General features: G+C 70.9%; 37 protein-coding genes and 4 pseudogenes. 14 read left to right on the top strand and 27 right to left on the bottom strand.

Going from position 1 to position 53,367, the window contains the following annotated elements; translation table 11 throughout:
- Window positions 1-49: 49 nt before the first annotated feature.
- The 3 genes from ACFXPK_RS05855 to ACFXPK_RS05845 are packed head-to-tail and all read left to right on the top strand — an operon-like array spanning window position 50 to window position 1,972.
- Window positions 50-427, top strand: coding sequence for a hypothetical protein (locus ACFXPK_RS05855; protein ID WP_385072073.1), 378 nt, complete (start codon window positions 50-52; stop codon window positions 425-427).
- The gene (locus ACFXPK_RS05850) at window positions 424-1,542 is read left to right on the top strand and encodes an RHS repeat-associated core domain-containing protein (protein ID WP_385072071.1); all 1,119 of its coding nucleotides are present in this window, start codon (window positions 424-426) and stop codon (window positions 1,540-1,542) included. The genes ACFXPK_RS05855 and ACFXPK_RS05850 overlap by 4 nt, the downstream gene beginning before the upstream one ends.
- Before the next feature lie 10 nt (window positions 1,543-1,552).
- Window positions 1,553-1,972 carry a hypothetical protein gene (locus ACFXPK_RS05845; protein ID WP_385072057.1) on the top strand — a complete coding sequence of 140 codons (420 nt, stop codon included), beginning with the start codon at window positions 1,553-1,555 and terminating at the stop codon, window positions 1,970-1,972.
- A gap of 613 nt (window positions 1,973-2,585) precedes the next feature.
- Here ACFXPK_RS05845 and ACFXPK_RS05840 read toward each other — a convergent pair.
- A complete protein-coding gene (locus ACFXPK_RS05840; RefSeq protein WP_385072054.1) occupies window positions 2,586-3,035 on the bottom strand; it encodes a pyridoxamine 5'-phosphate oxidase family protein in 450 nt (149 codons plus the stop codon).
- A 173-nt stretch (window positions 3,036-3,208) separates the two neighbouring features.
- Here ACFXPK_RS05840 and ACFXPK_RS05835 point away from each other — a divergent pair.
- A pseudogene (locus ACFXPK_RS05835) lies at window positions 3,209-3,965 on the top strand (transposase family protein).
- Here the strand turns inward: ACFXPK_RS05835 and ACFXPK_RS05830 are convergent.
- The 3 genes and pseudogenes from ACFXPK_RS05830 to ACFXPK_RS05820 form a co-directional block, all read right to left on the bottom strand.
- Window positions 3,956-4,174, bottom strand: a pseudogene (locus ACFXPK_RS05830) (IS701 family transposase); the annotation flags it as partial. The pseudogenes ACFXPK_RS05835 and ACFXPK_RS05830 sit on opposite strands and share 10 nt — an antisense overlap.
- Window positions 4,175-4,360: 186 nt before the next feature.
- Window positions 4,361-7,426 (bottom strand): hypothetical protein, encoded by a 3,066-nt coding sequence (locus ACFXPK_RS05825; protein ID WP_385072052.1) that lies wholly within the window; start codon window positions 7,424-7,426, stop codon window positions 4,361-4,363.
- Between the two features lie 324 nt (window positions 7,427-7,750).
- Window positions 7,751-8,959, bottom strand: a complete 1,209-nt coding sequence (locus ACFXPK_RS05820; protein ID WP_385072049.1) for an IS701 family transposase — start codon at window positions 8,957-8,959, stop codon at window positions 7,751-7,753.
- Between the two features lie 562 nt (window positions 8,960-9,521).
- Here ACFXPK_RS05820 and ACFXPK_RS05815 point away from each other — a divergent pair.
- From ACFXPK_RS05815 to ACFXPK_RS05805, 3 genes and pseudogenes are all read left to right on the top strand, one after another.
- Complete coding sequence (locus ACFXPK_RS05815; RefSeq protein ID WP_384993513.1) at window positions 9,522-10,307, top strand: MerR family transcriptional regulator; 786 nt, start codon at window positions 9,522-9,524, stop codon at window positions 10,305-10,307.
- Window positions 10,307-11,521 carry a glycosyltransferase gene (locus ACFXPK_RS05810; RefSeq protein ID WP_385072046.1) on the top strand — a complete coding sequence of 405 codons (1,215 nt, stop codon included), beginning with the start codon at window positions 10,307-10,309 and terminating at the stop codon, window positions 11,519-11,521. The genes ACFXPK_RS05815 and ACFXPK_RS05810 overlap by 1 nt, the downstream gene beginning before the upstream one ends.
- 9 nt (window positions 11,522-11,530) lie before the next feature.
- A pseudogene (locus ACFXPK_RS05805) lies at window positions 11,531-11,927 on the top strand (protein phosphatase); the annotation flags it as partial.
- Window positions 11,928-12,591: 664 nt separating this feature from the next.
- Here ACFXPK_RS05805 and ACFXPK_RS05800 read toward each other — a convergent pair.
- Together ACFXPK_RS05800 and ACFXPK_RS05795 are read right to left on the bottom strand one after the other, a co-directional pair.
- The gene (locus ACFXPK_RS05800) at window positions 12,592-12,960 is read right to left on the bottom strand and encodes a VOC family protein (protein WP_385072043.1); all 369 of its coding nucleotides are present in this window, start codon (window positions 12,958-12,960) and stop codon (window positions 12,592-12,594) included.
- Window positions 12,961-12,992: 32 nt separating this feature from the next.
- Window positions 12,993-13,766: an oxidoreductase gene (locus ACFXPK_RS05795; protein ID WP_384993521.1), complete on the bottom strand. Its 774-nt coding sequence runs from the start codon at window positions 13,764-13,766 to the stop codon at window positions 12,993-12,995.
- An 81-nt stretch (window positions 13,767-13,847) separates the two neighbouring features.
- On the opposite strand from ACFXPK_RS05795, the gene ACFXPK_RS05790 reads away from it, so the two are divergent.
- Complete coding sequence (locus tag ACFXPK_RS05790) at window positions 13,848-14,426, top strand: TetR/AcrR family transcriptional regulator (protein WP_385072039.1); 579 nt, start codon at window positions 13,848-13,850, stop codon at window positions 14,424-14,426.
- A gap of 305 nt (window positions 14,427-14,731) precedes the next feature.
- Here ACFXPK_RS05790 and ACFXPK_RS05785 read toward each other — a convergent pair whose 3' ends face one another.
- Window positions 14,732-15,070: a hypothetical protein gene (locus ACFXPK_RS05785; protein WP_385072036.1), complete on the bottom strand. Its 339-nt coding sequence runs from the start codon at window positions 15,068-15,070 to the stop codon at window positions 14,732-14,734.
- Window positions 15,071-15,236: 166 nt separating this feature from the next.
- Between ACFXPK_RS05785 and ACFXPK_RS05780 the strand changes: the two are divergent.
- The 4 genes and pseudogenes from ACFXPK_RS05780 to ACFXPK_RS05765 form a co-directional block, all read left to right on the top strand.
- Window positions 15,237-15,602 (top strand): annotated as a pseudogene (locus ACFXPK_RS05780) (tyrosine-type recombinase/integrase); the annotation flags it as partial.
- A 50-nt stretch (window positions 15,603-15,652) separates the two neighbouring features.
- On the top strand, window positions 15,653-17,467 hold the full coding sequence (locus ACFXPK_RS05775; RefSeq protein ID WP_385072034.1) for a gamma-glutamyltransferase family protein: 1,815 nt from the start codon (window positions 15,653-15,655) through the stop codon (window positions 17,465-17,467).
- Window positions 17,468-17,581: 114 nt separating this feature from the next.
- Window positions 17,582-18,442 (top strand): inositol monophosphatase family protein, encoded by an 861-nt coding sequence (locus tag ACFXPK_RS05770; protein WP_384991101.1) that lies wholly within the window; start codon window positions 17,582-17,584, stop codon window positions 18,440-18,442.
- A 132-nt stretch (window positions 18,443-18,574) separates the two neighbouring features.
- Window positions 18,575-19,999, top strand: coding sequence for a phytoene desaturase family protein (locus ACFXPK_RS05765; protein ID WP_384991098.1), 1,425 nt, complete (start codon window positions 18,575-18,577; stop codon window positions 19,997-19,999).
- Window positions 20,000-20,117: 118 nt separating this feature from the next.
- Here the strand turns inward: ACFXPK_RS05765 and ACFXPK_RS05760 are convergent, their stop codons facing one another.
- The 20 genes from ACFXPK_RS05760 to ACFXPK_RS05665 all read right to left on the bottom strand — a co-directional run bounded on the left by ACFXPK_RS05760 (window position 20,118) and on the right by ACFXPK_RS05665 (window position 50,497).
- A complete protein-coding gene (locus ACFXPK_RS05760; RefSeq protein WP_384991096.1) occupies window positions 20,118-20,999 on the bottom strand; it encodes a peptidoglycan-binding protein in 882 nt (293 codons plus the stop codon).
- Between the two features lie 87 nt (window positions 21,000-21,086).
- Window positions 21,087-22,763: a DUF6519 domain-containing protein gene (locus ACFXPK_RS05755; RefSeq protein WP_385072029.1), complete on the bottom strand. Its 1,677-nt coding sequence runs from the start codon at window positions 22,761-22,763 to the stop codon at window positions 21,087-21,089.
- A 94-nt stretch (window positions 22,764-22,857) separates the two neighbouring features.
- Window positions 22,858-25,158: a hypothetical protein gene (locus tag ACFXPK_RS05750; RefSeq protein WP_385072026.1), complete on the bottom strand. Its 2,301-nt coding sequence runs from the start codon at window positions 25,156-25,158 to the stop codon at window positions 22,858-22,860.
- On the bottom strand, window positions 25,155-29,084 hold the full coding sequence (locus ACFXPK_RS05745) for a putative baseplate assembly protein (RefSeq protein WP_385072023.1): 3,930 nt from the start codon (window positions 29,082-29,084) through the stop codon (window positions 25,155-25,157). The genes ACFXPK_RS05750 and ACFXPK_RS05745 overlap by 4 nt, the downstream gene beginning before the upstream one ends.
- Complete coding sequence (locus ACFXPK_RS05740) at window positions 29,081-32,302, bottom strand: putative baseplate assembly protein (protein WP_385072020.1); 3,222 nt, start codon at window positions 32,300-32,302, stop codon at window positions 29,081-29,083. The genes ACFXPK_RS05745 and ACFXPK_RS05740 overlap by 4 nt, the downstream gene beginning before the upstream one ends.
- Window positions 32,299-32,682, bottom strand: a complete 384-nt coding sequence (locus tag ACFXPK_RS05735) for a GPW/gp25 family protein (protein WP_384991085.1) — start codon at window positions 32,680-32,682, stop codon at window positions 32,299-32,301. Before ACFXPK_RS05735 ends, ACFXPK_RS05740 begins: the two co-directional genes overlap by 4 nt.
- On the bottom strand, window positions 32,679-33,026 hold the full coding sequence (locus tag ACFXPK_RS05730; RefSeq protein WP_385072017.1) for a hypothetical protein: 348 nt from the start codon (window positions 33,024-33,026) through the stop codon (window positions 32,679-32,681). The genes ACFXPK_RS05735 and ACFXPK_RS05730 overlap by 4 nt, the downstream gene beginning before the upstream one ends.
- Before the next feature lie 20 nt (window positions 33,027-33,046).
- Window positions 33,047-33,571 (bottom strand): phage baseplate assembly protein V, encoded by a 525-nt coding sequence (locus ACFXPK_RS05725; RefSeq protein WP_384991080.1) that lies wholly within the window; start codon window positions 33,569-33,571, stop codon window positions 33,047-33,049.
- A gap of 34 nt (window positions 33,572-33,605) precedes the next feature.
- The gene (locus ACFXPK_RS05720; RefSeq protein WP_384991077.1) at window positions 33,606-34,745 is read right to left on the bottom strand and encodes a hypothetical protein; all 1,140 of its coding nucleotides are present in this window, start codon (window positions 34,743-34,745) and stop codon (window positions 33,606-33,608) included.
- Window positions 34,738-35,106 carry a hypothetical protein gene (locus ACFXPK_RS05715; RefSeq protein WP_385072014.1) on the bottom strand — a complete coding sequence of 123 codons (369 nt, stop codon included), beginning with the start codon at window positions 35,104-35,106 and terminating at the stop codon, window positions 34,738-34,740. The genes ACFXPK_RS05720 and ACFXPK_RS05715 overlap by 8 nt, the downstream gene beginning before the upstream one ends.
- A 6-nt stretch (window positions 35,107-35,112) precedes the next feature.
- Window positions 35,113-35,805: a hypothetical protein gene (locus tag ACFXPK_RS05710; RefSeq protein WP_385072012.1), complete on the bottom strand. Its 693-nt coding sequence runs from the start codon at window positions 35,803-35,805 to the stop codon at window positions 35,113-35,115.
- 33 nt (window positions 35,806-35,838) lie between these two features.
- A complete protein-coding gene (locus ACFXPK_RS05705; protein WP_385072009.1) occupies window positions 35,839-36,525 on the bottom strand; it encodes a hypothetical protein in 687 nt (228 codons plus the stop codon).
- A 35-nt stretch (window positions 36,526-36,560) separates the two neighbouring features.
- Window positions 36,561-43,295 (bottom strand): DUF4157 domain-containing protein, encoded by a 6,735-nt coding sequence (locus tag ACFXPK_RS05700; RefSeq protein ID WP_385072006.1) that lies wholly within the window; start codon window positions 43,293-43,295, stop codon window positions 36,561-36,563.
- Entirely contained in the window at window positions 43,292-43,642 is a 351-nt protein-coding gene (locus tag ACFXPK_RS05695) for a hypothetical protein (protein ID WP_385072003.1), read from the bottom strand. The genes ACFXPK_RS05700 and ACFXPK_RS05695 overlap by 4 nt, the downstream gene beginning before the upstream one ends.
- Window positions 43,633-45,633 carry an ATP-binding protein gene (locus ACFXPK_RS05690; RefSeq protein ID WP_385072067.1) on the bottom strand — a complete coding sequence of 667 codons (2,001 nt, stop codon included), beginning with the start codon at window positions 45,631-45,633 and terminating at the stop codon, window positions 43,633-43,635. The genes ACFXPK_RS05695 and ACFXPK_RS05690 overlap by 10 nt, the downstream gene beginning before the upstream one ends.
- Window positions 45,634-45,665: 32 nt before the next feature.
- Window positions 45,666-46,520 carry a Pvc16 family protein gene (locus ACFXPK_RS05685; RefSeq protein WP_385072001.1) on the bottom strand — a complete coding sequence of 285 codons (855 nt, stop codon included), beginning with the start codon at window positions 46,518-46,520 and terminating at the stop codon, window positions 45,666-45,668.
- Window positions 46,521-46,524: 4 nt separating this feature from the next.
- The gene (locus ACFXPK_RS05680; protein WP_385071999.1) at window positions 46,525-47,304 is read right to left on the bottom strand and encodes a hypothetical protein; all 780 of its coding nucleotides are present in this window, start codon (window positions 47,302-47,304) and stop codon (window positions 46,525-46,527) included.
- On the bottom strand, window positions 47,297-48,043 hold the full coding sequence (locus tag ACFXPK_RS05675; protein WP_385071996.1) for a hypothetical protein: 747 nt from the start codon (window positions 48,041-48,043) through the stop codon (window positions 47,297-47,299). Before ACFXPK_RS05675 ends, ACFXPK_RS05680 begins: the two co-directional genes overlap by 8 nt.
- Window positions 48,044-48,086: 43 nt before the next feature.
- A complete protein-coding gene (locus ACFXPK_RS05670) occupies window positions 48,087-48,611 on the bottom strand; it encodes a phage tail protein (RefSeq protein WP_382885789.1) in 525 nt (174 codons plus the stop codon).
- Between the two features lie 35 nt (window positions 48,612-48,646).
- Window positions 48,647-50,497, bottom strand: coding sequence for a phage tail sheath family protein (locus tag ACFXPK_RS05665; protein WP_385071993.1), 1,851 nt, complete (start codon window positions 50,495-50,497; stop codon window positions 48,647-48,649).
- Window positions 50,498-51,059: 562 nt separating this feature from the next.
- Between ACFXPK_RS05665 and ACFXPK_RS05660 the strand changes: the two genes are divergently transcribed.
- Both ACFXPK_RS05660 and ACFXPK_RS05655 read left to right on the top strand, forming a co-directional pair.
- The gene (locus ACFXPK_RS05660) at window positions 51,060-52,616 is read left to right on the top strand and encodes an AlkA N-terminal domain-containing protein (protein ID WP_385072064.1); all 1,557 of its coding nucleotides are present in this window, start codon (window positions 51,060-51,062) and stop codon (window positions 52,614-52,616) included.
- 16 nt (window positions 52,617-52,632) lie between these two features.
- Window positions 52,633-53,229: a methylated-DNA--[protein]-cysteine S-methyltransferase gene (locus ACFXPK_RS05655; RefSeq protein ID WP_385071990.1), complete on the top strand. Its 597-nt coding sequence runs from the start codon at window positions 52,633-52,635 to the stop codon at window positions 53,227-53,229.
- Window positions 53,230-53,367: the final 138 nt, after the last annotated feature.

Here is a 53,367-nt window from a genome sequence, read left to right as displayed (position 1 = left end):
ACCCCAAGGACTTCTCCCAGTACGCGAAGCAGACCGCGGCAACCGGCATCTGGAACGCCTGAACGCATCCAGCCGGGCCGCCGGTCAGGCTGCCCGGCTGGACCCGGCGGGCAACCTCACCAAGTCGGCGCTGCCCAACACCGAGACCGAGGACCGCGCCTACGACCGCGCGGGCCGCCTCACCGCCGTCACCTCCACCAAAGCTGCGGCCACGGTCACCAAGACCGCACTCACCCTCTCCGCGGCGGGCCTGCCCCGCCGCGTCGACGTCACCCGGGCCAACGTCGGCACAGGCGGCTACGACCTCACCTACGACGCGGCGCGGCCGGCCGCCTCACCTCCGGCTGCTACCCGCAGCCCTGGGCCACCGGCTGCGCCGCGAGCCGCACCACGTCCTACACCTACGACAAGGTCGGCAACCGACTGACCTCCACCCTGGGCACCGCCTCGACCAGCTACGCCTACGACGCGGCCGACCAGCTCACCACAGCCACCACCGGCACCACGGTCACCGCCTACGGCTACGACACCGAAGGCAACCAGACCAAGGCCGGCGCCGACAGCTACACCTACGACCTGGCCGGACAGACCTCCGCGGCCACCGTCGCGGGCGTCGGCTACACCTACGACCACGACGCGAGCGGCAACCAGGTCGCCACGTCCCAGGGCAGCGCGGTCACCAGCCGCACCCAGTGGGACCCCAACGCCCCCCTGCCGATCCTGGCCACCGAATACGACAGCGCCTGGGCCATCAAACAGTCCTACCGCTACGACCCGCTCGGACAGCCCACCGCCACCAAGACCGGCGCCGGGGCGCTTTTCTACTATCACCACGACACTCAGGGCTCCCCGGTCGACGTCACAGGCAGCACCGGCACCCTCCACCAGCGCTGGGCCTACGACCCGTACGGCACCCGCGTCCTCAACACCACCACCAGCGGCGCCCCCGCCAGCACCCCCTCTTACACCGGCGCCCGCTACGAGACCACCACCGGCAACCTCGACCTGCACGCCCGCCAGTACAACACCGCCACCGGCCGCTTCACCCGGCCCGACCCGGCGAACCGCGACCAGTCGGCTCCGTACGTCTCGCCCTACACCTACGCCGACAACGTCCCCACCCTCTTCACCGACCCCAGCGGACTGACCCCCGCCGACCCGAACGACCGGGTCGACAGCTCCGGTGAAGCACTCGGCATATTCGGTGACGCATTCGTCGACGTTCTCAAGTCGCCCTTCGTGTTCCTCGGGGACGCACAGATGCCCAGCGGCACCTGGGCTTACTTCTACGTGGACGACGGGATAGGGCTCCGCCAGTCTGTTGGGCTCGCCGTGGAGCAAGGAAAGAAGATCAAGCCCTCGGAGATCGTTGCTCCGGGCAGGACACTCCCGAACTACACGGTGGCTCCGGGCCATGACCTCCGGATGATGAACGGATCGATCACAGTGAGCAAGGACACTCTGCGCAGTCAGATCCTCAAACCCAATATGGGCCCAGTGCATCTGGCGATCTGCCGGAAACACTGCGATCCACGGCGCTGAGGGACAACGAATGAGCTACTACCCTGACCTGACTCCGTACACCTACGACGACATGCAGGAGGAGATGCTCAACGTCGGCTGGCTGGCCCCGCAGCACGGCTTTCGCAGGGGGATCGTGGACGAGCGTGTGGTCGACGCGTTGAGGGTTCTCAGCGCCACCTATGACAACCAGATGCGTGGCGTCCACCACTGTGAGTTCTGTGACAGCGACCGGCCTGTTGTACTCGGCGGGCCCGCCATGGACACCGAGGTGTGGCTCGGATCGGCGGAGATCCGGGTGCGAGGGGCCGATGGGACGCTCTACACGGCGCCGAACCTGGTGATCCACTACATAACGGAACACCGTTACTGCCCACCCGAGGAGTTCTGCCGCGCAGCGGTCAGGACGGTCGGGATCGAAACAGTCGGAGAGCTGTCGCTGGCCGATTGAGTGGCGCGGGCCCATGGCCTCCGGTAGTTGTGGGAGGTCATGGGCCTCTACCGCCTCCATTGGTCAAGCTCTCGGTTGACAGCGTGACGCGGAGCCCAATGTGGTTGCTGCGAAGACATCTGCGCAGTCCAGGGACTTCGTACACCTTGTCGGCCTGGAGTTTGGGGGAGCTCGTGGTGCCAGCCGTTTTCGAGGGCGTGCGTGTCTCGTGTGGAGGCCAGCCACCATGGGCTTCAGCCCCTGGCTGTCATGGGTGTTGGCCGCAGAAACACCGATGACCAAGGGCCCTCTGTTCGCGTCCGACGTGCATCTTGGAAGCCCGGCTTGCCCCGGTCCACGGGCGACGGAGCTGTAAGTTTTACCCCCCCTTTCTTTCGCCCGTACGTGCGCGGAGTCGAGGACCGTGCGGGAGAGGTAGATCAGGCCGCACTCGTCGATCCGCCTCGTGCACCCGGCCCCCAGACATTGGCCTACGGCTGTAACGCCCGCCAGGCGCATCCACTGACCAGCACGTAGCCGATCGCGGCCAACAGCGTTTCATCAGGCGCGAAGGGTGATGTCCGCTTTCGTCTTGAGACGGGGGCGGATGGTGTGGCCGAAGCCCATTGGCGTCCTACGTGGTTGATACCTGCCCTATTGCTCGGTCCAGTTCTATCTCGATGACGACGCGCTCGGGGCCCGGGGCCGGAGTGCCTCCGTATCGCTCCCCGTAGCGGGCCACGGCGTCAGCGATCAGTTCCGGGTCGGTGCGGACGAGGGCGATGCCCTCCATCGTTGCCCAGCGTCCCCAGTGCACCTGACACACCGCGACTCGGGCGGACTGCGCGGTCGAGATGCTGGAGACCTTCGCGCTCGACTTGCGGGTGATGACTCGGGCCAGGCCGGCCTCCAGGTCATACGTCACACCGACCGGAACCACGTGGGGTGTGCCGTCGGGGCGCAGTGTCGTCAGGGTGCACAGGTGGGGCTCTTGCCAGAAGGCGTAGTACTCGGGGCTGGGGTTAGTACTGCAACCGCATCTGGGGATTGTGGCCGTGGCTTCGTTGATCTCGAGGAACAGCATTTGTTGATGGTTTCCGGAGGCAGTTAGGACTTGTCCGGTCGATCAATAGGTGCGTCAATGAGCGCTTTCCAAGCTGGTGACAATGACCGCGAGTTGGACGGGTCTGCGCAACGACGAAACTCCTGGTAGACGGGTTCTCGACCAAGACCACCCGTGTCTGCCAGGAGCTTCGCGTGCTTGTCTACCCGTCGGCGATTGATCTGTCCAGCCGCACCCTGCGGTTCCTGACCGGGCGGCTGAAGGACAGGCGGCGGGAGATCGGGACGCATTGGCGACGCCTTCCTGCCTCGCGACAGGCCCTGCTCACCCTGGCCCATCTTCGAGGCGGCGACACCTACGCCCAGCTGGCCGCCGGGTTCGGCGTCGGGATCGCGACCGTCTACCGCTACATACGTGAAGCCGTCGAGGTCCTGGCCAGCCTTGCCCCGTCCCTGGACGAGACGATGCGGACGATCCGGGAGAGGGCATTCGTCATCCTCGACGGCACCCTGCTGCCGATCGACCGCATCGCCGCCGACACCCCGTACTGCTCCGGGAAGCACAAGCGGCACGGTATAAACGTCCAAGTCCTCACCGATCCGTTGGGACGGCTGCTCTGGGTCTCTCCGGCGCTGCCCGGCTCGACCCACGACCTGACCGCCGCACGACATCAGGGGATCATCGGAGCGCTAACCGAAGCAGGACTCAAATGTTGGGCGGACAAGGCTTACCAAGGCGCTGGCGGGCCCGTTCGGGTCCCGTTTCGAGGCCCGCGCCTCAAGCGGTGGCAGCGTCGCCACAACAGCACCCACGCCAAGATCCGCTGCCTCGGCGAACAGGCCATGGCCACCCTGAAGGGCTGGCGCCTCCTGCGGAAGCTCCGCTGCAGCACCAACCGCATCACCCGCGATCGTCCAAGCCGTCCTCGTCCTTCACCGCGCGTCGGCGTGAGATTGGAAAAGGCTCAGTAGATGCTGCAGACCATAGGGGGTCGCATCCCCGGCATGCTCAGCGAGCGTCCAGCAGTTCTTGCGCGGCAGGTCTGACAGCAGCTCGAGCACGAACGCCCGTGCCCGGCGCCGGGGTTCCACCCGGACGAACCGTCCCGCGATACGGCCCATCAGGACCTCGAACATCTCCTGCCAGCGACCAGGATCTATGCTGTGACCTGCGGCCACCGTCTGATCTTCTGTCTTCACACACCGATGATCGCCGGTGGCCGCACCTGTTCCCGGACTAGCCTCGACCAGCAAGACCGCGATCTACAACTGGAGTACTAGAACCGGCGCCCTCGCCGTCACCCGATCGGTGGCCGTTCTGAAGAAGCTCAGTGAGAACGGCGCATTCTAAGGAATGGTGTACAGGAGAGTTCCGCGATCAGTGGTGACTAGCGCTATTTCAGTTCCGTCCAATTTTAGCGCAATTATCTTAATTTCGGAGTTCATCGTGATCGCGTATATTTCCTTGCACCGGCTGTCCGTGACAGTAACAGTCGCCGGATTATCGGGCATCCTGGACTCCACCCTCGCCTGTCGCGCGCTGCTCGAACTGAAATGAGGCCTGTTGCCTGCAAAACCACATGCAGTATAAAATCGCTCAATTGCACGCTCGTTGACCTCTCCCTCATGGACAGTAAAGGCTGCCTCCTTGCCTTCGTTCTGCCCTAGATCACGCAGAGCTGTTTGAGCTTCTCGATCTGCAATCAAGGTAGGAGGTACCAATTCGCGATAGCGATGTTGAAGTAAAAGATTATAGTAATGTTCGGTTGCTGGCTCGGGGTTTTCGTACATCACTTTCAAGGAATTGTTAGTGATGTTCGCCACGCCTACGACGTCCAACCGTGCAGTTGCAGTTATATTGGCTACAATGAGCGTTACGCCATCAGTGCGCTCTCCCAGAAAGTAAGAACAACAATCGGCGGGGAATCGAATATTAAATGACTCCTTCGCTGTCTCGATGTCCAGCTGTTTCCCCGTCTTGGTGTTCCACTGTCGCACGATGCCGTCACTGCTGACCGTGACAAGGGTGTCTTTCGGTCCGAATGCCATCTCTGTGACTTCGCCTGTGTCTATGGCGATGTGAAAGTTGCTCTCTGTTTTGTCGACCAGGAGGGTGGCTGCGACGAGGGCGGTTGCGATGGCGGCGATCTGGAGGCTGCGTCGCCGGAGCGTGCGGGGATGCGGCGTGGGCGTGCGGGTCTGCGCCAGGGACTGGCTCGCGAGGCGTTCCTGAAGTCGGATATGGCGGAACTGGTACAGGCCGCCGGATTGGCGCAGGAGTTGCCGGTTCCGTGCGTCATCCAGAAAATGGACGAAGCTCCAGGGGAGCTGGCCCTTTATCGCGAGGGTGATTCGGAGCAGGGTGAACCGCGTCCAGGCTCGCGGGAAGAGCATCAGGATTGCAAAGATGCTACCGACCAGAATGGGTATGCCGATTAACGGCCGGAGTTCGCTATATCTCTCGGAAAGTTTCTGCAGCGTCAGAGTGTCGACCGTCGAGGATAGGCCCGATGTCACATGAAATGCCCAAAATGCTACATATTCGGCTGCCATGTCGAGGATCGGCAGCGCAAGCATGATAGTCGCCAGTACGGCGCCGGGCAGGGCGGCTGCCGTCAGGGTTGAATTCCGGTCCTGCCGGATCAGCTCGCTGGGGTTGGTGCGGGTGGAGCGTTCAGGTGAGGTGTTGAGCCAGTTGTGGCTGGCGAAGGCCAGGCCGAGGGCGATGGAGGCGCCTGCGGCGTACACAATGGCTTTATAGAAATCCAGCTGTGTCTTCGGGGGCCAGCCGCCGTCATCGAGATGATCGAGGTAGATGACTACAGATGCGATACCGAGTCCCGTTGCCGCCAGGAGGGATATCAGTGCGAATCCGGTGCGGAAGCCGCCGCGGAGCCGGTGCAGTGATCCGCGTAGGGCAACCGATATGCGGCCCGGCCGCTGGTCCGGTGCCGCGTACCAGGTGAGTATGGTGAGCGCCCCGGCAATCACACCCACCACAACATATTCCAACACCGACCAGTGCGCGTTGACACCCTTGCCGCCCAACGGAGTGAGGAGCATGACGGCCAGGCCGGTCGCGATGCCGATGAGGAGTCCGCTCCAGCGGGAGAAGAGGCGGGGGCTCATGAGCCACCAGGCGAGGTCGCGTTCGCGGTGCTGGTGGAGGTAGGTGGCGAGGAATGTCAGGTATTTCTCGGCCTTCTGAGCGTTCTCCTCCCATGTGCTGTCCGCCTGCTGGGGCAGGGTGCCGGGTGGGGGTGCGTAGGCGGCGCGGATGGTGTGGTCGACGAGGTGGTCCTCGATGGCGTGCCGGCTTTCGAAGCCGAGGAGTTCGCGAGGATCGCGGTCGCAGTTGCGGTAGACGCCACGTGCCAGGGAGAGGGCCAACGGGGTGGAGAGCGCGGTGGCCGCCGGGCTGTCGGGCCGCTGGCGCAGGTCGGTGTAGACGGGTTCCCAGTCCACGCCCTGGGGCCAGTTGACGTCGGTCAGGTAGGCGATGATGTCGGGCACGGACACCGGGGCGACCTCAACGACCGGCGCCATGCGCAACAGAGGGGAGCCGCCCTCGATCACGTCCTGGTACTCCACCGACCGGCAGGTCACCACGACGCCGCGCCCATCGCCACATGCTTCGTTGAGGCCGCGTACGGCGTTGCGGCGGGCTGGTTCGGGCATTTCGTCGAGTCCGTCCAGGACCGGCAGCAGCTTCCGCCGCTCCAGCAGATGACGCGGGATCTGAGGGTGTCCGCCGTAGTAGGAGGTCGCCAGGCTGCCGACGATGAAGTCGTCCAGTGACTCGAGGACCGGGTCCCAGCCGGAGACAGACAGCAAAACCGGCACAGGCGCGCCCGGGGTACGGTCGGCCAGCAGGCCGAGGGTGAGCATGATGGCCAGGACCGTCTTGCCGGCCCCCGGCTCTCCCAGGACCACCAGCCGACCGCTGGGAACCTGCCGGAAGCCCACCGCCAGCTGCGACGCGGCATGGTCGAAGCTCCCCTCCAAACGGCCGTCCAGGGAGAGCCGCCTGACGCGCCCGACACGAGGTCCCACGACCGACTCGGGCGGCACGCTCACCGGCCGCCCCGTACCGGCCCAGGACAACGGGATCACCGCCGGATCCCGCAACTGCCGCGCTTCGACCTCCTCCGACCACTGCTCCCACACCGTGACCGCCAGCTGATCGGCGGCCTCGGCCGCGTCCGGCGGAGGCGGTGGCGCGGGAAGGAACTGAGCGAGGGCCGCCACGAGCGATCCCAGGCCGGCGAACATGCTCACAACGCCTACCAGATCAATCTGGTCTGGTTTGCTGGATGTGAACAGCCAGCAGGCCAACAGGAGCGAGAAAAGGGAAGACGAGACAAACAGGATGAGGCGAAGTCGCCGCCGCCGCACATGCTCAGGAAGACGCATCACCCGTAACACAATGTCGCTACTCCGTCACAGATCTTTGGCTCTTCTGACTTTCTTGACTTATCCTTTACAGTTCTGGGGTGCCAGGCTGAGCACGAGTTGCGCGGAGGACGTGGCCGATGCTCACAACAAGTCCCCCCGTATTCGATGGGGACTTGACATGGTCGGAGGTCCTGGAAACGGCGCGCGCCATGGTCCGCTGTCTAGTAGGGCTTTGTCAGGTGGTGTCGTAGGGCTGCCATGGGGTGGGTTGTCGGCAGGTGGGGCAGGTCCCGGTCCAGGTGGCTGACAGGTGTTGGAGGAGGGCCAGGGCCTGGTGGAGGGTCAGGCCCTGGCAGGGGCTGTTGGGCAGGACCTCTGTTCGGTCAGGAAGAGGTGGGCGGCGGTGACGAGGGTGACGTGGCGGTGCCGGCCGGTGAATGAGCGGCCCTTGAAGTGGTCGAGTCCCAGGGTGGTCTTCAGCTCGCGGTAGTCGTGCTCGATGCGCCAGCGCAGTTTCGCGAGCCGGACCAGGTCACGGGCGGGGATGTCGGCCGGGAGGTTGGAGATCCAGTACGTGACCGGCTCGTTCTCCCCTTCGGGCCATTGGGCGATCAGCCACCGCGGTGCGATGACACCGTCCGGGGCGGGTTTCGGGCGGCGGCCGGTGAGACGGGCACGCAGGAAGACGAAGCGGGCGGACATGGCGGCTTTCGAGCCTTTGCGCCAGGTGACCGTGACTGTCGTGTCGCGTCCTGCGGCCAGGGCGTGTTCACGCAGGCTGACCGGGCGGGTGCGGTAGCGGGGCAGCGGATGCGGTCCGCGCCCGCTGTGGGGCGGCTGGTGCGGCACGGCCGGCTCGGTGTGGGCGGTCATTTCGCCCTTGGCCTGCAGCGCGTAGGCCGGGCCGCGGTTTTCCAGGCCGCGGCGGAAGCCGGCGTTCGCCCCGTAGCTGGCGTCCGCGACCAGCACCGCGGGCCGTAGCCCGGCGGTGGCCAGTTCGTCGAGCATGTCCAGGGCAAGCTGCCACTTCGGCCGGTGATGTTCACCGTCGGGGATCCGGCAACGGGCCCGCCGGCCGGCCGCCTCGGCCCCGTCCCGGCTGCCGGGCAGGAACAGCCGCCAGGACAAGGGGCAGGACGCCGTGTCGGACGCGGCATGGACACTGACCCCGATCTGGCAGTTCCCGACCTTGCCCAGGGTGCCGGAGTACTGCCTGGCCACCCCGGGTGAGGACGTTCCGTCCTTCGGGAACCCGGTGTCGTCCACCACCCACACCTGCGGCCGCACCACCGCCGTCGCACGCCGGGCCAACCTCGTGCGAACAGTGTCCACCGGCCAGGTCGACGAGGTCATGAACTGCTGCAACTGCTGATGATCCACACCCAGGCGCCCGGCCATCGGCTGCATCGACTTCCGACGCCCCTCCAGCAGCAGACCCCGCAGATACAGGCTGCCCTTCACCCGCTGGTCAGCACGCGCCAACGGCGCAAACACCTCCCCGACGAACTCCTCCAACCGGCCCCGACACGAAGCGAGTTCATCCACCCTCATACCAGCCGGAAAACACCAGAAGGCTCACTTGCCCAGAGACATAACAAAGCCCTACTAGGTCTGCCGCAGCGCCAGCAGTGCGGCGACTCGCGGTGCGACGACCGCGTGGTGCTCGACTCAGGCCAGGGCTGTCCCTGCTGCTCGGAGTGGCAGGAAGATCGCCGGGACCAGCATCGTGTGGTTGAGGCCGCCGTCGACGCCTCGATGCCCGGGCTCTCGGAGGCGGAGCGTCGCGCGGCCGCCCGCCCGGCACTTGCCCACGTGCAGGACGGCCCGCGCCAGGTACCGTCCTGCACCTCGTACGTACCTTCCGCGCGGGCCAGCCATAATACCCCCACGGGCACCTGACGGAGGGCCCCCGACGGCTGCTCGGGCCACGTCGCCCCTTACCGGGAGCCCCCGCACCGCCATCGCGGCCGTCGGAATCCTGCTGCCGGCGACACAGCTGCCGTGCCGTGCCGTGCCGTGCCGCGGCGCACAGCGCGGCGGGCCGTCCGTACCCGCGGGTTGACCCTCCCCTTGCGTCAGGTCCCAGGCTGGGCAATGACGAAAGGGCAGATGGATGAGTTACTCCGTGGGACAGGTCTCGGCATTCGCCGGGGTGACGGTGCGCACGCTGCACCACTACGACAAGGCCGGACTGCTCTCACCCAGCGGCCGCAGTCACGCCGGCTACCGCCTCTACAGCGACGCCGATCTCGCACGTCTCCAGCAGATCCTCTTCTACCGCGAGCTGGGCTTCTCCCTCGACGGGATCGCTGTGATCCTCAAAGACCCGCAGGCGAACGCCCTGGAGCAACTCCTCGTCCGACAGGCTCAGTTGGACGAAGAGATTGCCCGTCTCCGGCGGCTGTCCGAGGTCGCGGAACGAGCCATCGAGGTTCAGCGGACCGGGGTGTCCCTCACCCCGCGGGAACGCTTCGAGGTCTTCGGCGAGATCGCCTTCGACCTGAGCTACGCCACGCAGGCAGAGCAGAAGTGGGCACACTCGGACGGTCGGCGTGAGTCGATGGCGCGCGCCGCCGCCCACAGCAAGGAGGACTGGCGGCAGCTCATGGGCGAGGCCACCGCCTGGCGCGCGGAGCTGCTCGCGGCCTTCGACGAGGGAGAGCCGAGCGACGGCGAGCGGGCCGTGGACCTCGCCGAGGAGCACCGCCTGCACGTCTCACGGTGGTTCACCTCCTGCCCGACCGACATGCACCGGCGTATCGCGGACGACTTCGCCGCCGACCCGCGCGCCTTCGCCCTGGTCGTACCGCCGTCGCAGCAACGCCCGGGCCTGGCAACCTATTTGTGCAAGGCGGTCCATGCCAACGCGGCCCGCCGTGCCGGTCCGGGGGAGGACTGATGGAGATCCTGATCGCCGCGGCCGGATCGCGCGGCGACATCGCGCCCTACACGGGCCTCGGCGCCGCGCTGCGCGGAGCCGGGCACGACATCGCCGTCGCCACCACGGACACCTTCGCCCCCCTCGTACGCGACGCCGGACTGGAGTTCCGGCGCCTGCCCGCCGACCCGGGTGCACGCGGCGGCGGCACGGGGGGACGCCAACTGATGCGCGCGGCGAGCGCGTTCATCGCCGAGCTGGGCCAGGGATTCGCCGATGCCATGGACGGCGGCATGGACCTGCTCCTGCTCTCGACCACAACAGCCCCGCTCGGCTGGCATCTCGCCGAAGCCACCGGCACACCGTGCCTCGGCGTGTATCTCCAACCCACCGTACCGACGGGCGACTTCCCACCCGCCGTCACCGGCGCCCGCTCATTGGGCCGGACCGTCAACCGGACCGCCGGACACCTCGCCCTCCGCATGACCGACCGCCTCTACGCCCGGGGCGTTACGGATCTGCGCCACCGCCTCCAGTTGCCCCCGGCCACCGCCACGGCGACGCGCAGCCGGCGGGAGCGGGCGAACTGGCCCGTCCTGCACGGCTTCAGCACGGCGCTGGTGCCGCGCCCCGCGGACTGGCGCACCGGCCTGTCGGTCGTGGGGAACTGGTGGCCCCACCTCGGCCCGGACGAACGGCTGCCTGCGGACCTGGAGGACTTCCTCCACGCTGGCCCCCGGCCCGTCCTCATCGGCTTCGGCAGTATGGCGGCCGGGGAGGGGGAACGGCTCAGCGAGATCGCCGTACGGGCCCTGCGTCGCGCCGGACTGCGCGGCATCCTCCACTCCGGCAGCGCGGGACTCACCGCCGACGGCAACGACCTCTTTACCGTCAAAGACGTGCCGCACGCCCTTCTCTTCCCTCGTCTCGCCGCGGTCGTCCACCACGCGGGCGCCGGGACCTCGGCCGCCGCGCTGCGCGCCGCGGTGCCCGCCGTCCCTGTACCCGTCACGGCCGATCAGCCGTTCTGGGCGGGACGGCTGGCAGGCATCGGCGCAGGCACCGACCCGATCCCCTTCCGGTCCCTCACCGTCGATCGACTCGCCGCATCCCTGTCGCGGGTGACACGTGAGCAGAAGTACGCGCGAGCCGCCGCGCGAGCGGCGCGGCACATGGCGGCCGAGGACGGCGCGGGGCAGGTACTCAAAGCCGTGGAAGGGTTGGCCGGTGAGTGAAGGCCGTGCATTTGGCGTGCACATGGGGCGGGGGCCGGGACCGAGAGTTGGACAGCAACCGACAGTGTCGTCCTGGCACCTCCCTCCGGGCGCCTCGTCAGGGGCCGGGGACTACGCGACGGCCGCTGACGGACGGCCCGGTGCCCACGTACGGGGTGTACCTGCTCGGCAAGCCGCCGCCCGAGGGTCCCGTGGGAGGCGCGGTGGCTGCGTGGCCGGACTTCCGGCTTCCCAGTAGCCGCGCGGACGCTCGGGAGGTGCTAGGCGAGGCGTGGCGGCCGGCCGCCGGCGAGCGGGTCGAGGTCGCCTGCGGGGGCGGGCGCGGGCGCACGGGGACAGCGCTGGCCGGCATGCCGTCCTCGACGGCGTACCAGTGGACGAGGCGGTCGCGTTCGGACGGCGCCACTGTGCCGTTCCCGGTGGCAGCCGGTCGGTGGCCCACCGGCGTATGGGTAAAGTGATCATGTGTCGCACCTGCGGCTGCGTCCCACGCAGGCGGGGGAAACCCACTCCAGCAAGGGCTTTGCGCATTGGCCTCGTTGACGGGTGGTCAACTCGGAGGCTCTCGTGAATGCGGCAGGGGAGAGGGCGGCAGTCATACGGCGCCGGCGAAGCCGCGCTCCGTCCGTACGATGCGGCCATCCGGGGCGCCGCCGCCATGGACATCATGGCCCGCGTCAGCCAGGCGATCCATGCCATCTCGGCCTGTGCTGACAACCAGCGGGGTTCTCGTCGCGCCCCTGGCGCTGGCGGCTGCCGAATCCTCCGGACCGACTTCAGCGTCAGCACGAAGCCGAGGACTTTGTACCGCGGGCCAGGGAGCAGGATTCCGATATGCACACCGGTCCGCGGGACTGAGCACCAAGGGCCTGCACTGTCGGCGGATCGCTGACGGCGGTATGACGCCGGTACCGCGCTCCCCGTGCCGCACGTCTGACAGCTCGGTGAGCACCGGGACGCTCTGCGCCGCGTGGTCGTACCGCACGGCGCTCCGCCGCTGGAGCTGGTGGACAGGCGGGCCGCGGCCACCGTCCACGCCCGCGGGCACGGCTCGGTGGACGTCGACCGGCTCAGGTCGAGCGCAGGCAGAAAGGATGTCCGGCCGGGCTGGCGTAGACGCGGCTACCGGTGCGGGTTTCCGGGGTGATCTCGTCGGTGGGCCGTAGTCGGGTGGCGCCGGCGTCGGTGGCTGTGCGGTCGGCGGTTGCGAGGTTGTCGACGCCGAAGTCGAGGTGCATCTGCTGGGAGGTGCCGTCCGGCCAGTTCGGGGCGGTGTGTCCGGGGGCGGACTGGACCACGATCGCCGGGAGGCCGGGAGCCTGAACGAAGTGGTGGGTCGGCGTGGCGGTGAGGGAGCCGCCGAGTAGCCGGTGCCAGAAGGAGCTCTCCTTCTTGATGTCGGCGGCGTCGATGATCACGGAGGCCAGGGCGATGGGCATGGGGTGTCCTGTTCGTGCTGTCGGTGGCTGGCTCAGACGGTCGGGATGATGCCGCCGTCGACGCGGAACTGTGCCCCGGTGAGCCATTTCGCGCGGCCGGAGGCGAGGAAGGCGATCATCTCGGCGACGTCCTCGGGATCTCCGGGGCGACCCATGGGAACGTTCAGATGGTCCACGATCTGCTGGGTGACCTCTTCGGTGGTGATGCCCTGCTTGTCGGCCATGTGTTTCAGATGGGCGGTAGCGCCGTCGGTGACGACGAAGCCGGGAAGAACGCAGACCACGCGCACGCCGTGCTCGCCGACCTCGGTTGCCAGTTCACGGCTGTAGGTGTTGAGCGCGGCCTTGGCAGCGGCGTAGGACGCCTCGGTGCGCTGAGGCAGTTGACTGGCTATCGAGGAGACGTGCACAACGACGCCGGAGCCCCGCTCAACCATTCCCGGCACCAAGGCCCGGTCCAGGCGCACGGCGCTGAGGAGGTTCATCTCCAGGTCCGCCTGCCAGGATTCGTCTGACCGGCTCAGGGTCGGCGCCGGGGCGCTCGCCGCGCCCGCGTTGTTCACGAGCACGTCCACACCGCCCACCTGGTCGACGACCCGGCGGCCGAGTTCGGCCACACCCTGCCGCGTGGAGAGGTCCGCCGTGAAGAAGGTTGCACCACTGTCCTCCTCGGTCCGGCTGCGGGAGGCCGTCAGCACGGTCGCGCCCGCAGCGACGAAGCGGCGCACGGTCGCCGCGCCCAGGCCCCGGCTGCCGCCGGTGACCAGTACTCGAAGGCCGTCGAGGCTGTTGTCTGTGATGGCCATGGGGTTTCTCCTCCGTAAGATGAACCTGACTCCGGAAACGATACATGTAAACGGAACCGGACTCACCTTATGGAGGTTTTCTTGTCGGCATCACGCCCGCTGCGCGCCGACGCGCGACGCAACCGCGAGGCACTGCTGTCTGCGGCCCGCCAGGCGTTCCTCGGCGGCGGCACCGACGCGCACGTCGAGGACATCGCCCGCAGCGCCGGCGTCGCCGTCGGAACGCTCTACCGCCACTTCGAAACCCGCGACGCGCTGATCGAGGAGGTCTACCGCAAAGAGGTCGACGACCTGTGCACCGCGCCCGGCGTCCTGCTGGACCAACACGCTCCGGAGGAGGCGCTGCGGCGCTTCCTGCTGCTGCTCGTGGACCACGCGGCGGTGGGCAAGGGGATGTCCGGTGTGCTGGAAAGCATCATGGCGACGGATTCACCGGTCTTCGACGACGCACGAACCCGTATGGCCAACGCCCTCTCCCTGCTGCTCGAAGCCGGCAGCACGGCCGGCACCGTCCGAAACGACGTCACAGGCTCCACCCTGTTGCGCGCCCTGGGCGGCATCTGCGGAATGCGTGCCAGAGAGGGCTGGTTGATCGAGGCCCGGCAGGTCACTGCCCTGCTCTTCGACGGCCTGCGACACGGCACCCCGCAGTCACCTTGAGTCGCGGCCGTGCGCCGCCAGCCGGGTCCTGCCCGTCACTCGTGACCGCTCACGCCGTCGCACTCGTTGCGGCGTCTGCCGCCACACCGAGGCTGCCGGCTTCGGTCCGGACTCCGGCCAGGCTTATCTCTGCCTCGGAGTCCGATGGCCCGGACGGAGCGGCCCCGCGTTATCGAAGCCCGCCCGCGAGGGCGGACGTTGGCACCGGTTACCCTGCGCTGCGGTGTTGCCCGAGCCGACGGGCAACAGCTCCTCGTCAAGGTGGCGGTGGACGGTCCGGACACGGAACCCGTCGAGGTGGCCCATCAGCGTGACAGCCAGGGAGGCGACGCGCGCTGCAGATAGCGGCGCGCGGTCGCGTGGATGATGACCATGCGGTTTTCCCGGTACTTCCGGTCGTCCGGGATGGAGTTCAGGGAAAGAGCCTCCTCTGCGGTCCCGGCGAAGTACGGTGCGGCGTGGCTGGAGTGGGTGGCTGCCGTGGCGAGGTGGGCGAGCAGCGCGGTGCCGGCACGGGTCGTGCTGTCGGTGCTGTGGGCGAAGCCGACGGTCAGTTGGACGACGTCGTGGGAGAGGGCCTGGGCGTCGAGGGCCTGTTGGAGCAACCCGGGATAGGACGGCTCGTCCGGCACCTCACCGGTCACGTCCAGCAGTTCCCAGGTGTTGGATGCGAGCGGAGGTCACCCAGTAGGGGATGTCAACCGGCCACCTTCTGATCAGGTCCTCTCCGTGCGAGCGGAGGTCACCCGTCGGGGTACAGGGCGCCTCCAGGGGATCGGTGGTCCTCTCCGTGCGAGCGGAGGTCACCCGTACGGCAACGCGATTGCAGCGAACACGTGGAACACCGAGATCTGGAAGCCTGCGCTGGCCAGGGCCGGCGTCATCCCCCCGCGTGTCAAGGGTGCAAAGCCTTGGCAGTGGCAAGCGGCACCGAAGGATGGGTTCCATGTGCTGAGGCACACGTACGCCTCTCTTGTTCTGGAGGCAGGGGAGTCGGTTGTAACCCTCGCCAAGTGGCTGGGGCACTCGTCACCGACCATCACTCTCGATCACTACGCCCACTTCATGCCAGAGGCGGGGAAGAAGGGGCGCAGGGCGATCGATAGCCTGCCGGAGGTGCGGGGGGAGGAAGGGGCTGCTCCAAACTCCCCAGATTCTCCCCAGCACCGGTCCTGAGCACCGATCGGCCTGGGCCGGCGGGCGGAAACAGCGAGGTGAGAGGCCATATGTTCACGACCCGACCGACGCTCCAAGGCACCTTCGGCATGGTCTCCTCCACCCACTGGCTCGCCTCGCAGTCCGCGATGGCCGTCCTGGAGCGCGACGGCAACGCGTACGACGCCGCCGTCGCCGCCGGGTTCGTCCTCCACGTCGTGGAGCCACACCTCAACGGCCCCGCCGGAGAAGTGCCGATCATCCTCGCCCCGGCCGGCGGCGAGGTCCGGGTGGTCTGCGGGCAGGGGCCCGCGCCCCGGGGAGCCACCATCGAGCACTACCGCTCCCTCGGGCTCGACCTCGTGCCCGGGACCGGGCCGCTCGCCGCCGCCGTGCCCGGCGCCTTCGACGCCTGGATGGTGCTGCTGCGCGACCACGGCACCCTGCCGCTGGCCGAGGTGCTGCGGTACGCCATCGGGTACGCCGAGGACGGCCACGCGCCCGTCGAACGCGTCGGCGGGACCGTCGAGACCGTCCGGGAACTCTTCGAGACCGAATGGGCCTCCTCCGCCGCGGTCTACCTGCCCGGCGGCAGGGCGCCCGCGCCCGGGGAGCTGTTCCGCAACCCCGCGCTCGCCGCCACCTGGCGCCGGCTGATCGCGGAGGCCGAAGCCGCCGGGGCCGGTGACCGTACCGCCGAGATCGAGGCCGCCCGGGAGATCTGGCGCACCGGCTTCATAGCCGAGGCGCTGCTCGCGCAATCCGCCCGCCCCACCCTGGACACCAGCGGCTCCCGCCACACCGGCACCCTGGCCGCCGCCGATCTGGCCGGCTGGTCCGCCTCGTACGAAGCGCCCGTCACCTACGACTGGGACGGCTGGACCCTCTGCAAGGCGGGCGGCTGGAGCCAGGGGCCCGCCTTCCTCCAGCAGCTCGCCCTGCTGCCCGCCCGCGCCGCCGACCTGCCCCGTTACGGATCGGCCGACTACGTCCACCTCCTCGTCGAGGGGTGCAAGCTCGCCATGGCCGACCGCGAGGCGTGGTACGGCGACGCCGCCCCCGTACCGCTCGACACCCTGCTGTCCGAGCCGTACAACACCGCCCGCCGCGCACTGATCGGCGAGCGGGCCTCGTACGCGCTGCGCCCCGGCAGCCCGGACGGGCGCGAGCCCCTGCTCAGCGGCCACGCGCGCGCCGTCGCCGCGGGCGAGCCGGGCTTCGGCACGCCGGGCGCCCCGGCCGCGGGCGCCGGTGAGCCCACCGTCGCCGGGGACGGCGCCACCCGGGGCGACACCTGCCACCTCGACATCGTCGACCGCTGGGGCAACATGGTCGCCGCCACCCCCAGCGGCGGCTGGCTCCAGTCCAACCCGGTCGTCCCCGAACTCGGCTTCCCGCTGGGGACCCGCCTCCAGATGGCCTGGCTCGACCCCGGGCTGCCGAACTCCCTCACCCCGGGACGCCGCCCCCGTACCACCCTCACCCCGTCCCTCGCCCTGCGCGACGGCGCCCCCGTGGTGGCCTTCGGGACGCCGGGCGGCGACCAGCAGGACCAGTGGCAGCTCCACTTCTTCCTCGCGCTCGTCCTGCGTGGTCCGGTCCGCGGCGGACTCGACCTCCAGGGCGCCGTCGACGCCCCCAACTGGCACAACGACAGCTTCCCCGGCTCCTTCCACCCGCGCGGGATGCGTCCGGGCAGCATCACCGTGGAGGAGCGCATGGACCCCGCCGTCGTCGCGGAACTGCGCCGCCGCGGCCATGACGTCACCGTCGGGGACCCCTGGTCGGAGGGGCGGCTCTGCGCCGTCGCCAGGGACCCGGGGACCGGCGTCCTCTCCGCCGCCGCCAACCCGCGCGGCATGCAGGGATACGCCGTGGGACGCTGACCGGCCTCGCGCCCCGTGACCCGCCCCCGTGACCTCCGCCCCCGCGCACCGTGCCCCGGGCGCCCGCGGCCGCCCCGGACGCCGGATGTCGGAGGCCCATGATTGGCTGGACACATGGTCGACGACTCGGTGTACGGAACGGTTCCCCTGCGCGGGACGGCTCACGCCGTCCAGGTCTCCGCCGTGGAGGAGGCGGTACGCAAGGCGGCGGCGGCCGAGATCATGCCGCGCCACCGGCGGCTCGCCGCCCATGAGATCACCGAGAAGAGCGCCCCGCACGACCTGGTGACCGTCGCGGACCGCCGCGCGGAGGAGCACCTGACCGCCGCGCTCACCGCGCTGCTCCCGGGCTCCGCCGTGGTCGGCGAGGAGGCCGTCCACGCGGATCCGGCACGGTACGAGGCGCTGCGCGGCGAAGCGCCCGTGTGGATCGTGGACCCGGTCGACGGCACCCGCCAGTTCATCCGCGGCGAGGACGGCTTCTGCACGCTGGTCGCCCTCGCCCAGGGCGGCGAACTGATCGCGTCGTGGACGTACGCGCCGGCGCTGGACGAGATGGCGATCGCCGTACGCGGCCGGGGCGCCGTCCTCGACGGTGTGCCCCTGCGCCCGGGGCCGCCCGAGCCGGGCGCGCCGCTGCGCGTCGCGACGTCCCACCCGGACTACACCACGCCGGAGCAGAAGCGCGCCCTGCTGGGGCTGGACGTGGAGGGGATCGAGCCCCGCCCGTGCGGCGCGGCGGGGCTGGAGTATCTGGCCGTGGCACGCGGCGCGCTCGACGCGGTCGCCTTCAGCTGGGAGCTGGCGTGGGACCACGCGGCGGGGCTGCTGCTGGTGACGGAGGCGGGCGGCGCGCACACGACGCCGACCGGCGAGCCGTACCGCATCACGGGCGGCAACGCGCTCCCCTTCACCGCGGCCCGGGACCACGGGACGGCGGAGCGGATACGGGAGCGGCTGCGCGCCGGGGGCTGAGCGCCGAGGGCTGAGCGCCGGGAGCCGAGCGCCGGGAGCCGAGCGTCGTGCGGGGACCGTACCCGCCGTCGGGCTGTCGGTGCCCGGGAATATCCTGGGCTTCCTTGTCACCGGCTGATGAAGGAGTCCGAGGTGACGTCGATGCTCGATGCCGTCGTCGTGGGGGCGGGACCCAACGGCCTGACCGCCGCCGTCGAGCTGGCCAGGCGGGGGTTCTCCGTGGCCGTGTTCGAGGCCAAGGAGACGGTGGGCGGCGGGGCCAGGACGGAAGAGCTGACCCTCCCCGGATTCCGCCACGACCCCTGTTCCGCCGTACACCCCCTGGGGATCGGTTCGCCCGTCTTCAAGACCATGCCGCTCGACCGGTACGGGCTCCACTGGCTCCACCCCGAACTGCCCATGGCGCACCCCTTCGACGACGGGACGGCCGCCGTGCTCTCCCGCTCCGTCTCCGAGACGGCCGCCTCGTTCGGCCCGCGCGACGCCGGGGCGTACCGCCGGCTCGTCGCGCCCTACCTCGGCAAGTGGGACTCCCTGGCGCGGGACTTCATGTCCCTGCCGCTGACCGCGCTGCCCCGCGACCCCGTCACGCTCGCCCGCTTCGGTCTCGCCGGACTGCCCCCGTCGACCTGGCTGGCGCGCCGCTTCCACGACGAGCGCGCCAAGGCCCTCTTCGCCGGGCTCGTCGCCCATGTGATCGCCCCGCTCGACGGCCTCGCCACCGGCGCCGTCGGCCTGATCTTCGCCCTCGCCGCGCACGCCGGCGGCTGGCCCGTGGCGCGCGGCGGCTCCCAGTCGATCTCCGACGCGCTCGCCGCGTACCTCCGCGACCTGGGGGGCACGGTCCACACCGGGTACGAGGTCAAGCGGCTGGACGACCTGCCGCCCGCCCGTGCGTACGTCTTCGACACCTCCCCGACCGCGCTCGCCAGGATCGCCGGGCTCGGCAGGGTCTACGACACCTACCGGTACGGCGCCAGCACCTTCAAGATCGACTACGCCCTGGACGGGCCCGTCCCGTGGACCGCCGAGGAGCCGCGCCGCGCCGGCACCGTCCAGATCGGCCCCACCAGCAAGGAGATCGGGCTCGCCCTGCGCCAGGCGTCCGGCGGACAGGCGCCCGGCACACCGTTCCTGATCACCGCACAGCCCAGCCTGGTCGACCCCTCGCGCGCCCCCGAGGGCAAACAGGTCTTCTGGGCGTACGGCCATGTCCCCAACGGCTGGGACGGCGACCTCACGGACGCGGTCGAGCGGCAGATCGAACGCTTCGCGCCCGGTTTCCGCGACCGCGTCCTGGCCCGCGCCACCGCGGGACCGCCCGAGCTGGCCGCCCGTAACGCCAACTACGTGGGCGGGGACATCGCGTGCGGCGCCGCCTCGGGGCTCCAGCTCATGCTGCGCCCCAAGATCTCCCTCTTCCCGTACGCGACTCCTCACCCCGCCGTCTTCCTCTGCTCCTCCGCGACGCCGCCGGGGCCCGGGGTGCACGGCATGTCCGGACACAACGCGGCGAAGGCGGTCTGGCGGCGGCTGCGGGCGCAGGGCCGTAGCTGACCCCGCGCCCGGGGCCGGCCGGATCTGCTGAGGGACGTGGAGCCGGTTCCGGGGCGGAGCTGGGGGAACTGGAGCCGGTCCCGGGTCGGAGCTGAGTGGGCCCTGACCCGGCCGCCGGTCAGACCTGGGGGACCTTGAGCCGGTCCCAGCTCGCCTTGCCCGGGATGCCGTCGGCGTCGCCGCCCCCGTACCCCAGCTTGCGCTGCCACGCCGCGTACGAGTCGCGGTCGGCGCCGGACCAGTCGGGGCCGGGACCGACCTGATACTTCCCGCACCCCTCCGCCACCAGCCGCCTGCCCATCGCCGTGACGACCGCGCTGCGCCGCCCGGTCGCGAAGAACGCCGCTCCGGGGAACGGCTCGTACGCCGTCGGGGGCTTGGCCGGAGGCTTCGACGGGCCCTCGGGCGTGCCACCGAGCCGGTTCCCGATCCGGGCGCGCATCGCGTCCATGGTGAAGCCGCGCGGATCGATCTTCCCGGGCTGCCACTCCTTGTGGCCGATCACCGAACGCTGACTCCATTTGTGCGCACGGCAGATCGCCGCCGCGGCCTTCTCGATCGCTTCGAGCTGGGCGGCCGGCCACGGGTCCTTCCCGTCGCCCAGGTTGACGCATTCGAAGCCGTAGAAGTGGCGGTTGCCGTCGGTGTTGGCCTCGTTGTCGGCGGGCAGCGCCGTCTCGTTGACGACCGCGCGCAGCACGTCGTCGTCGCCGAGCCCGGCGTGGTTGGCCCGGCCGTTGCCGACGAGATGCACCGAGCCGTCCTTGGCGATCACCCCGTGGCAGAGCGGCCCGGGGAGCGTGGAGTGGCCGTTGTAGCAGAGTTCCACGGAGCTGTCGGTACCGGAGGTGACGGTGTGATGGATCATCACCCCGTTCACCGGCCCCCAGGATCCCTTGTGGTTGCGGTTGTGGGTGCGCCAGTTCCGGTGTTCGACGACGTGCAGCCCCTCGTCACGGAGGGCTTTGAGCAGTCTGGCGGCGGTCAGGGGCGTGGCCATGGTGGTGCTCCTTCAGGGCTGTCCGGATGTGCTGTTTCCGCGTTCCCGCTGTTCCCGCTGTTCCCGCTGTTTACGTTGTGTGCGCTGTCAGCTCCCGGACCGGTCCGTGGCGTCCTGATCCGGGTCAGGGGCCTCCGCCGGGACCGGGGGAGGTGCCGGGGCCTCGGGCTGTCCGGCCGCCTCCGCCGCGGCCCGTTCCGCGGCCACCGTCTCCTCCTCCGCCGCGCGCTCCGCCGCCAGGGCCGCCTCGCTCGCCGCCGGGACCGGCGCGGCCAGCGGGCCGAACGCCAGCCGCAGATCGGTCACCGCGCTCTCGCTCAGCACCCACGCCAGCGGCGCGTAGTGCGTCGCGATCCCGTGCGGGGAGCGCAGCAGCGGCCTGCGGGCCGCGTCCGCCGGCCACTCGACGTCGCCGGTGGCGGTACGCGCCGCGACGGTCCAGAAGTCACCGGAACGGTAGGTGCGCCCCGGCTCGAAGTAGACGTGGACGCCGTCCTCCAGCGGCAGCCAGCCGCCCTCCTCGATCCGCAGCGCGCCGCCGCGCGTCCCCCCGGCGCCCTGCTTCGTCCGGCCGGACCCGCCCGTACCGCCGCTCCCGGTGCGGCGCGTACCGGGCCGGTGGTCCCAGCGCTGCAGGAACGGGTGGAGTTCGGGACGCCGACCCACCTGGCCTTCCGGCTCACCGGAGAGCCGTACACGCCGGCCCGGCAGATCGACCTCCTCCACCCGCAGCAGCGGAAGGGGCTCGCCCCGGCCCAGGGCGCCGCTGTCGGTGAACTCGACCACGTCGCCGACGTTCAGGTCGAGCTTGTCGTCACTGCCGAGGGACGCCAACTCCACCCACGTACCGTCGAGTTCGTCGACCGCGAAGGTCACGGAGCCGTTCTCCCGCGACCACTTGAACGTCGCCTCCTTCGCCGTGCCGCCCTCGTGGATCTCCACGCGGTACATCTGGTTCTCCGGGCCCCGGTACCGGGCGTCCGGCCGTACCAGGCACGGCTCGTCGTCCGCGTGCTCGGGCCGCCGGCTGCGCGCCGCCATCCGCGCCGTCGACGTCTGCGCCGCCGTCCACCGCGCGAACGCCTCCCGCAGCTGGTCCTGGTTCCGGGGCGCCCCGTCGGCCGTGTCCAGCTCCAGCGCGGCGCCGGGCAGCGGCAGCACCTGCCAGACGACCTTGAGCCGGGCCGCCGTGTCCGGCAGCGCGGAGCCCAGCGCCACCTCGCGCAGCAGCGGGTCCTCGGCCGCCGTGACCGAGCGCTCCCACACCTTCAGATAGGCGAGATAGGGGAATTGGGCGGGCAGCCGGTCGCCGGGGCGCTCCGGATCGCGGTACGCGTCCGGCTGGTCCCAGTACGTCCAGCCGGCCGGCGGCCGCGGCGCGGCGGGCGCCTGCCCCCCGTCGCCGTCCGTGCCGCCTTCGCCGTCCTCGGCGGCCGGCTGACCGGGCTCGTCGTCCGTGACCGGGACGCCAGGCTCGGGACGCGTCGCGTCCAGCGGGATGCCGTCCACGTAGTAGCGGCCACCGCCGATGGTCAGATCGTCCAGCTCCCGGTGGCCCGGTACGAAGTCCACGGCGAAGCCGGTGGCGTCGCGCGGACCGCCGTGCTGCCCGATCAGATCGGCGGCGACGGTACGGGCGTGGGCGAGCTGGATCGCGGCCTGCTCGTTGGCGTCCGCGTCGAGCTGGACACGGCCCTGCTGCGCGATCACGGCCGAGTAGTGCCGCTCGGGCCGGAAGGTGTCGCGGGAGATGTCTGCGTGCATGGGAAGGGGTCCCCTTCGGAAGTTCGGTACGGCATGGGGCGATGGGTGGGCCGGTGCGGAGGCGGACGGTCGAGTGGCAGGAGGGGGCGGGCGGTCAGGTGACGCGGAAGATCCCCGCGTCCGTACCCGCCGGGGTGTACTCGGCGAGCCGGGCCCGCAGACTGTCCAGGCGCTGCGGCTGGTACAGGTCGTGGAAGGCGCCCATCTCGGAGCCGTCCTCCGCGCCCCGCGCGATCTCCTCGGCGCACCCGTCCGCGAGCTGCCCGTACGCGGGTGTCCCGTACCGCTCGCCGGTGAACAGCGGCCGTACGAGCGGCGCGTGCTCCCGCCCCACCAGGTCCGGCTGGCAGCGGTGGCGGCGCGGCGTGCGCGATCCCGGTGGCACGTACGAGAACCGCATACGGCCGATGCCCCGCCGGGCCACCCGGACCACGCCCGTGACGATGCTGTTCTCCACGATCTCCACCGCGTGCGTGTGGATCTCGCCGATCACCGTGGTGCGGTGCGCGTGCAGGACTGCGTGGGCGTGGCGGCAGTCCGGCGCGGAGAGCGCGGCCCGGTCGTGGCCGGTGGCGTCGAGGACGCTGTCGCGGATGTGCAGGTCCAGCGGGTCGTGCCGCACCTCGTCACCGATCACCTCGATGGTGCCGAGGACGCTCCGTTCGATCGCCACGCAGGCGGTGGTGCGGTCCAGCACGAGGCTGGGTTCCTCGGGGGAGTGCGGCTCGCAGCGCGGCTCCAGCGACCAGCCGGGGACCAGCGTGCAGTGCCGCAGGACGAGCGCGCCCAGCGGCCCGGACACATGGAGACCGCGTCCGGTGATCAGCAGGCCGTCCAGCACGATCCGCGGCGGAGCGGGCCGTCCCGCGTCGCAGTCCGGGCGGTCGCCGGTGCCGTCGCGCTCGTTCTCCGCCCGGCTCTCCCCGGTCCCGCCGGCCCCGCCGCTCTCCCCACTCTCACCGGTCTCGCCGGTCCCGCCGGTCCCGCCGGTCTCATGGTTCTCGCCGTCCTCCCTGGCCCGGATGTTCAGCGCGTCGGGCCGGTTGCTGTACCAGTCCAGCAGCCGGATCACCGGCCGCGCGCCCTCCGCCGCCCGCACCTCCAGACGGTCGCCGGGGTCCAGCTCGAAGTCCAACTGCTCCTGGTACGCGCCGCTGTGCGTGATCTCGATGACACCGTCGGGGCCGCAGCGCCCGCCGCGCCGGTCGTCCCGCCACGCCCCGTACGCGTCCATGATCCGCTGGAAGGGGCGGCCGGGCCCGACCTGGTAGACCGCCGCCGTGACCGGGGTCTCGCGCTCGCGCGGGTACTCGCCGCCGCCCGTGTCGTCGGAGAACGCCGTGTGGTAGCTGACCCAGACGCCCTGGCGCGGCGCCGAGCGCGACCCGAACGCGATCCGCCCGAGCACCGGGTCCACGGCCACCTGCCCACGCGCCGGCCGGTAACGCCAGTCGGTCAGGTCCGCCACGACGAGGTCCGACAGCGGCACCGGGTCCCGCCCGCCGTCGCGCCGGATCGTGAAGCTCTTCCCGGGGCCGTAGTAGTCCACGAGCCGGTCCGCGAGCTGCCTGCGGCGGATGTACGCGGGGACGTGGTCGACCGTCGCGACATGGGCGGGCGACGGCTCGGGCACCGGCTTCGTCACCAGCGGGGTGTCGTTGCCGAGTATCGAGAACGTGTAGAGGTTACGGGCCCGGTCGACGCAGTACGCGGGCGAGTCCGTCACCGGATGCGGCTTCAGCCGCCATACGAACAGCCCTACCCCAGCGGGGGAGTTGCCGCCCTGGCGACGCTCCGATCCGGCCCGCCGGACCTCCGCCGTCCGCGCCACCGCGCCGAACGGGCCGCCCGCCAGGTCCAGCGCGGAGCCGTCCCGTACATCCGCGAGCCGACCGCGCTCCAGACGGCGCGCGTCCACCGCGGCGGTCGCCGCCCCGTACAGCTTGACCGGCTGGTGGTGGGCGACGAGCCGGGAGAGCTCCACCGCCCGCGACGGCCAGCCCGCCACCCCGGCTGCCAGCTCCTCCAGGAGGGCGAGCGTGCCCTTGCGCCGCCTGTTGGCGACCGTCGCGGCGACATCCCGGCGCGGCGCCAGCGCCTCCGCGAGCCGCCCGCGCGTGCCTGCCTCGCCGTCCGCGCCGAGCCCTCGCGCCCGGACGCGTTCGTAACCCGGCAGCGGCGTGTGACCGACCAGATCGCCGAGGTACGGCAGCGCCCACGGCGCCGCCGTCTCCACGAACCAGTCCTCGTACCCCTGCTCCACCCCGTCGCGTACCCGGTCCATCTGTTCGGCGATCACCGCGAGGAGGGCGCGCAGCGGCTCGCCCTCCTCGGCGTCGCGCAGCCGGTGCCACTGCGGAAGCAGCTCCGCGAGCCCGTCCGGTTCCCTGCTCATGCGGTGACCTCCGTCAGAATCAGTGTGTCCGCGATCTCCGGCGTCAGTACGGCGAGCTGCGCCGGCCTGACGCCCCGGAAGACCACCACCACGCGCCCCCGCTCCAGCCGCCGGGTGTCGGTGATGTCCGGGTTCAGGCGCAGCAGTTCGGCGAGCGGTACGCCGTACCGCGCGGCGATCAGGGTGAGGGTCTCGCCGTCCGCCGCCGTGACCCGGTGGGTGTCCACGTCGTACGTGGCGAGCCGGGCCGGGACCGACACGTGTGGCTGGGCCGCCCCGTCCGCGAGCCCGGCCAGCCCTTCCGCGGTCACCGACGCCGGCACCCCGGTGAGGACATCGACGTCGACGTACTCCACCCCGGGCACCCGGTGGGCGGTCGCCAGCACCTCGGAGAGCTGCACGGACCGGCCCAACTCCCGTCGCCCGCTGCCGAACGCGTACAGCAGCGCCTGCCGCAGCCGGGGCTCGACCACGGTCCAGCCGTGGTCGGGCGCCACCTTGACCCGCGCCGCGAGCAGCACCAGCACCAGTTCGCGCACATCGACCCGGACCGGGAGGCGCGCGTCCCCGTACCGCACGAGCGAGGAGCGCAGCGCGCGCAGCACCTCGGAGTCCTCGGCGATCGCGATGTCGTCGGTACCCGCCACCGTCAGATGGAGCACCCGCCGCCGGCCGTCGAAGATCTCACGGGCCGACGCCCGGCCGATGCCCGCCCGCGAACGGGCGAAGTCCTCGTAGTCCTTCAGGGAGACGAGACGGTCGAGCGCGGAGACCGCGAGAGGGACCGTACGGCGGGTCAGACCGGGCCCGTCGCCGTCCGCGCCGCCGGTCGCGGGCAGCGGATTGGTCACGGCGGTGACCCCCAGCGGCCGGGTGATGGCCTGGGTGACACGGTGGGCGGGGACATTGGCGGCGCGGCCCGTGCCGAAGCGGTAGCGGGCCCGGACGTTCTCGTGCCCGGTGGGCAGCCGCGCGCCGAACACCCCGTCGCCGAAGGTCACCGTCGGACGTCCGCCCGCGTCCGTCCCCGACACGTACACCCTGTCGCGCGGCCCGTGTCCGGCCAGGCTGTCCACCTCGTGCCAGAGCAGTCCGTCGACGCGTACCTCCAGGGTCGGGACGGCGCCCAGCGGGTTGTCGGCGGGCAGCCAGGTCAGCGGCGACTGCCAGAGGGCGAACGTCTGGTGGATCCGGCTCACGTCGCCGTTGCCGAGCGGTTCGTCCCGGCTCTCGCCGCGCGTCGCCGGGACCACATTGCCCTGGATCCGCACCGAGTCACGCCGGTAGCGGTGGGCCAGACCGGCCGTGAGCGTCAGTACCGTACGGACCCGGTCGCCGGGCAGCAGCGGGTCGAGGCGCTGCTCCACCGCGCCGATCACCGCCAGTTCCGTGCCGTGCACCCCGGCCGTACCGGGGATGTCGGTGCGCTCCCCGGACACGACGAGATGGCGCCCGGGGTTCAACCCGTCGTGGAGGGCATCGAGTTCCAGCTCATGGCCGGCCACATCGGCGTCCAGCGGCTCGTCGGCGAGGCGCAGCGGCTCGCCGCCCGTGTGCACGACGGTGTCCCGGATCGTGGAGAGCAGCACGTCGTGCGGGTCGAGCCACGGGTCCGCGAGGGTCAGCTCGGTGCCGCGTTCCGTGATGCCGTAGTCGGTGTACACGGCGGTGCGTACGGCGGTGACCCTGGTCGTCACGGAGGCGAGCGCCGGGTCGCCGGGGATCCCGTCGGGGCCCGTGGCGCCCTTGCGGGGACGCTCGACGACGACCAGGCTGCCCACCGTGACACCGTCCTGCACGGAGTCGAGCGCCAGGACGTGGCGGCGCGGCTGCTCGGGAACGGTCGCGATGCCGACCTCGATGTTCGCGGGCTCGCTGCCGCCCGCGTACCGGACCATCAACTCGTATCCCTCGTACGCCACTTGGTGCCGCTCGCCGGGCGCCAGCGACCACTCCCGCGACGCGTCGCCCCGGACGGTGACTCGGACGCGTCCGTCGTCCCCGGGGAGGGAGGAGAAGAGGGTCAGCTCCGGGAACCCCGGCAGCAACCGGACCGTCACGCCGGGCTGTTCGGGCTCGGCGCGCTCGCCGGTGCCTCCCGGCTCTCCGGCGTTCGGCGCGGGGCGGCTGCTCAGGGCGATCCGGCCGGGGCCGAGGTCGAAGGTCTTCTCCGCGGGCAGGTTCTCCGAGGTCTGCACGGAGGAGCCGTGCTCCGTGTGCTGGAACTCGGCGCGCACCGGCACCCTGCCCGCCGTGTCGAGGACGACCCGTACGGTGGTCAGCGCCGATCCGGTGAGCGGCCAGTCCGTCTGACGGATGACCCGGCCGCGCTCGTCCTGCACGGGCTGGAGCGGCGCCGTCGCCCCGAAGGGCGCGGCCGTCACCCGCATCGCCTGGAGTTCCCGCAGCAGGGGGACGGCCGCCTGCGCGGCGGTGGCGGCAGGGGCCGCAGGGGAGGCGGCGCGCCACGCCGTGTACAGGCCGTCCGCCGCCCGGGGATCGAGCGCGGCCAGCAGCCGCGCGCCCAGATCGGAGCCGGGCGCGAGGAGAGGGACGGGGCCGGGTGACGGCGCGCGCCGCCCGGACGGCGCCTTCGCGGCGCGGGCGCGCAGCGCGGGGAGTACGGCGCCGAGCGCCCGCAGGGCGGCCCCGGCCGTGGCACCGCCGGCACCGGGCGGGTGAGGCTGGTGCGGTGGTCCGGACGGGTCCTGGCGTACGGAGCTGCGCCGGCCCAGGGGTGTGGGCCGGTCGGGCTGGCTCGGCTGGGAGGTCTCCAGCTCGGCGGCCCGTTCGGCGAGTTCACCGAGCACGGCGTGCAACTGGGCGCACCAGGCCGCCACTTCCTCGTGGGCGGCGGCCAGCGCCACCGCCTCGGCCAGGCGTTCGCGGGGATCCGCGAGGCGCCGTACGAGCTGCGCCGGAGAGGTGATCCCGGCCAGATCGGCGCGCAGCGGCGCCAGTACCTGGTCGTCGAAGTCGGAGAGGATCATGCTGACCGGGCGCGGGTTGGGGTTGTCGGGGGCCGGGTCGCCGTCCTCCGTCGCCCGGTCGTCCTCGGTGATCCACTCGCGTACCTCCGCGATCAGCTCGCCGAGCGAAGGCGGCGGGGACTGCGGCAGCCCGATCGCCGTCACATCGTCCTCGCGGTCGACCCGGACCCGCGCCACCGGCAGCAACAGGGTCTGCCCGCCCGGCCCTTCGCCGGGAACCGTCTCCGCCGCCGTACCGAAGACGAACAGCAGCCTGTCGCCGGTCCGCAGCCCGCTGTCGGCCCCCGCTACCTGGATCTCGGAGCGCCGGCGCAGATCGTCCGGGGTGAGCAGCGCCGGGCGGCGCCGGCGTACCGCCAGTTCGTTCCAGGCGGCGCGCGCGACGAGGTCCGCACCGGTCTCGAACGCCTGCGACTCCTCGTCGGCGCCGGCGGGCACCGTGTTGGCCCGTGCCCCGCGCGGGATCAGCACCGGCAGGTCCTCGGCGCGCGGATCGCGGTCCAGTGTGTACGCGAGATGGGTGTCGGCGGCGATCCCCGGCCGGGGCCGGTGTCCGACCAGCCGTCCGAGCAGCGCCAGCGAACGGTGCTCGTCCGCCGTGCGCAGATACCCCTCGTCGGCCGCGCGCTCGCTGTGGAACGTCAGCAGGTCACCGACGACCGCCGAGGCGTCCAGCAGCCCGATCGCCGGGTCGTCCGCGGTGCGGACGGTCAGCCCGCGCAGCGCCGGGTAGGCAGGGGAGGCGAGCCGGTCGAGCATGGCGGCGAGGAACGAACCGTACGTGCCGACACGGTGGTCGAGCGCGGTGCGGCCCGGCGGGTTGTACGGCGCCTCGGGCGCGTACCGCTCGTCGTGGCCATCGCATCCGCATCCATGACTGTGGTCACGGTCAGGGTCACGGCCATGGGCCGGGCCGGTTCCGGGGACGCCGTTCATCGGGCACCTCCGCCCAGCTCGATCGAGAGCCGGCCGTTCTCGGGCCGGTCGGGGTCGTTGTCGCAACGCGCGATCTCCAGCGGTCCGAGCCGCAGCACGCCGTCCTCCAGTGCCGTGTCGTCGTCGGGATCTCCGTGGAACAGCCGGCGCAGCCGGGTCACCCGGACGCTCTCCACGCCCGGTACGCCCGCAGCCACCGCCACCAGCCTGCTCAGCCGGACCGGTTCGCCGAAGCTCAGCGCGTCGGGGTGGAAGAAGCCGAGCCCACCGCCCCGGGCCCGCCCGCCGCCCAGCAGCCGGTACAGCTCGGCCAGGATCTGGCCGTGCTGATGGCCGGGGCCGGCACACACCACGAGCCGGACGTCCAGCGGCACGGTACGGGCGGGCCCGACCACCAGGTCATGACCGATCCGTCGGTAGCCCTCCAGCGCGTACGACACGGAGTCGAGCAGTTCGGCGGAGGGCTCACCGGTGCCCAGCGCGTCGACGGCGACATGCGCCTCCCGGACGCTCCCGGTCCAGCGGATCTCCGCCGCCGCCCGCTGCACCCCGGGCAGGGCGGTCGCCAGCGCCGCGTAATCCTCGGCGGTGACCGCGCGCAGCCGGGTGCGCTTCAGATCGAGGGGTGCCAACTGCCGCACCTGGTCGACGGGTTCGGGAGCGGTGCCGCCGACGGCGGGCAGCGGATTACGTACCCGGCGCACCGCCGACGCCTCCTCGGCGCCCGGTGTCTCCGGCGCGTCCGGATCGCGGTACAGCACCAGGTGGCCGATGGCCTCGGCCCCGACATTGCCCGCCGTTCCGCCGCCGATCCGGTACCGCGGCTCCAGCCGGGCACCCGGCCGGGGCCGCGCCCCGTACCGCCCGTCGCCGAAGCGCAGCGCGATCCGCCCGTCGTCCTCCAGCTCACCGACGAAGTGCCGGTCCCGGGGCCCGCTGCCGAGCAGATCCCGGCGCGGCGCCCAGAACGTGTCGCCGTCCTTCACCCGTACGGCGGGCAGCGCGGCGCGCGGATCCTGGACGAGAGCGGCGGCGGGGCCGTGCAGCACCGGATCGGCCGGGTGGAGCCCGGCCGCGTACTCCGGGCCCCAACTGTGCTCGATCTCCCAGACGACGGAGCCGCCGAGCACCGCGCCCGCGCGGGCCCGTGCGCCCAGCACCTCGATCCGGCGCAGCTTCGCGGCCAGCAGCCGTTCACTGCGGTGCAGCAACTCCCGCAGCGCGCGCACCGGATGGCGGCGCAGCTCGAAACGCTCCAGCACCCGAAGGCCGAACAGCACGGTCAGCTCACGGACTTCCGGCTCCGCGAGACCGTCGTGGTCGCGGGCGCTGCGCCACAGCTCCACGAGCCGCAGCCGTACCCGGCCGGGAATCGCCGCCAGCCGGTCGGCCTGCCCCGCCGAGACATGGCGGGGCTCCGGGAACGGCACGGACTGGACCACGGGGGAGTGGTCCAGCACCGGCCGGAAGCGCGGCGCGATGCCCGGGTAGGTGGTCTGGGCCAGCAGCGCCGCCAGCGCCTCTGCCTGGGCGTACGCGGTACCGGGGACGACCTTCTCGCGGGTGCGTCCCGCCTGTTCCAGCCCGATGCCGACGCGTTCGGTCGCCGCGTCGCCGACGACGGCGAACAGCTCCCGCACCTGGTGGGGGGTGAGCGGCCGCCCGCGCCGCGTCCGGTCGAGCAGTGTGTCGAGGAGCGCGGCGGGCGCGTTGCCCCGGTCCTGATCGCCGCAGCCGAAGCCGCCCGGCGCGCACGACCCGAGGACGGTGGGCGCGGGCGGTACGACCACCGTCTCCCCCGTGGCGCCCCGGCCGAAGCCCAGGGACCGGCCGTGGTCGACGAGCACGACATTGCCGCGCGCCACACTCACGTCCTCGACCGGCGTACACCGCGGTCCGCCGAGGGTGGAGAGACGGACGGGGAACGCGAGCGCGTCCCGCGGCGCCCAGGTCACCTCCAGCACCGGCTGATCCGCCAGCCGGTCCACGGCGGGGGTGACGGACAGCAGGCGTACGGCCTGCCGGTGCGCCGGGTCCGCGTCACCGGGGGTGCCGGTACGGGCGCCCCGTACCTCCTCGATCAGCAGCAGGTCGCCCGGCGACAGATCCAGCGCACGGGCCGAGCACTCCTCGTCCGTCCACGCGTCCCGCAGCGTGGCGGAGACGGCGCCCCGGGGCAGCGCGCACACCTCGCCGCCCCAGGTCCAGAAGCGGATGGTGTTGTGTTCAGGCCGCAGGACCAGCGGCGCCGACCGCGCCGACGGGCTCTCGGGGACGACCGGCTCGAAGACCTCCACCGACCCGCGCTCGTCCAGCACGGCCAGCTCTCCGTCGTCCAGCACGGTGCCGGTCTCGGGCCGGTCGCGCGGGCCCAGCCGCCGTACGTCGACGGCTGCGAAGCGGAACAGCCCCGGCTTCAGGGTCAGTCGACGGGTGGTCTCGACGGTCACGAAGGCGCGCGCGTTGACCCCGTCGTGCATCGGATAGTCGATCAGCCGTACGTGCCGGCGTACCGAGACCCGGCGCCGGGCCGTGTCGAGATACGCCTCCGTGGCCACTGCGTCCTGCTGGTAACTGATCAAATCGGCGGTATGCGCGAGCAGTTCGACCACCGTCGTCCCCAGGTCGGCGGCGTTGCGCTCGACCCAGCCCGGAGTGGTCAGCGCCAGCCGGTCCAGGATCACCTTGCGGACCGAGTCGTAGTCGCGCGCCACGTAGTCGATGACCGGCGCGGTGTGGACGACGGGCACGGTGCCGCCGACGGGCGCCGTGCCGCCATGGGGCCCCTCGTCCACGCTGTCGAAGGGGGTCGGACCACCGGCCCGGAAGTCGAACCCGGCGGAGAAGTACCGCTGGTCGAAACCGGGGAACGGCTCGGTGCCCGGCCGTCCGTACGGGTCCGTGTCGACCAGGGAGAGCCGGTAGCGCGAGGTGTCCCCGGTCCGGTCGAGGGTGACGAACAGCAGGTCGTCGAGTTCCGGGTCCTCCTCGCGCTCGACGGAGACGTCCACGGCCTCGATGCCCGTGATCCGCCGGCCGCCGTCGATCCGTACGTTCTCCGCGCACAGCCCGTGCGGAGCCTTCCCGAGGAAGGTGACGGTGAGCGTCAGCCCGTCGTCCCCGACCTCGACCGCGTCCACCCCGCCGAGCCGCGCGGCCCGCACCTTCGCGCGCCGTCCGTCCTTGCGGCACTCCACCTGGCCTCCGGGCCCGCTCATGCCGGACCACTCCCCTCGAACACCTCGTCGCGCCGGCTCGCGGTGGAGCGCACCACGTACCGCAGATGCACCCGCACCACGTTCTCCTCGCTGATCACGTCCAGGGCCTCCACCTCGATCAGATCCCCCAGCCAGCGCTGGAGCGACGCCTGTACGGACAGCTCCACCGCGGAGGCGAGTTCGGGGCTGTTGGGCGTGAAGACCAGATCGAGCAGCCCGCACCCGAAGTCGGGGCGCATCACGCGCTCACCGGGGCTGGTGAAGAGCAACTGCTCGACGAGGTCACGGACATGGTCGTCGTACGCGGCGTGCCCGGTGCGCCCCCGGCGGTCGATCCGGAACGGGAAGGCGATGTCGCTCCGTACGGTGCTGTTCCTCATCGCGCGCACACCCCCCGGCCCGACAGCGGGGTCACGACCGGCGGCCCCTGCGGCACGAGCGCGGCGCTGAAGCAGAGCGCCGAGGTGGTGTCCAGCAGCGCGGGCGCGCCGTCGATCCGTACCGCGTCGTCGCCGGGCCCCGGCGTCCAGCGGACCGTGACACACGGGTACGGCACCCGGTCGACGGTGTGCCGGCAGCCGGTGACGCCGAACGTGTCGGTCGCCGCGGGCACCGGCAGGCCGTCGAGCCGCACCCCCGACGAAGTGCCGGACGCGGGCGTCACCCGGCCGCCGTGCGGACAACTGATGGTGGACCCGGTGTTGATGAGATTCCCGGACAACATGTCTCTCCCCGTCGCTGTGCTCATCGCTTCTTGGGCACGGTCAGCCGGCCCCCGTTGATGCTGACCTCGTCACCGATCAACTCGATCGTCGCGCCACTGCCGTTGCCGACGGTCACGCCCTTCTCGTCGATCCGGATGTACGCGCCGCCCCTGGCCTCCAGGAGGATCCCGGTGCCGCCGGGCACGTCCGACATCACCAGCTTGTGGTTGCCGGGGGTCTGGATCACCACGGGCTGCGAGCCGGGCAGCTCGGCACGGGCCGACGGCGGCAGCTCGGAAGCGTCCCCGTACCAACTCCCCGTCCAGATGGGAAAACTGGGGTCCCCCTGCTCGAACTCCACCCACACGCCGGACCCGATCTCCGGGACGACGTACTGCCCCGACCCGCGCCCGGTGAACGGCAGGCAGGGCAGCGCCCAGGTGGACGCCTCGTCCCCGAGCACGTCCGGCACCTGCGCCGTGATCCTGCCGATCCGCAGCGGATCCCTGTTGTCGACCACCCGGCCCCGGAACTTGCCGAGGAAGCGGTTGTTCGGTGCCGCCATACGAAGTAGCTCCTGGTCTGATCCCTGGCGTCCTCTACGGACGGACGGTGGTGCTCCTGGCGATGAGTCCCTCGCGGGAGAGCGTGAAGTTCTGCTGGTACGAGCCGGGCCTGAGGTTGTGCGTGACGGACTTGACGTAGTAGTCGCCGTCGTACGTCACCCCGGCGCCCCGCACCCCGACCAGCTCGCGCGGTCGCAGGATGTAGCCGTGCCGGTTCACATCGAGCGACCCGGACCCGGAGATGGCGTCGGCGGAGGTCGCGGCGCGCGCCAGCGCCTCTGCCTCGGCCTGCCCCGGATCCTTCTTGGCGGTGCCGGACAGGGTCTTGCGCTTGAGCGCGGGCGTGGCACGGCGGCCGAGCGGCGGCCGGAGCGGACTGATGTCGGGCTGGGCGAGCAGGGTGACATCGCGGGTCCGCGGATCCTGCACGCGCGCCTGCGGCTCCTCGCGGGCGGTCCCGTCGTACGCGAACGTGAGCTGGTCGACGGTGGAGTTGTTGTCCATGTTGACGTTGAGGGCGTGCTGCCGCTGCCCGAGCCGCTGTTCGGGCCCCCAGAACGCGACGGACCGCCCGGGGCGTGGCCCGGGTTCGAGATAGAACGTGAACCCGTTAGCCTTCGCCAGCTCGTTCACATACTGGAGATCGGTCCCGGTCTGGTAGTCCACGCGCCACTGTTCACGCGGCGGCTGCCGCACCTGCTCGCGGATGATGCGCGAATCGATGCCGTAATCCGCGTACGTGGCGAGGATCCGCTCGACGCGCTGGGACGGCGCGAGGTTGGGATACCGGTCGGTCCGCTCCTCCAGGTCCATCAGCAGGGTGAGGTCCTCGCCGGTGACGGTGAGGGTGGTCTGCCCCGGCTGATTGCTGGCCCCGACCTCCTGCCGCACGATCAGCCCGTCGAGCAGCACGGTGGAGACGCCCTTGACGGACGCGGTGACGATCACCCGGGTCCGCGGATCGAAGAACCCCTCGGGCAGCAACCGCCGGTTGATCACCCCGGTCTTCGTCAGGTCGAACGCGATCTGGAACCCGCTGCGTTCCCCGGAGGTGGTCGTGATCTGCGCGGACAGCAACGCCTCGGTCACCTCCGCGGGCACGGGCCGGGTGAGTTTGGGCCCCATGTGCAGGGTCAGATGGACGGGCCCGTTCCCGACCGGCTCGTCAGCCACGGCCACCCCCGGGCCCGGGGAACCCGCCCGGCAGCGGAACGTCGATACGCCGGCCGGGCTCGGCGGTCAACTCCCGAGGATCGAGTACGGGGTTGGCATCGGCGATCTGCCACCACTGCCCGGGGTCCCCGAAGTACCGCTGCCCGAGGTGATCGGGCCGCTCCCCGCTGCTGACGATGTGCGGCGCGACGGCGTCCTCCGCCTCGTCGAGCGCGGGCAGCAACCGCCGCTTGGCGTAGCGGACTTCGGTCCCGTCGGCCTGGACGTGCACCCCGATCCCGACATCGTGGTACCGGCTGTCGCGGGGATACGGATGCGATCCGGGGATCGCGTCGAGTGCGCTCTCGTACGGCTCGATCATCTTCGCCTACCTCCCGATCCCGGCGCTGAATCCCACGCCACCACTCAGCCCCAGACTCCCGAGCTGCCCACCCACCGCGGCGGCGGCGAGCCGCTCCTTCTGCGCGAGATGCGCCAGATACAACTCGGCCCCGCGATGCCCGGCGGGCAGATCGCTGACGGTGAGCACCTTGAGCCCGATGCTGAGGCTCGCCCGAATGGGGTTGAGATTCACGTCGAACGCCGACTCGTTGACGGACAGCTCGGTCAGCCGAACGGGCATCACCCGCTTGCTCCCCCAGGTGAAGAGGGTCAGCGGTGTCTCGATCGGACTGATCTCGATGGTCCCGTTCTGCGCCAGCCTGGAAGCGGCCCGAAGCTGCGCGCTGGTCGGCTGCACCAGCATTTCGAGCACGGCGAGCTGAGGATGAATCCCGTCGGGCGCGGCGACCTCGAACTGATCGGTGGCATCGATCTCGGCGGTGAACTTCCAGGTCTCCTGCGCGGGCCCCTTGAGGCGCAGAGCCTCGTTCCTGTCCCCGCTTCCGCTGCCGCCTCCGCCGGAATCACCACTGCCGCCGGCCGACTGGGGCGAGACGGAGCGTTCGAGGGTGTCGGGGTTGAACTGGAGCACGATGATGCGCTGCGGGGTGCCGCGCTCGGGGTCGACGATGACGATGCCGGAGCGGATGGGCTTGGGTATGTCGGCGTACCGGGTCATGGGTTACCTTTCTGGGCCCCTGCGTCGGGTCATCTAGCGAAGTCGTTCGGCCAGCCGAACCCGGAGAGGCTCGTAGTCGAAATCAGGGAACAATGAAGGGAAAAGCCTGAGCATCTGTTTCATACTGTTCTCAACAGCCTCAAATTCGGTCGCGCCCAGGGATACATCGGCGAATAGGTACTGCCACCCGTATGTCCCTTTCGTGAGTAGTAGTGCCTCCATGTACTGGCAGTAGCAGACATCCAGTTTGTAGGTACCGCGGGTGGAATCAAGGAACCAAACTTCCGGTATCGTTACGCATTCTTGTATGCGGAGAGATGTAAGGTGCCCAACGCCGCTGTCGGGAGTACTGTCGATGACCTTGAATTCCGACACAAGTTGACGTTCGGTTTCGGGCATACCGTCCCATCCAAGGTGGGGCGATGGATGGGCGAGGGCAACCAGGAGAAATGGCAGGTTGAACTCTCCGGTGAGTTCAGTCGGTGATTGATCGATATGCCAGTGTGCAGCCACCTCGTTGAACCTGATCAGGCAGCGCTGCAGCGATGGGTCCAGTGAAATCCCTAGCCAGGCAGCAATCTTCTCGAAAATTTCTGCACTGTTTCCGTATGTTTCATCGATTTCCCCTTGGGTGCGAACCAGTACATTCATTTCGGGCGACACGTGAAGACTCGCAAGCATCCTCGAATATTTTTCTTCGAATCCTGACATCGCCGTCATGGTTACAATTCCTCCCCTGGGGATTTATGGATCGGTTACTTCTTGGCGATGATGTTGGGGTCGGTTAGAATTCTCGCGACCACGGCCGAGAAGTCTGGCAGGGGCGGAGTCCCCGGCTTCTTTCCCAGCTCATATGAGTGCAACTTGCTCAAAAGGTCAACTTTGTTGGAGAAAGGACCAAGCGCCTTTATGCGTCTTCCGAAGCCTAGCGTAGCGCCAAGGGCTATTGCGATCTGTTCAGCAGATTCACGGTTTACGTTGATTGCTCTCGTGGGTGAGCCAGTGGGAATAATTACGGAGTCGGAGACGGTACGGTTACTTGTAGGCTTCTTCTCTTCCCACTTGTTGTTAGCGTTCACCTTGTAGCCTCCCCACAGGGATGTAATCCTCCTGGGGATGTAGTCTTGCCAAGACGGCGATCTGCCTGAGCTGAAGGTGACATGCACAAGATACCAAATCATGTCCTCAGAGCCTCCTGCCTTGCGTGCCGCGTTAGCCTTTCCCTCGACCTTGTTGTAGAAGTGATTGTTCACCGCAACTGGTGCGGGAACAAGATTGGATCCGGTGGCTAGGCCGCCCATGCTTTCCGGAAGTAGGTGCATCCTCTTGTACCACCCAGGCGAGGTCGTGAATTTTGCTGTCTTGGCTTGGTCCCAGCCTTTAGGATTTCCCTTCTTGGCGAGACTGGCAATTTCACCGTTGGGGGTGCTCGGCTGGATATAATGGGCTTTGGTTTGGCGTGGAGCTAGGACCCCGTCCGCAAAAGCAGGGAGAACGGTGGGCGGCAAGGGCGGTTTCTTGCCGCCATAGACCCTGTCGGCCATATTTTGTGCCAGATCCTTAAGTTGGCCCCGCAAAGCGCGGTAGTCCCGCTCCCAGGTTTTTCCAACAGTCCCCGCAGGGACCTTCCGTGGCAGCCGCTTTTGCAGCGCTTTCACTGCGCGGTAATTCCCCTTAGCGGCTCGCCACGCTTGAAGCTGGTGGCTTTGCTTCTGGGGCTCCTTTATTGCCCTGATGTCGAAGTCCCAGTCATTTAGGAAGTCGTCAACTTCCGTTGTGACACTGTGGACCTCAAGTTCTGCTCCGCCTCCGCGCCCATCGAACTGCAGGGTGTGCACTGTCCCAGTTTCATCACGGTATTTCACCGTCGGTAGGTTGAGGTCTCTCATGCTGTCCTGGCGCTGGCGCTCCTGCTCACGCTGGCTGTCACGCTTCCGTTCGCGGTTGCGCCGCAGCCGGTCCCGCTGCCGCCTCCACTGGTCCCTCAGCCGGCGGGTGTGGTTGTTGATCCTGCGGCCCAGCTTGCGGCCCTTGCCGAAGAGGCGGCGGGCGGCCCTGCGTGCCCTGTTCAGGGCCGACTTGATGGTCTGGCGGGCGCGGCGGAGTTTGCGGCGGGTGGGGGACTCGGGGCGGCGGCGCTTCTTGGTGAGGTCGGGTTTGCGGGTGCCGTCGCGGTCCTTGGCCGGGCGGCGCTTCTTGGGGCGGAGGGTGTCGCGGGCCGGGCCTCGGCGGGGTTTGCCCGGGGTGGCCTTGTCGTCGTCGCGGCGCAGCTTGCGCCGCGCGTCGCGCATGCGGCGGCGGGCCGTGTTGACCTCGCGGCCCTCCTCGCGGCGTTCCTCGTCGTCGCGGCGCTTCTTGGGCTTGCCGGCGCGCGCCGGGCGCGGCCTCTTCTCCGGGGAGGGGCGCTTTGTCGGACGGGGGCCCGGCTTCGGGCGGGAGGTCTCGTCCCGGGAGGGCTTGCGGGGGGCCGGGCGTTGGCCGAGTTTGTCGGCGGGACCGTCCTTCTCCGTCGGGCCCGGCTTGTTTGTCGGGCCCGGGCTCTCCGCCTGGCCCGGCTTGTTCGGCGTGCTGGGGGCCCCAGGCGCGTCCGGCGGGCCTGGCCGCTTCTTGCTGCGGATGCCCTTCAGCATGTCGCCGAGCTTGCGGGTCACTCCGCCCATGAACCTGCTGATGCCTTCGACCAGGAACTGGTAGATCAGTTCCAGCAGGGCGACGACCCCCGCCGCGACCGCTTTCGCGAAGGGCAGCGCTCCGTTTCCGCTCTTCACCGACTTCAGGAAGTCCATGAAGAGGCCGAATGCGGCCAGGATTTCACTGAGCGCTCCCCATGCCACCTGCAGTGCGTCGATGATCGCCATGACCCACCCGGCGCCCGGGATCAGCTTGGCGACGACCTTTTCGACAACCATCACACCGATGATCACCGGCAGTTGGGGCAGCGCCTCGTCCCAGGCCATCTGGGCCATTTGTTCCACGGTGACGCCGCCCGAGATCAGCTCCTGGAAATCCTCCATCGGAACGCCGATGAGTTCCTGGACCTTCTGGTTGAACCACTCCTTGACCGCGGCCTTGACCTCGTCGAAGAGGTGGTCCCTGGCACCCGTCTCGGCTGCCGCGCCCGCCTTGCTGATCCAGTCGCCGGGGTCGGAGACGATGTCGTTGAAGATGGCGGCCCATTCACCGAGCCCCGCGACCACGGCGGCGCCGAACTCCAGGGCGCCGACCGTGACGGTCTCGGCGAGGTCGACGGCGGCGAGGAGCCCGCCCTCCAGCATGTCCAGCCCCGCGGTGAGGGCACCCGCCAGCCCGTCGAGCAGTGTTCCGGCGACTTCCTTGAGCGCGTCGGCGGCCTCGTTGACCTTCTCCACGGCCCAGTCGCGGGCACCGTCGATGGTGTTGCGCCACTTGTCGCGCATCGCCGGGTAGTCGGCGAGGAGTTCGTCGCCGAGGGCGATCAGGGCATCGGCGAACTCGTTGATCTGGTCGATGACCCAGTTGCGCGCCGCGTCGATGAGCTTGAAGACCTGCTCTTTGAACTCGTCGATGATGTCGGTGACGGCTTTGCGTGCTTTCTCGAAGAGAGTCTTGATGCCGTTCTTGAGCTCTTCGAACATCTCCTTGAGCTTCTCGATGGCCTCTTCGAGCCAGTTGTCGGCGTCCTTCTCGCCGTCCTTCTGCTTCTTCTCCGCCTCCTTCTCCGCACCCGTCTGCTCGTCATCGATCTTCTTGTTGTCGTCCTCGGTGCGCTTGTCGACGTCCTTGTCGGTCTCCTCTTCCTTGTCGTCGATGTCCTTGCGGACCTTGTCGTACTTCTTGCCCTTCTTGCCGTCGATCTCCGTGACCTTGTCGTCCTGCTCCTTCCGCCACTTGTCGCGGGAGTCGGAGATCTCGGACTGGCCCTTCTGACGCGCGTTGTCCTGCGTCTTGCTGCTGGCGTCGACTTCCCTCTTCAGGTCCTTGTCGTGCTTCTGTTTGTCGTCCCTGGCTTTGTCGTCCTTGGTCTTGCGCTCCGTCGACATCTTCTGCTGGCCGTCGGCGAAGCCCGCCTGGATCTGCGGGCCACGGTCGTGTTCGGCCACGGCGGAGGCGGACTCGATCGGCACGCCGCCACCGGACGCCTTGCGCGCCCCGCCCCTCCCCGCGCGCTTCCCGCCTCCAGGGACCTTGCCGGTCAGGGTCTCCTTGGGGACGTCCGGATAGATCCCGTCCTCGCCCATCGGCCGGGCGGCGTCCTCGCGGCCGGACTGGTGCAGCTCGTTCTTCCGCTCGTCGAGCTTCTGTCCCTGCTCATCCGTGCGCCGCGGGTCGGAGTCGTCCTGGAGCGGCAGCCCTGGCGCGTTGCCCACCTTGGCGCCGTGCATGCCCTCGTCGGTGGTGGGGAGCTGGAGGATCGAATCGATCAGATCGTCGAGCGGGAGGATCTCCTTGAGGAGCCCCCCGAGCAACGCCAGGCCGATGTCCCACCAGCTCGGCTCCGGCATATCGGTGGCGGGGAGCTCCCCTTCGGGCTTCTGCTCGCCTTTGATGTCGGGGGTCTTGCCCTGGGCCGCGTCGGTACGGGAGACCTTGGCGTTGCTGTAGGTCCCCGGAGCCGCGGCCCGCGGGCCGCCCGGCACGGTCTTCGGTGAGCCGGACGGACGCTCCGTCCTGGGCGGGCCCTTGCGCAGCGCCGCGCGCTCCTTGCCGACCGAGTTGCCCACCGCCCCGTCGACGCCCCGGAGCGTCTCCAGCGCGACGTGGGGCTTGAGTTTCGACGCCGTGGCCAGGCCCGACTCGGGCGTGCCCTGCGAGACGTCGGGGGCCGGGGCTTCCTTCTTGGGCTTCGCCGGGCCGGATGCCGCGCTGCCACGGCCGCGACCTCCGCCACCGCGCGCGCCACCGCCCCGTGCGGGTGCCGGAGCGGACCGGCCCCCTCCGGCGCCGCCTCCGCCGCTCCGAGCGGCCTTGGCGGCCTTCCTGACCGCCTGCCGCTTGGGCGCCGCCACCTGCCGTGGCGCGGGCTTGGCCGCCCCGGACTTCGGGGACTCCTCGGTCTTGGCGGCGTTGCTTTTCGGCTCCGGGCCTGCCGACATGGGGGAAGGACCGTTGCCCGAGGCGAGTTTGGGTATGGGGGACGGACCTGCCGTGGAGACCTTCTCAGGGCCCGTCTCCTGGCCCGGCGTGGACACGGGCCCCTTCCCCTCGGTGACGTCCGGCCCTTCGGCCATGCCGGCCATGACCTGCGTGTCAGGAGTGTCCACCGGCGCGGAGGACTTCTGGGGCTGCACGGCTGCCCCCGGCGCCGTACCGCCTCCTGCCGTGCCCGTGCCCGTGCCCGTGCTCGCCGCCGGACCGCTTCCCGTACCGGAGGCGGTGGCGGTTTCCACCTCGGCGGCCCCGCCGGAGGAGCCCGCCGACTTCGCGCCCGTCTCTCCGGTGCTGCCCGATCCGCCGCCCGCGCTCGTCCCGCCGTCCGATCCCGAAGCCGAGGACCCCGAGGAGGTACTGGCCGCCTGACGGCGCGCGTCCTCGTCCGCCTTGGCCAGCTGCCCCGGCCCGGCCGTCTCACCGCCGGACCCGGGAACCGGCGGCCCCGAACCCTCGTCGGCGGTACGGGCCGCTTCGTCCCGGCGCTTCGCCTCGGCGTCCTCCTTGCGCTCCTCGGCCTGCTGCTTCTCCCTCTCCGCGTCGTCCGGGTCCGACGGGTCCCGCTCCGTATCGTCGGGCCCCTCGGCGGTCTTATCGTCCGCCCTCTCGTCGGGCTCCGGGCCGATCTCCTGCTCGATGGACTTGTCCGTCGAGAGGTCCCGGGCGAATCGATCCTCGGAGTCGGCGGAGTGGCCGCCTCCGGCACCTGCCCCGTCGGGGTCGTCCTCAGCCTGCCGCAGGGCTTCGGCCGACTGGTCCTGCGTCGCCGGGGAATCGATCACACCGGGGGCGCCGTCTCCCGGGCTGCCGGCCGAGTCCTTCTGGCCGTTCCGGTTCGCCGCTGCCGGGGTGGAGCCGTCGAGGGCGCCGTCGGGCTGCGGGTCTTCGGTGCCCTCCTCCGCTTCCTCTGCGTCCTCTTCGGCTTCCTCGTCCTCCGCCTCCTCTTCGTCCTCCCTCTTTTCCTCGTCGAGTTCCTCCGACTCCTCTTCGAGCCCCAGCGGCTCGTCGTCGGCGTCCTCTTCGTTCTCGGGGTCCCCCGCGCGGCGGTTCTCGTCGAGGTCGCCACCGGTACGGTCCTTCTCTCCGGGCTCCTGCGCGCTCTTGTCCAGGGCCTGGGGGTCGGCTGCGCCCTCCTCGGCGGCCTGGTCCTCGCTCTCGTCCGCGGCCTGCGATTCCTGTTGTGCGTCCTGGCCGTCCTCCTCCTGGCCGCCGCCCGCGTTCTCCTTGTCCTCCTCCGCCGTCTGCCCGGCAGCATCCTTGTCCTGCTGTTGCGCGTCGGCCCGCTCGTTCTGGCGTGCCGTGGCCGTCTCCCGGTCCTGGCCGGCCGCCTGCCCGGACGCCACCGATGCGGTCTGAGCCACGGGAGCCCCGCCGGAACTCGCGGACGGAGCCTGCCCGGCCCCTTCCCTGGCGCTCCCGGCGTCCTGCCGCTGCTCCCGCCGGTCGTCCTTTTCCTTCTCCGCCTTCTTGCGTTCGCCGCGTGCGACGGTCGCGTCCTGCGCACGCTCCTGCCGGATGGCCTCGGCCCCGTCCGGAACGGCTTCGGGCGTCGTGGACGCCTCCAGCGGCAGCGGGCCCTGCCGCTCCGTCTCGTCGACCAGGTCCAGCAGCCGGTCGAGGACCGGGGTGGGCAGCCGTACCTCCAGCCGGTCGAGCACGCTCTCCTGCACCGTCGGTGCCATGCGCGCCAGTTGGAGCCGCGCCCGGCCCGACCGGTCCTCGGGGTCGCCGCGCAGGGAGCGTACGACGCCGTTCGTGAGGCGGTCGATCAGTGTCGCGGGGTCCAGCTCCTCCATGCGGCGCCGGTCCGCGTCCACCGTCGCGTAGCGCAGCCATCCCGGAGTGGCCGGAGCCGGGGCGATCTCCGGGGCCGTCTCGGGACCCTGCTCCTGGTTCCGTACGAGCGCTTGGGCCGTCCCCTCCGCCTCGCGCTCCATCCCCTCCTGCGGCAGGCTCACCGCGCCCAGGTCGCGGCCCGCGCGCAGGGTGCCCAGGCCGTCCGGGTTCTGGATCGTGTGCAGCAACTCGTGGGCCAGCAGGCGCTGTCCGTCCGCCGTACCCGGGCGGTAGGCGCCCTCGCCGAAGAAGATGTCCTGGCCCACCGCGACCGCGTCCGCGCCCAGGAGGGACGTCAGGTGGCCCGCGTCGCGGTCGGTGTGGAGGCGTACGCGGCCGAGGTCGTGGCCGAGCTGTTCCTCCAGCTCGCGGCGGACGCTCACGTCCAGCGGCTGGCCCGCGCCGCTGACGATGTCCTTGGGCTCGGGGGTACGGGACGCCGCGGCGCGCTCCTTGCGCTTGCGGCGCCTGGCCTCCTGTGCGGCACGGGCCTCCTGCGCCGTCGCCGACGTGCTCTGCGTGCTCATCGACCGCCCCCTCGTGTCGACTCACCGCGTCCTGAAAGGCCCGCGTGGACCGCGCGCGCCAGTGCCTCGCCCAGGCGGCGCGGCGAGGTGGTCGCCGGGAGGGGCGGCAGGCCGGTCAGGGCGTCCAGGGCACGGCCGCCGTCCATGGCCAGGGGGACGCCCCGGTCGCGTACGAGCCGGGCCAACTCGGCCTCGAAGGCGGCCGATACGCGGTCCGGGTCCAGCCGGTCGAAGCCGTCCAGGACCAGCTCGCCTATCTCCACCCGCACCGAGGGCATGGGCGACGGCGCCTCGCGACGTGGTTCGTCGTGCCGCTGTTCGTCGTTCCGTACCCCGTTCAGATCCATCCCTGGACCTCCGAAGGCGTCAACGACCGTTCCAGTTTGAGGTATTCGGTGCGCGCCGCCTCCAGCATGTGGCGCATCCGGAGGCGGTCGCCCTCCTCCGCCGCGAGGAAGGCGCCCGACAGCGCGATGTTGCGGATGGAGCCGCCCGCCACGGTCAGCCGGGCCAGCCGCTCGGGATCGATGCCCTTCATCGGGGCCCGCGCGGGCAGCACCCGCCGCCAGATCTCGGCGCGTTCGGCCTCACCGGGGAAGGGGAAGTCGACGACGAAGCGGATCCGGCGCATGAACGCCGTGTCCAGGGCCTGCTTCATGTTGGTCGTCAGGATCGCCAGACCCCGGTACGCCTCCATCCGCATCAGCAGATAGCTGACCTCCAGGTTGGCGTACCGGTCATGGCTGTCCTTCACCTCGCTGCGCTTGCCGAAGAGCGCGTCCGCCTCGTCGAACAGCAGGAGCGCGCCGCCGCGTTCCGCCGCGTCGAAGACCTTGCGCAGGTTCTTCTCGGTCTCCCCGATGTACTTGCTGACCACCTGGGACAGATCGATGATGAAGAGATCCAGCCCCAGCTCCTTCGCCATCACCTCGGCGGCCAGGGTCTTTCCGGTGCCCGAGCCGCCCGCGAAGAGCGCGGTGACCCCGAGGCCACGGCGCAGGGTCGACGCGAAGCCCCACTCCTGGTAGACGGTGGCGCGCTGCCGCACATGCGCCACGGTCTCCCGCAGGATCTTCAACTGCCGCTCCGCCAGGACCAGATCGCCCCACGACGCCTGTGGCTCGATGCGCCGGCCCAGCTCGTCCATGCCCATCCGGGCCTCTTCCAGCCCCGCCTGCCACGCCAGTACGGTGGCGTCCGTGCCGTTCGCGTGCGGAAGGTCCCGTACGACGCCGGCCCCGGCGGCCCTGATGAGATGCGGCGGCAGCGAGAACTGCTCCACGAGGCCCCGCAGATCGTCCTCGGAGATGTCCGGTACGCCGTCGAAGGCGGCCGTCCACACACCGAGCTGTTCCTCGGAGTCGAGGGTCGGTACGGTGACCCGCTCGCCCCGCTGTCGCTCGCCGGGCCGGGGATCGGTGCTGGAGACGCAGAGCGGAACGGCCGCGCTCTCGATGAACGCGTCGGCCGCTCCCGCCTGTTCGCGGTCCAGGCCGTCGCCGGTCTCGACCAGCAGCGCGGCCGGCAGCAGCACCGCCTCGCGCTGCCAGAGCCGGGCCAGCCGGTCGCGTTCCTCCGGGGCGGTGGGCAGATCCGCCGCCGTCAGTGTGTAGAGCCCGAGCCCCGAACGGCGCGCCGCCACCGCGGCGATGTCGGCGCGTGACCGCTGATCGCCGCCGACCAGCTCGACCCGGAGCGGGGCCCGCTGTCCGGCGTCGCCCGCCCACCCCGCGGCGACCCGGTCGGCCGCCAGGTCGTACGAGACCGGGAGCGCGTCCGGTGCCGTCGTACGGCGCAGCAGCCCGTGCAGCCGCGCGTCCAGATAGGGCGAGCCGGCCAGGAAGTGCAGGACGCGTTCGTCGAGGCGGAGCCGGGACACGGTCAGCCGGGTCTCGTCGGCCAGCTCGATCAACCGCCAGCGGCGCAGGGGAGCGACGGGCGTCAGGGCGCTCCAGTGCGGCTCGGGGAGCGCGGCCAGGGCGAGGGAGAACGTCGGGTACGCCCGCTCCGGGTCACCGCTCGCCGCCGCGCAGCGGGCACCGGTGGTGGGGTCCAGCTCCGCCGCCGCGGCGAGGAGCACGATCTTGCGTTCGAAGGGGCTGAGCCCGAAGCAGGAGGCCAGGGCCTCCAGGGTGGCGGGGCGCGCGGGTCCAGGGCCGGTGGACCGGGGCGTAGGGGCGGGGGAGTGCGGTGGGGCGTTCTCGGGGTGTGCGCGCCGCGCGTGGGCGTCGATGTGCGCGAGGACGGAACGTACCGCCTCGGACAGCGCACGGCCGTCCGCCGTCGCCGCGTTGTCCGCCTCCGTACCGGGGTGACTCGCCCGTGTGCCCGTGCCCATGTCCTCACCCGCCCCCGTCTCGCTCACGTCCCTCAGCTCTCCTTGCCGTCGTCGCCCGTGTCGGTGTCCGTCCGGGGCTCTGCGGGGCGCGATCGCGCCCGGCCGCGTCCGCCCGAGGCGGTGGTCTTGCGGGTACGGGACGAGGGCGCCGCCCGTTTCGACGGCGCGGATCGGCTCGGGGCCCGCTTCTTCGTGGACTCGGGCGTGGAATCCGAAGGGGGTTCGGGCGTCTTGTCCTGGGGGGATTCCGCGGTGGGTCCGGGGGCCTGGTCACCCCGCGGCCCGAACGGCACGGCCCGGACCGTCCGGCGTTCCACCGGCTTCGCGGGCACCGGCTTCTCGCGGCCCTCGATCAGCACCAGCGACGCCTGATAGGCCACCGACAGGGTGTACGGGGTCTGGTGGAGCATCCCCCAGAGCTTCGACGTCTCGTCGATGTCCATCACCGTCGGGGTGAAGCGCACCCGCTGGGGGGACGAAGCCAGGTCGCTCCCCGCGAGATACGGGCGCTCGGCGGCCAGTTCGATCAAGTCCTGTGGCAGGAACGGGATTTCGTGCAGTGTGCGGACCACACAGCCGATCAGCCGCTGCCCGACCAGCGTGGTCTCGTCCCCGTACGCGCTGATCAGGTAGTGCAGATCCAGCGCCGCCGCCGCGCGGTTGACCAGTCTGCCGTCCGAGGCGCGGGTCGGCAGGTCGGTGTGGCGCATCGACGGGTTGGGTGCCACCTGGTAGAGGAAGACATTGATCGTCGGTTCCGTCGGGGGTTCCGCGGGCGGCTTGCGCGTCTCCACCGTGACCGCGATGTCCATCTCGGGGGACAGGTTGTTCCCGATCAGCAGGGCCAGGGCCTGGGTGACCGTCGCGACGGCAAGTGCGTTGCTCATGAACTCAGTTCCTCCTCTCGCCGCGGGCCAGATAGTCGTCCAGGGTCAGCGCGGGCGCGCGCCGTCCGGTGGGGTCCGGGCGGTCGGCCGCCGGGCGTGGCCCGCCGGGCGGCGGCGCCGCGCTCACCTCCAGCCGGCCTATCTGTACGTGGACCACGCGCTCGGCGGGCCGGGGCGCCCGGCGTCCCACCCCGCCCTGCGCGGCGCCGCGCGCGGTGGTCGTGTCGCTGTCGCGCGGGCGGGCCCGGCCCGGGTCCGCGGCCCGCGGAGCACCGGCCGCGCCGGGTGCGGGCGCGGTCCGGGCGTCGCGCGGCGCGGGGAAGACGTCGGTCTCCGCCGGGTGGCGCGACGGGCGCGAGCCGTCGGCCGCCCCCCTGCGGGGTCCGGCGGCGGGGCGCGGAGCCGGCCGCAGCGCGGGCCGCTCCGCCCCCGTATCGGGGAAGGGTCCGGCGGCCGGGTCCGGCCATCCCGCCGGGTCCTCGGCGCGCGCGGCCCCGGTCCGTACGACCGTGTGCCGGTCCGTGCGCACCTCGCGCTCGTGCCGTATCAACTCGACCGTCCCGAAGGTCGGTTCGGGCGCGGTCGGGATCAGGGAAGCGGGCGCGTCGGGTTCGGGTGGCGCCGTACGCAGCGCCTCGACGCGTTCGAACGGGCCGGGCAGCCGGGGCCGTACCCGGGTCACCCCGGCGGCACCGCCGCGCGAGCCGGTGTCCCCGCCCCCGGCGCCGTCGGCCGCGGACACCGGTGTGTACCGGGCGAGCAGCCGGTCGAAGTAGTCAGACATCCGCGCACAGCTCCAGGTAGTAACGGCGCCGCAGCGGGCTGAGCGCCAGGATCTCCGGCTCGCTCCACCCGTAGGCGGTGGCGAGCAGATGAACGTCGAGGAGCAAGTCCCTTGCCCAGGTGTCGAGTTCCGCCCACAGATAGGAAGAGATGTCCAGCTCGGCGGCGGTGGCCCCACCGCACTCGGGACAGCTCACGTTCAGGGTCACCTCGGCGGCCGGGTCCGCCTCCGCCGCGGCCTCGGCCAGCCGCCGCTGGACGCCGGCCGGCAGCAGCTCGGTCAGCCGCTCCGGCGGCGCGGCCGTCCCGTCCCGTACGGCCGAGACCGTGCAGCGCGCCACCAGCAGCCGGCGGGCCTCCGCCGCATCGGCCGCGGCGCCGGCCGCCGCGAGGTCGGCGACGGTGGGCAGCCGGAACTCGACCACCCACTCGCCCTCCGTCACCCGCAGCGGACCGTCCCGGCCCGGCCCCCGGGCGCCGAACGCCGTCGCGTCGAGGTCGAACTCCATGGCCGCCCCGCAGGCGCCGCACTCCGCGCGTACCTGCATGCGCTCGCCGAACAGGGCCCGGCGCAGCGCGAACAGATCCGCCTCCCGCTCCCCGACGGGCAGCGACAGCAGGGTGTCGGTGGCGGCCCCCGGGCGGGCCGCCCGGTGCAGCAGCAGCGACCTTCCCGAGCCGTGCTGGGCCAGTCCGGCCTCCCAGGTGGCGAGCAGCTCGGCGGGGCCCGTCGGCGTCATCCCTCAGTCCTCCGTTCAGGATCCGGGTCGGGGAATGACGCGACTAGGCCGGGTGGGTGAAGGACGGCTCCACCGGCTCCTCCACCTCGTAGTCCCGTTCCCAGCCCTCGCATTCGAGCTTCACGCTCTGGATCGCGACGGCGTTCGCGTTCGCGTCCAGTTCGCCGAGCACCTGGTATTCGCTCACCCAGGCCCGGTAGAGCTTGTGCGAGACCGCCACCTGACCGGCCTCGTTGAGGACCTGGATGATGATGTCCTTGCGGAAGTCGCGGAGCGACACTTCGGCGCCGAGTCCGGCTCCGACCTGCCAGACCTTGTTGGCCCAGCGGTCGAACTCCGGGTCGTGGGTGACGCCGCGTTCCAGCGTGACCCCCTCGAATTCGGAGCGGCCCGGCGATTTGCGCGGAGAACTGGGGTCGCCGCCGTGGCGGTGTTTGACCACCTCGGTGGTGCGCTTCAGTGGACTGATCTTGCTGACGCCCGCGACCGTTCGACCGTCCCAGAGAACCAGGAACTTGAAATTCTTGTAGGGGTCGAAACGATGGGCGTTGATCTGGAACTCAGCCATCGGTTTCCTCTGCGTTTCCTTGTTCCTCGGCCTGGTCAGGAAAGGTCGAACTGCCCCGCGACCTGCTGGATCTTGACGATCACGAACTCCGCGGGCTTGACCGGCGCGATGCCGATCACGACGTTGACCACCCCGTTGTCGATATCGGCCTCGGTGGTGGTGTCCTTGTCGCACTTGACGAAGTACGCCTCGCGCGGTGTGCCGCCCTTGAACGCGCCCTGCCGGAAGAGGTCGTTGAGGTACGCCGACGCCTTCAGCCGGATCTGCTGCCACAACTGCTCGGTGTTGGGCTCGAAGACGACCCACTGGAGGCCGCGGTGGAGGGACTCCTCGACATGCAGCGCGAGCCGCCGCACCGGCACGTACTTCCACTCGCTGTCGAGCGCGTCGGCGCCCGCCAGCGTCCTGGCGCCCCACACCAGCGGGCCTACCACCGGGAACGTACGCAGGCAGTTCACGCCGAGAGGGTTCAGCAGGCCGTTCTCCCGGTCGCTCAGCTTGACCGTCAGCGACCGCACCCCGGCCAGCCGTGCCTCGGTGCCGGCCGGCGCCTTCCACACCCCGCGCTCGCTGTCGATGCGGGCGACGACCCCGGCGACCGCCCCCGAGGGCGGGAAGGCGCGCAGCCGTCCGGTGAGCGGGTCCGTGAGCTGTACGTGCGGGAAGTACAGCGCCGCGTGATCACCGCGTACGGCGTCGAAGGCGCCGATCCCGGCCCGTGCCGCGTCCACATTGCCCCAGGCGGAGGGCGAGTCGACGAGCAGGAAGATCCGGCGCTCCTGGCAGAGCTGGCCGGCCGCGGAGACCACGGTGACCATGTCGTCGGTGGACTCGTACGCCGAGAGCTCCGGCAGGACCAGCAGGTTGACGTCGTCGACATCGCGCAGCGCCTGGATGCCGGTCTTGGCCGTCTCGCTGCCGATGAGGTCGCGGGGGCCCGGCGGGTCGCCGTCCTCGCCGCCCTCCAGGGCGAAGGCGGGCGGGTTGACCGAGCCTTCCAGCCCCAGGTCGTTGGCGCACTCCCCGACGAAGCGCACCACGTCGGCGGGGTCGATGGACCCGGCGACGACCTGGATCCGGCGGCCGAACGGGGTGACCTGGACACCCGCGTACGTGTGTTTCCCCGGCGCGTCCGGCAGCGAGCGGAGCTTGCGCTCCAGCAGCAGTGCCAACTCCACCACATTGGCGGGCTTCTCACCGTCGTGGTGCGGGTCGTGGAGTGTGAACTCGCGCTCCACGTCGCCGATCTTCACCTTCAACTCGACGTGGAGGTTCGGGAGTTTGGCCGCGAACGGCTTGGAGACGGTGCCGGAGGGGTCCGGCCGGTCCCGGTCCACGGCCTTGACCCGGACGAGCGCGGAGCCGCTGTTGACCACCGTCTCCACGAACCGGCCGTGGCCGGGATCCATGGACAGGCCGGTGAAGGACTCGCGGGCCCCGCCGCGCGCGTCCAGGACCTGGAGGTTGAACGTACGGTCGGGGGCGGGGGTGTCGTGGTCGACCGCCACCCGCAGCCGTGAGCCCCAGCTCCCGGGCTCCTTGGCGTGCACCTCCAGCACCGGGCAATCGCTCTTGCCCTCCGTGGAGTTGAGCGTGACGCACGCCTCCTTGCCGGTGCCGGCCCTGGCCACGCGCACGATCACCGCGACCGCCCCGCCGTTGCCGAAGAACTGGTGCACGGCGTAGCCGACGGCGCCGCGAGCGGTGAGCCCGCCGAAACGGCGCTCGAAGTCCGCGAAGCTGGTGACCCGCACCGGCTGATGGAGCGGGCCCCGGCGGGTGTGGCCCACGAACGCGGTCACCGAGGTGGTGACCGACGCGATGGTACGGACGCTGCTGGGGAGTTCTTCGATGTAAACGCCGGGGTAGCCCATATGCGTCGGCATTCCCCCTCCATTCCCTTCGCGCACCAAGATATGAGGAGGGAAGGTGAAGGTGTGGCGTCCATGCGAAGAAGTCGAATACGCATGCGCACGCAATCCCTACGTTCCCCCGTCACACCCCCATGCGATAGCGGTACCGGTCTCGCGTGGTCATTCGTCCGACGTCGACGGTGGTCAGCCGTCGGGGCCGTTCGCATGATCATGCGTTGTGTCTCTTGATGTATGAGTGCCGCTTGCGAGTCTCGTTTCTTTCTCAAGGAATGGTCAAGAGATCGATTCGGTCATTGGTTGATCCTTTTCCCGAAGGGTCGCCGGAATGGTATAGGGCGTGGTCAGCGGCGTGCGGACGGAAAAATATGGAGGTGAATTCACGGTGGCTTCACAGAAGGGTTTCCGGCCGGGGTGCGAAACAAGCCGAAGAGAATTTCCCACGGCGCGCCCCTTTGCCCGGGGGCCGTGTCCGTGCGGGCCCCGGTGGAGGCCCGAGGCTGATGTCGTTTTTCTGCCAGCCGGGAGGCTCCGCGTGCCCGATGCTTGACCTATGCACACCGCCACGCACCTCGCGATGCACGCCGACACGGAGCGCTGTGTCCGGGCCGTCAGGTCCAAGGACGCGCGCTTCGACGGCTGGTTCTTCACCGCGGTCCTCACCACGCGCATCTACTGCCGGCCGAGCTGTCCGGTGGTGCCGCCCAAGGCCGAGAACATGACCTTCTACCCGAGCGCCGCCGCCTGCCAGCAGGCAGGGTTCCGCGCCTGCAAGCGGTGCAGGCCCGACACCAGCCCCGGCTCCCCGGAGTGGAACGCCCGCGCCGACACCGTCGCCCGCGCCATGCGGCTGATCCAGGACGGCGTCGTCGACCGTGAGGGCGTCCCCGGGCTCGCCACCCGCCTCGGCTACTCCGCCCGCCAGATCGAGCGCCAGCTCCGCGCCGAACTGGGCGCGGGGCCGCTCGCCCTCGCCCGCGCGCAGCGGGCGCAGACCGCGCGGCTGCTCATCGAGACGACCGGGCTGCCGATGGCCGAGATCGCCTTCGCCGCCGGGTTCGCCTCGATCCGGGCGTTCAACGACACCGTGCGGGAGGTCTTCGCGCTCCCGCCGGGCGAACTGCGCGCCCGGGCCGCCCGGAGCGCGCGCGGTTCACGTGCCCCGCGCCCCGGCGGACAGGTTCGTACGTCCGAGCGGAGCCGTACGTCCGAGCGGCCCCCTGCCGCCGCCGAGGGGACCCTCACCCCCGGGGTGATCTGTCTGCGCCTGCCGTTCCGCGCACCCCTCACCCCGGACAACCTCTTCGGGCATCTCGCCGCGACCGCCGTCCCGGGCGTCGAGGAGTGGCGGGACGGCGCCTACCGCCGCACGCTCTCCCTCCCGTACGGGCACGGCATCGTCGCCCTCACCCCCCGCCCCGACCACATCGCCTGCCGGCTCTCCCTCACCGACCCGCGCGATCTCACGGTCGCCATCAGCGGCTGCCGCCGGATGCTCGACCTCGACGCCGACCCCGTCGCCGTCGACGGGCAACTGCGCGCCGATCCGCTGCTGGCCCCGCTGGTCGACAAGGCGCCGGGGCGGCGGGTGCCCCGTACCGTGGACGCCGCCGAGTTCGCCGTACGGGCGGTGCTCGGCCAGCAGGTCTCCACCGCCGCCGCGCGGACCCACGCCGGCCGCCTCGTCAGGGCGTACGGAGAGCCGGTCGACGACCCGGAGGGCGGGCTCACCCATCTCTTCCCGTCCCCGGCGGCGCTCGCCGCGCTCGACCCCGAGGGCCTGGCCCTGCCGCGCAGCCGGCGGACGACGCTCACCACCCTGGTCGCGGCCCTCGCCGACGGCACGCTGCGGCTCGGCCCTGACAGCGACTGGGAGGAGGCGCGGGCCCGGCTCACCGCGCTGCCCGGGTTCGGTCCCTGGACGGTCGAGGTGATCGTCATGCGCGCGCTCGGCGACCCGGACGCGTTCCTGCCCACGGACCTCGGTATCCGCCGGGCCGCCGAGGGCCTCGGACTGCCCTCGACGCCCGCCGCGCTGACGGCCCGCGCCGCCGCCTGGCGGCCCTGGCGCGCGTACGCCGTGCAGTATCTGTGGGCCACCGAGGACCACGCCATCAACCACCTGCCCTCGTAAGGGAGTTGAATCCGTCATGGACACCCCGACCACCACTGCGGACGCGACCCGCACCGCACGCACCGCACACACGGAGCACACCGCACACACCGCACACACCGCACACACCGTTCATACGGTGATCGACAGTCCGTACGGGCCGCTGACACTCGTCGCCACCGACGGAGTCCTGAGCGGCCTCTACATGCACGAGCAGCGCCACCGCCCGCCCGAGGAGTCCTTCGGCGTCCACGACCCCGGTCCGTTCGACGAGGCGGTACGTCAGCTCACCGCGTACTTCGAGGGCGAACTGACGGTGTTCGACGTGCCGTTGGCGCTGCACGGCACCCCGTTCCAGCGCCGGGTGTGGGAGCAGCTCCTGCGGATCCCGTACGGCGAGACCCGCTCGTACGGCGAACTCGCCGAACACCTCGGCAAGCCGGGCGCCTCACGCGCCGTCGGACTGGCCAACGGTAAGAACCCGGTCAGCATCATCGTCCCCTGCCACCGGGTCATCGGCTCCACCGGCGGTCTCACCGGATACGGCGGCGGCCTGAGCCGCAAGCAGCGGCTCCTCGCCTTCGAGGGCGCCCCGGCGGCCGGCGGGGGAGCGGTGACCGACGGGCTGTGGTGAGGCCCGGTACCGGGGGGCCCGGCGGAACGGGACCCCCCCGCCCCCCCCCCCCGGGGTGAGGGCCCCCCCCCCCGGGGGGAACGGGGGGGGGGAGGCCCCCGCCCCCCGGGCGCGTCCCACCCGCCCGCGCGGCGCGGG

It is taken from the genome of Streptomyces sp. NPDC059142, from assembly GCF_042755665.1.
Taxonomy (GTDB): domain Bacteria; phylum Actinomycetota; class Actinomycetes; order Streptomycetales; family Streptomycetaceae; genus Streptomyces.
Note: the sequence above shows the minus strand (reverse complement) of the source record. Positions and strands in the feature narration are given on the sequence as shown.

Bases quoted from the DNA above. Each gene is read 5' to 3' on its own strand.
- ACFXPK_RS05845 (WP_385072057.1), top strand. From the start codon at position 1,553: ATGAGCTACTACCCTGACCTGACTCCGTACACCTACGACGACATGCAG.
- ACFXPK_RS05840 (WP_385072054.1), bottom strand. From the start codon at position 3,035: ATGCTGTTCCTCGAGATCAACGAAGCCACGGCCACAATCCCCAGATGC.
- ACFXPK_RS05825 (WP_385072052.1), bottom strand. From the start codon at position 7,426: ATGCGTCTTCCTGAGCATGTGCGGCGGCGGCGACTTCGCCTCATCCTG.
- ACFXPK_RS05820 (WP_385072049.1), bottom strand. From the start codon at position 8,959: ATGAGGGTGGATGAACTCGCTTCGTGTCGGGGCCGGTTGGAGGAGTTC.
- ACFXPK_RS05815 (WP_384993513.1), top strand. From the start codon at position 9,522: ATGAGTTACTCCGTGGGACAGGTCTCGGCATTCGCCGGGGTGACGGTG.
- ACFXPK_RS05810 (WP_385072046.1), top strand. From the start codon at position 10,307: ATGGAGATCCTGATCGCCGCGGCCGGATCGCGCGGCGACATCGCGCCC.
- ACFXPK_RS05800 (WP_385072043.1), bottom strand. From the start codon at position 12,960: ATGCCCATCGCCCTGGCCTCCGTGATCATCGACGCCGCCGACATCAAG.
- ACFXPK_RS05795 (WP_384993521.1), bottom strand. From the start codon at position 13,766: ATGGCCATCACAGACAACAGCCTCGACGGCCTTCGAGTACTGGTCACC.
- ACFXPK_RS05775 (WP_385072034.1), top strand. From the start codon at position 15,653: ATGTTCACGACCCGACCGACGCTCCAAGGCACCTTCGGCATGGTCTCC.
- ACFXPK_RS05770 (WP_384991101.1), top strand. From the start codon at position 17,582: ATGGTCGACGACTCGGTGTACGGAACGGTTCCCCTGCGCGGGACGGCT.
- ACFXPK_RS05760 (WP_384991096.1), bottom strand. From the start codon at position 20,999: ATGGCCACGCCCCTGACCGCCGCCAGACTGCTCAAAGCCCTCCGTGAC.
- ACFXPK_RS05755 (WP_385072029.1), bottom strand. From the start codon at position 22,763: ATGCACGCAGACATCTCCCGCGACACCTTCCGGCCCGAGCGGCACTAC.
- ACFXPK_RS05750 (WP_385072026.1), bottom strand. From the start codon at position 25,158: ATGAGCAGGGAACCGGACGGGCTCGCGGAGCTGCTTCCGCAGTGGCAC.
- ACFXPK_RS05745 (WP_385072023.1), bottom strand. From the start codon at position 29,084: ATGAACGGCGTCCCCGGAACCGGCCCGGCCCATGGCCGTGACCCTGAC.
- ACFXPK_RS05740 (WP_385072020.1), bottom strand. From the start codon at position 32,302: ATGAGCGGGCCCGGAGGCCAGGTGGAGTGCCGCAAGGACGGACGGCGC.
- ACFXPK_RS05735 (WP_384991085.1), bottom strand. From the start codon at position 32,682: ATGAGGAACAGCACCGTACGGAGCGACATCGCCTTCCCGTTCCGGATC.
- ACFXPK_RS05730 (WP_385072017.1), bottom strand. From the start codon at position 33,026: ATGTTGTCCGGGAATCTCATCAACACCGGGTCCACCATCAGTTGTCCG.
- ACFXPK_RS05725 (WP_384991080.1), bottom strand. From the start codon at position 33,571: ATGGCGGCACCGAACAACCGCTTCCTCGGCAAGTTCCGGGGCCGGGTG.
- ACFXPK_RS05715 (WP_385072014.1), bottom strand. From the start codon at position 35,106: ATGATCGAGCCGTACGAGAGCGCACTCGACGCGATCCCCGGATCGCAT.
- ACFXPK_RS05710 (WP_385072012.1), bottom strand. From the start codon at position 35,805: ATGACCCGGTACGCCGACATACCCAAGCCCATCCGCTCCGGCATCGTC.
- ACFXPK_RS05705 (WP_385072009.1), bottom strand. From the start codon at position 36,525: ATGACGGCGATGTCAGGATTCGAAGAAAAATATTCGAGGATGCTTGCG.
- ACFXPK_RS05700 (WP_385072006.1), bottom strand. From the start codon at position 43,295: ATGAGCACGCAGAGCACGTCGGCGACGGCGCAGGAGGCCCGTGCCGCA.
- ACFXPK_RS05695 (WP_385072003.1), bottom strand. From the start codon at position 43,642: ATGGATCTGAACGGGGTACGGAACGACGAACAGCGGCACGACGAACCA.
- ACFXPK_RS05690 (WP_385072067.1), bottom strand. From the start codon at position 45,633: ATGGGCACGGGCACACGGGCGAGTCACCCCGGTACGGAGGCGGACAAC.
- ACFXPK_RS05685 (WP_385072001.1), bottom strand. From the start codon at position 46,520: ATGAGCAACGCACTTGCCGTCGCGACGGTCACCCAGGCCCTGGCCCTG.
- ACFXPK_RS05680 (WP_385071999.1), bottom strand. From the start codon at position 47,304: ATGTCTGACTACTTCGACCGGCTGCTCGCCCGGTACACACCGGTGTCC.
- ACFXPK_RS05675 (WP_385071996.1), bottom strand. From the start codon at position 48,043: ATGACGCCGACGGGCCCCGCCGAGCTGCTCGCCACCTGGGAGGCCGGA.
- ACFXPK_RS05670 (WP_382885789.1), bottom strand. From the start codon at position 48,611: ATGGCTGAGTTCCAGATCAACGCCCATCGTTTCGACCCCTACAAGAAT.
- ACFXPK_RS05665 (WP_385071993.1), bottom strand. From the start codon at position 50,497: ATGCCGACGCATATGGGCTACCCCGGCGTTTACATCGAAGAACTCCCC.
- ACFXPK_RS05660 (WP_385072064.1), top strand. From the start codon at position 51,060: ATGCACGCCGACACGGAGCGCTGTGTCCGGGCCGTCAGGTCCAAGGAC.
- ACFXPK_RS05655 (WP_385071990.1), top strand. From the start codon at position 52,633: ATGGACACCCCGACCACCACTGCGGACGCGACCCGCACCGCACGCACC.